Origin of the sequence: Lentzea xinjiangensis (genome assembly GCF_900110955.1) — a bacterium.
Taxonomy (GTDB): domain Bacteria; phylum Actinomycetota; class Actinomycetes; order Mycobacteriales; family Pseudonocardiaceae; genus Lentzea; species Lentzea xinjiangensis.
In genome coordinates this window covers 1-57671 of record NZ_FOFR01000023.1, presented here as the reverse complement: position 1 = coordinate 57671, position 57671 = coordinate 1, and the positions used below count along the sequence as shown (strand labels likewise).

The window sequence follows — 57671 nt, the reverse complement described above, 5'->3', positions numbered from 1 at the left end:
GCGCCCAGATGTCCGCGAGCACGCGTTCGGTCTCCGTGCGCGGCTCGACGTGCCGTGCGCCGGTCGTCTCCCACTCCGGCGCGGGCAGCGCCTTGCGGTCGAGCTTCCCGTTGCCGGTCAACGGGAGCCGGTCCAGGTGCACGAACGCCGAGGGCACCATGTGGTCGGGCAGGGTCCGCGCCAGGAACCCGCGCAGGTCGACGCCGTGACCGCCGACGACGTAGCCGACGATGACCTTGCGCCCGGCGTGCTCGCGGACGTCGGCCACCGCCGCGGTCACGTCGGGATGTGCTTCGAGCGCGGCCTCGACCTCCCCGAGCTCGATGCGGAAGCCGCGGATCTTGACCTGGTGGTCGGCGCGGCCGAGGTAGTCGAGCCTGCCGTCCTTCCAGCGGGCCAGGTCGCCGGTGCGGTACATGCGCGATCCGGGTTCGCCGAACGGGTCGGCGACGAACCGGGACGCGGTCAGGCCCGGCCGGTTGAGGTAGCCGCGCGCCAGTCCCGCTCCGGCGACGTGCATCTCGCCGACGACACCGGGCGGCACGGGCCGCAGGTCCTCGTCGAGGACGTACACGCGCAGGTCCGGGATGGGTTCGCCGACGGTGCCGTCGGCGGGCGTCCACGTGACGTGCACGGTGGTCTCGGTGATGCCGTACATGTTGATCAGCTCGCCGGGACCGTTCCAGGCCGCCAGCTTGCGCACGTCCAGCGCCTCACCACCGAAGATCACGTACCGGAGGCACAGGCCCGCCGGCTGCTCGGCGATGAGCTGGTAGAACGCCGACGGCGTCTGGTTGAGCACCGTGACCCGCTCCCGCGCCAGCAGCGCGGCGAACTCGCCCGGCGAGCGCGACACCTCGTGGGGCACGACCACGAGCCGTCCGCCGTGCAGCAGCGGGCCCCACAGCTCCCACACGGAGAAGTCGAAGGCGTAGCTGTGGAACAGCGTCCACACGTCATCGGCGCCGAACCCGAACCAGGCGTCGGTGGCGGAGAACAGCCGGGCCACGTTGGCGTGCGGCACGACGACGCCCTTGGGCTTGCCCGTGGAGCCGGAGGTGTAGATGACGTAGGCGGGGTTCTCCGGCCGCAGTGCGACATCCGGTTCCGCACAGGGCCGACCGGTCAGGTCGGGCAGCTCCGTCAGCACGGCCACCGGCCGGGTGTCGGAGACCATGCCCGCGATCCGGTCCTCGGGGTACGACGGGTCGATCGGCAGGTAGGCCGCGCCGGACTTGAGCACGCCCAGCACCGCCACGACCAAGTCCGTGGAGCGGGGCAGCCGCAGGGCGACGTACCGCTCGGGTCCCGCGCCGCGCTCGATCAACAGGTGCGCCAACCGGTTGGCGCGGGCGTCCAGCTCGGCGTAGGTCAGGTGCTCGCCCTCGCAGGTGACCGCGACGGCCCCGGGCGTGCGGGCGGCCTGCTCGGCGAACAGCCGCGGCAGCGTCGCGACCGGGAAGTCCCGGCCGGAGGGGTTCCACTCCACGAGCACCTGCTCGCGTTCGGCGTCGTCGAGCAGCCGCAGCTCGCCCAGCGGCCGGGCCGGCTCGGCGAGCACGTCGTCCAGGAGCATCCGCAGGTGCCGGCCGATCCGGTCCACTGTGGACTCGTCGAACAGGGCCGGGTCGTGGTCGAGCTCGATGACGAGGCGCGCGCCGGGTGACACCACGACGGTGAGCGCGTAGTTGGTGGGCTCGTGCGCGTGCACGTCGTGCAGCCGCAAGCCGTGCGCGGCCATCGCGTCCTCGTCGAACGGGTAGTTCTCGAACACCAGGATGCTGTCGAAGAGGTTCGCGCCACCGGGCAGCGCGCTCCACCCGCGCAGCCGCGTCAGGGGCACGTGCTCGAAGCGCCGTGCCTCGGCCTGGTCGGTCTGCAGTTCCCGCAGCCACGACAACTGGTCACGACCGCGGTCGACGGCGACGCGGGTGGGCACGGTGTTGATGAACATGCCCACCGTCGACTCGACGCCCGGCAGGTCCGCGGGCCGGCCGGACACGGTGGTGCCGAACACGACGTCGGACGTGCCCGCGTAGCGGGCCAGCAGGACCGCCCACGCGCCCTGCACCACGGTGTTCACCGTCAGACCGTGGCGCTGGGCCGCTTCGCGCAGCCGCTCGGTGGCGGCGGCGGACAGTTCGAAGCGGACGGTGCCTCCGGACTGCGCCCGGTGCGCGTCGACCGGACGGCGGTCGAAGGGCAGCGGGGTGGTCTCGGCGAAGCCGTCGAGCACCCGCCGCCAGTACCGCTCGGCCTCCGTGCCGTCCTGCCGCTCCAGCCAGTGCAGGTACTCGCGGAACGGAGGCCGGGCCGCGGTGGGCCCGGCCGCGCCGCGGGTGATGGCGGCGTGGTGCTCGCAGACCTCGGTGAACAGCTGGGCCGCGCTCCACCCGTCCAGCAGCACGTGGTGGAACGTCCAGAGCACCAGCACCTCGTCGTCCGAGAGCCGGGCGAGCGACACGCGCATCAGCGGTGCGGTGGCCAAGTCCAGTCCGGCGGCGCGGTCGCTGTCCAGCAGCGCGCGCAACTGCTCGTCCTGACCCTGCTCGTCGAGGCCGCTCCAGTCGAGGTGGGTGATCGGGAGCGGGACGCGGGGGCGCACCACCTGCAGCGGTTCCGCCAGCCCGTCCCACACCACCTCGCTGCGCAGCACGGCGTTGCGGTCCACGACCCGCTGCCAGGCCTCACCCAGCGCACGCGGATCGGTCACGCCGGAGAGCCGGAAGCGGACCTGGTTGAAGTAGGCGCCGGAGGTCGCGCCGTCGACCAGGCCGTGGAAGACCATGCCGGCCTGCATCGGCGTCAGCGGGTAGACGTCCTCCACGTCCCGGCCGTCACCGGCCAGCCGGTCGACCGCGGCCTGGTCCAAGCCCGCCAGCGGGAAGTCCGACGGCGTCCGGCCACCGGCACCGGGCTGGGCGCAGTGCACCACGATCTCCCGCAACGCCGTGGCCATCGCCTCGGCCAGGCCTCGCACGGTCTTCTCGTCGTGCACCTGATCGCTGAAGTACCAGGTGAGGTCGAGGCAGCCGTGCTCGACCGCGCCGACGACGTCGAGCAGGTGCGGGCGCGGCGCGTCGGGCGCGCTGTCGAGTTCCAGGCTCCCGCGCACGGCGTGCAGCACGCCTCCCTCCACGGCCGACCAGTCGAGCCGGCCGAGGTAGTTGAGGCTGATCCGCGGGCCGCCGGTGCCGGGCTCGTACAGGGCGCCGTGGCCGATTCCCTTGCGGGGCACGGAACGCAGTTGTTCCTTGACCGACTTGAGGACCGTGCCCCAATGGCCGTCTGTCCAGTCGCCCTCCGGCACGTCCGGCGCGACGGGGAAGATCGAGGTGAACCACCCGACCGTGCGGGAGAGGTCGACACCGTCGAGCACGTCCTCACGGCCGTGGCCCTCCAGGTCCACCGGCACCCGCCGGCGGCCGGTCCAGCCGGCCAGCACCCGGCCGAGCGCGCTGAGCAGCACGTCGTTGACCTGCGTGCGGTAGGCGCCGGGCACGTCCTGCAGCAGTGCCCTGGTGGTCTCCTGGTCGAGCCGGACCGACACGGCCCTGGTGGACCCGGCCGTGTTGGGACCGTCGCGGTCGACCGGCAGGGACGGGTCCACCTCGGCGATCGCGGCCCAGTGGTCGCGTTCGTCGTCGAACCCGCCGTCGGCGGTGTGCCGGACGAGCAGGTGCGCCCAGTCCTTGAACGAGGTCGTCTTGGCGGCCAAGCGCACCGGCTCACCGCGCACGGCCTGGTCGTAGGCCGTGACGAGGTCCTCCAGCAACACGCGCCACGACACGCCGTCCACGACGAGGTGGTGGACGGTCAGGCGGAGCACCGGGCGCTCCCCGGCGGGGCGCTGCAGCTCGGCGTGCAGCAGCGGACCGGTCGCGAGGTCGAACCCCGTGGTGTGCCCGGTGGTCAGCAGCTCGGCCCGCTCGACCGGCGCGTTGTGCTGCCGCCACCCGGAGTGCGTGCGCTCGAACCGCATCCGCAGCGCGTCGTGGTGCTCCACCAGCGCCGCCAACGCCCGGCGCAGGGCATCGGTGTCCACGTCGTGCGCCAGCTCGGCGGCCAGCGCCTGGTTGAAGTGGTCGGGGTGGTCGGGGTTCGTCGCGAACAACCACCGTTGCACCGGGGTGAGCGGCACGTCGCCCACCACCCGGCCCTGGTCCGCCTCGGTGGGCCCGGCGACGGCCGCGGCGGCCGCGAGAGCCGCCACGGTGGGGTGCCGGAACAGGTCGCCGGGGGTGAGGGCGAGCCCGGCCTGCCGGGCACGCGACACCACCTGGATGCTGAGGATGGAGTCACCGCCCAGCTCGAAGAAGTTGTCACCGGCACCCACCCGGTCGACGCCGAGCAGCTCCGCCCAGATCCCCGCCAGGACGGCCTCCGGTCCGTCGGCGGGCGCGACGTGGGTGGCGGTGGCGGCGGCCCACACCGGGTCGGGCAGGGCGCGCCGGTCGACCTTGCCGCTCGCGTTGAGCGGCAGCGCGTCCAGGACGACGAACGCGGAGGGCACGAGGTAGTCCGGCAGCCCCCGGCCGAGGAACTCCCGCAGCTCCGCCACGTCGGGTGCGCTGTCCACAGTGGTCAGATAGGTGACCAGCCGCTTGCGCCCGGTGTCGTCGGTGCGCACGACCGTCACCGACCCGGCGACGGCGGGGTGCCCGGACAGGGCCGTGTCGACCTCGCCCGGCTCGACGCGGAAGCCGCGGATCTTGACCTGGTCGTCGGTGCGGCCGACGAACTCCACCGTGCCGTCGGCCCGCCACCGCACCAGGTCGCCGGTGCGGTACATCCGCTCCCCCGGCGCCCCGAACGGGTCGGCCACGAACCGCGCCGCGGTCAGCCCAGGCCGGCCCGCGTAACCGCGCGCCAAGCCGGAGCCCGCGATGAACAGCTCGCCGGGAACGCCGATCGGTGCGGGCGACAGGGTGTCGTCGAGCACGCGCAGGCGCATGCCGTCCAGCGGGCGGCCGATGGGCACCACGTCCCCGACGGCGTCGGCGTCAAGCATGCGGTGCGCGGTGGCGAAGGTGGTGGTCTCGGTGGGGCCGTAGCCGTTGACCACGGCGATGCCGGGGCAGGCGCGCAGCACCCGCCGGACCGCGGGCGCGGGCACGACGTCGCCGCCGGTCCACACCTCGCGCAGCCCGGTCAGGCAGTCCGGGTCGTCCTGCGCGATGACCCGGAACAGGCCGGCGGTCAGCCACAGCCCGGTGAGGCCGTGCCCGGTGACCAGCTCGCGGATCCGGTCCGCGTCGAGATCCCCTGCCGGGGCGACCACGACGGTGCCACCGCTCAGCAGCGGCACCCACAGCTCGTAGGTGGTGGCGTCGAACGCGGGCGCGGAGTGCAGCAGGACCCGGTCGTGCGCGCCGCCGTCGAACCGCCGGTCGCGCACGAGGTCGGTGACGTCGCGGTGCCGCACGGCGACGCCCTTGGGCACGCCGGTGGACCCCGAGGTGTGCATGACGTAGGCGAGCTGGTCCGGGTGCACGACCACGTCCGGTGCCGACGCCGACTCCCCCGTCAGGTCCTCGGCGTCCAGCACGACAACGCGTCCTTTGTGGACCTCCTGTGCGGTGGCGAACCAGGTGCGGTCGGTGAGGACGATGCCGGCGCCGCTCCCCGCCAGCAGCACGGCCAGCCGCTCGGCGGGCGCCCTGGTGTCGAGCGGGACGTACGCCCCACCGGCCTTGACCACCGCCAGCTCGGCGGTCACGAGCTCGGCCGAGCGGCTCAGCAGCAGGGCCACGGGCTCCTCCGCGCGCAGCCCGTGCCGCAGCAGGTGGTGGGCCAGGCGGTTGGCGCGGGCGTCCAGCTCGGCGCAGGTCAGCGACGTGCCGCCGGCGACGACGGCCTCGGCGTCGGGTGCGCGGAGGACCTGTTCGGCGAAGAGGCCGGTGATCGTGGCCGGGGACCGTTCGCACGCGGTGTCGTTGAACGCTCGCAGCACCTGCTCGCGTTCCCGCGCTCCGAGCAGCGGGAGCTCGCCCAGGGGACGGCCGGGATCGGCGGCGACGGCCTCCAGCAGGACCCTCAGGTGGCCGGCCATCCGCTCGATCGTCGCGGCGTCCCACAGGTCGGTGTTGTACTCGAAGGAGACGTCCAGCGCGCCGTCGCGGGGCCAGAACTCCACCAGCAGCTCGAACCGCGCCCGCGGCCGCGGCAGGTGGTGCTCGGTGACGCTCAGCGCGTCGACCGCCCTGGGCCGCACCATCTCCTGCTGCAGCACGACGAGTGCCTGCACGAGCGGCGTGCGGCTCGGATCGCGGTCCGGCCGCAGCTCGTCGACGAGCCGGTCGAACGGGACCTCGTCGTGGGCGAACGCGTCGAGCGCGGTGTCCCGGACGTCGGCGAGGAACCGCTCGAACGGCACGGCCGGGTCCACTGTGGACCGCAGCACGAGGGTGTTGACGAAGAACCCGACGAGGTCGTCGAGCTCCGGCCGGCCGCGTCCCGCGGACGCGGTGCCCACGGCCACGTCACGCCGGCCGGTGTAGCGGGCGAGCAACAGCTGCACCGCGGCCGCCAGCGTGGTGAACAGCGTGGTGCCGCCGTTCCGGCCGACCTCGGCCAAGCGCCGCACCAGCGGGTCCGGCAGGGCTTCGCGGTGCACGGCACCCGCCGTGGTGCGCTGGGCGGGCCGGGGCCGGTCGGTGGGCAGGTCGAGGGGTTCGAGGTCGGCGAGGACGCGGCGCCAGTGGTCCACGTCCCGCGCCACGACGGGGTCTTCGAGGCGGCGACGCTGCCACGCCGCGAAGTCGGCGTAGCGGACCGGTAACGGCTTGAGGTCGGCTGTCGTTCTTCGGACGGCGGACCGGTACAGCTCGAGCAGGTCGTCGACCTGGACGCGGACCGACCAGCCGTCGGTGGCGATGTGGTGCTGGTCGAGCAGCAGCACGTGGTCGTCGTCGGCCAGCCTGGCGAGCACGGCGCGGGCCAGTGGCCCGGCACCCAGGTCGAACGGCGTCGTCAGCTCCTCCACGCACAGCCGGTCGAGCGCGTCGTCCCGCTCGGCGGGCGCGACAGCGGAGAGGTCCTCCACGCGCAGCGGCACCGGCACGTGTGCCCGCACGACCTGGACGCCGTCGCCGTCGACCTCCTCGAAAGTCGTCCGCATGACCTCGTGCCGCTCGACCAGCCCGTCCAGCGCGGTCCGCAGGGCGTCGACGTCGAGCGGGCCGCGCAACCGCAGGCCGACCCCGGTGTTGTAGTCGGTGGCCGTGGGGTCGAGCCGGTGCTGCAGCCACAACCGGTGCTGCGCCGGGGAGAGCGGCAGCGCGCTGTCGCTCGGCACGGGCGTGATCCGGTCGCCTGCCGCGATGGGCAGGCGGTCGGCGAGCAGGCCGGCGAGTCCGGCCACGGTCCGCGCGTCCATCAGGTCCCTGGTGGACAACGGCACGTCCAGCGCCGCGCGCAGCCGCGACGCCACCCGGAGGGCCTGGATCGAGTCCCCGCCCAGGGACAGGAAGTCGTCCTGCGCGCCGACCCGGTCGGCGGCCACTCCGAGCACCTCGGCCCACGCCCGCGCGATGGCGCGCTCGGCAGGGGTGCGCGGCGCGACGTGCCCCGCGCGCCGTTCCGGGCCCCACTCGGGCTCCGGCAGCGCCTTGCGGTCGAGCTTCCCGTTCGAGTTGAGCGGAAGGCGGTCCAGCGTCGTGAACGCCGACGGCACCATGTAGTCGGGCAGCGAACGCAGGACGACGGCGCGCAGGTCGTCGGCGGAGGGCGCGGTGGCACCGGCCGCGACGACGTGGGCGACCAGGCGCTTGGCCCCGCTCGGGTCCACCTGCGCCACCACCGCGGCCTGCGCGACACCGGGGTGCCCCGCCAGCACGGCCTCGACCTCGGCGGTCTCGACGCGGAAACCGCGGATCTTGACCTGGTCGTCGACGCGGCCGACGAAGTCGACGGTGCCCTCCGGCGTCCAGCGGACCAGGTCGCCGGTGCGGTACATGCGCTCGCCCGGCGCGCCGAACGGGTCGGCCAGGAAGCGGTCGGCGGTCAGACCGGGCCGGTTGAGGTAGCCGCGGGCGAGGCCGGCGCCCGCGATGAACAGCTCACCGGTCTCACCGTCGGAGACCAGGTTCAGGTCGTCATCCAGCACGTGCAGCCGCATGCCGTCCAGTGCCCGGCCGATGGGCAGCACGTCGGGCACCGCGTCGAGGCCGGGCAGGGGGTGGCAGGTGGCGTACGTGGTGGTCTCGGTGGGGCCGTAGACGTCCACCACGGTGGTGCCGGGGCAGGCCTCCAGCACGCGCCGCACCGCCGCGGCGGGCACCACGTCACCGCCGGTCCACACCTCCCGCAGTCCCGCCAGGCAGGCCGGGTCGTCCTGCGCCAGCACGCGGAACAGGCCCGAGGTCAGGAAGAGCCCGGTCACGCCGTGCTCGCCGATCGCCTTCCGCAGCACCGGCCCGTCCACGTCACCGGGAGGAGCGACCACGACGCTGCCGCCGTTGAGCAGCGGCACCCACATCTCGTAGGTCGACGCGTCGAACGCCACCGGTGAATGCACCAGCACGCGGTCGTGCGCGCCGCCCGCGAACCGCGTGTCGCGGGCGAGGTCGACCACGTCGCGGTGCCGCGTCGCCACACCCTTCGGCACCCCCGTGGACCCCGAGGTGAAGACGACGTACGCCAGGTTGTCCGGGTGCACCACCGCGGCGCGCACGGTCGCCGCGTCCCTTGCGCGCTCGTCGTCCATGGCAAGGATGTGTCCGCTGTGCACGCGTTCCGCGACGACCCTCCACGTGTCGTCGGTCAACAGCACCGACACCCCGGCTTCGACCAGGACGGTGGCCATCCGCTCGTCAGGCGCACGAGCATCGAGCGGTACGTAGGCGCCACCTGCCTTGAGCACCGCCAGCAGGCCGACCACGAGGCCGGCCGAACGCTCCACCAGGACACCGACCGGCTGTTCCGGCCGGACACCCAGCTCCAGCAGGCGCGCTGCGAGCCGATCCGAGCGCGCGTCCAGTTCCGCGTAGGTGTGCTCGCCGTCGACTGCGAGCACGGCCACAGCGGAAGGGGTGCGCCGGACCTGTTCAGCGAACAGGCCGACCACGGTGTCGTGCTGCTCGGAGCAGAACTGACCGCCGACCGGCGCGGCGGCGGGCACGGTGTCGGGGAGCGTCATCGCCGTCCAAACCTCTTTCGGGCGCGCTGAAGCGCCGCGGGTGCAGGGGAAGAAGAAGGGTGTGCGGAGTTGCGCCGGAACGTCAGGCCACGTCGCGCTCGCGGTGTCGCCGGCCCGCGACCCGGCCGCCGATCTGGATCCGGTCGATCCGGCCGCTGCGGGGATCCCGCAGGAAGCGGCCGGGATGGCCGGTCGCGCCGTTGGCCAGGTCCGTCACCGAGAAGACGAACCCGTCGTGCACCGCGAGCCGCGCGGCCGGTTCGTCGTCGACGACCAGCTGCAGCTCATCACCTTCGACCACCACGGAGAAAGCGGTGTCGCCGTTGACGTACGTGCCGGTGCACTCGCGCGGGATCGACGTGCGCGGCCGGGTGTTGATCGTCGCGGCGCTGTCCGCGAGGTCGATGCCCGCCGCGCGCAGCTCGGGCAGCAGGTCGCGCCACAGGTTGGCGCCGGTGGCGGAGTTGGTCGTGAGGGCGACGATCGTGCCGGAATCGGGGTTCAGCCGCAGGTGGCACGAGGTGCCGTCGGCGGTGCCGTCGTGGCCGAGCCAGCCGTTGCCGCTGCCGCGGAAGAGCGCGAGGCCCAGGCCCCAGCCGTCGGCGAGACCGAACGGGTCCGCGCCGGGCACGGCGCGGCGCATCTCGGCGAGGTGATCGGCGCTCACCAGGCCGGGATCGATGCCGCCGTGCCGGGGAGCGAGGTGCATCCGCGCGAGCTCGACCAGGTCGGCGGCGCTCGCGGCGAGACCGCCCGCGGGCGCCTCGACGGGCGTCAGCTCCTGCTCGACGGGCCGCACCAGGCGCAGGGCGTGGTTGACGGTGTGGCCGCTCGCGGTGGGAAGGTCAGCGCGTTCCGGATCCGTGATGAAGCCGAGGTCGAGGCCGAGCGGCTTGAGCAGGATCGTGCGCACCGCCTCCGGGAAGGTCATGCCGGTCACCACCTCGACCAGGCGGCCGATGACGGCGTATCCGGTGTTGGAGTAGGAGAAGCCCGCGCCCGGCGGCTGCACGACATCCTGCACGGACGCGACCAGCGCCACCCGGCCGTCCGCCGGCGGGGCGACGTCCGAAGGCAGCCCACCGGTGTGGCTGAGCAGGTGGCGGGCGGTGAGCACATCGGCGTTGTCGCCCAGCGTCTGCCGCAGCTCCGGCAGGTACTCCACCACCGGCTCGTCCAAGTCGACGTCGCCATCGGACACCAGGACCATCAGCAGGGTCGCCGTGAAGGTCTTGGTGATGGAGCCGATGGGCACCTTGCTGTCACGCCCCATCGCACGGCCCGTGCCGTGCCGCTCCTCGCCCCACTCGAACGCCCGGGCCTCACCGTCGCACCAGACGACGAGCTGCGCACCCGGCACCTCGTTGTGGCGGGCCGATCGCCCCAGCACCTCGCGTAAGTGGTCCACCATTTCCTCTCCACCGAACGTTTCAAATTTTCTGAATGATGTCCCGGCTGTGACGCCGGACACGTGCGACTGCATTCGAGCGCACTCCCGGCGGACTGCCGATTAGCAGCGCGCCCGGTTCCCCGGTTTCGAAACGGGTCGGCGGTTCCTCGCCCACCGGTCCCCATTCCACGCCGTCAAGAATTCCATCGGCCACCCATGCACATGACCGTCCCGCGAACGGAATTGGATCGACCTCGCCACGCACAGGAGAAGTAATCCCGGCAACACGGGTGGTGAACTCGTCGGAAATCAATGGCGACCAGACGGTACAACGTGCAATTCACCCGATTGCCGGGTTTGACCGCGCCGAACAGGAACTGGACGAGAAGACCACCTGGGCCCCGCGTACGCCCCGAGGTCAGGCCTGCCCTTCCGCGGCCATCCGTTCCCGCAGGCTACGCGGCCTCATGTCGGTCCACACGGAGTCGACGTAGTCCATGCACTCCTGTCGTGACCCCTCTTTGCCCTCACTGCGCCACCCCTGCGGGAGCTCTTTCCCCAAAGGCCACAACGAACGCTGATCCTCGTCGTTGACCAGCACCTGGTAGCGGGCATCGATCACTGCACTCTCCCTCTCTTGGTCGGGCACCGGGCCCGGACGCGGACCCGCCGGATTCGGCGATGATTCGCGAGCGGCGAAGACAAACCTCGCCCACAAACCAGCACCCGGATACAGCCGACGATAACAGTGTCGTTCCGCACATGCAGCACACACCGCCAAAAGGAGCATTCAAATGACCGTTATCCGGACATCAAAGAATTGTATGTTTAGCCGAACGCGGAGCGGGAAACGGGCCGCTACCCGAGAGTTGCTTACTTCTTGCCGAACTGCGGCACAACAGCTGCGACAAAGGCGTGCACCGACGACGGGCGGAATCTCCACAGTGGACCGATGCCGCTGATCGCCGCTGCGGCTCTGGGCCCGCGGACATCGACACAGGAGCCCGAGCGGCCGAAACCGGAGCCGGTCTCGGCCACCCCGGCTGATCCCGCCGCTGCGGCAGCCGGATCGAGAGGCTGTCATTCGCCGGCGCCTCGAGGGTGCCGCCGTTCGTCCCCACCAGGTGGCTGCCCGGCAAGTACCTCAGCGCCCGAGGTCGTCGACGCCCGGTTCGTCCTGGCGGGGCGCCGCCAGCCGCTGGAACTCCTCCTCGGAGATCGGCAGCGTGGTGTACTCGAGCAGCATCGTGCTCGTCGGCTGCCAACCGTCCGGAGTCCACAGCTCGTACTCGAGTTCGTACGGGTTCGGCAGGCGCTTGGCCAGGAAGAGGACGTTGCCGAGGTCGCAGACGTTGGAGTAAACGCGGTCGTCCTTCCGGAAGACCGCTCGGTAGTCGTGGGGCTGACCGTGGAACCTGCGCGATCTTTCCGTCAGGGCAGCGACGTAGCGCGCGCCGCGGAAGTTCCGCTCGCCGAGCTCCACCACCCACCAGCCGGGCTCGAGCCGGGTGAGCACATCGGTGTGCCGCCAGCCGAGGTCGTCGGGGGTGTCGTCGGACGATCCGGTCCGGCGGACGAGATCGTGGAGGTAGCGCCCGTCCTCGGTGGCGAAGCCGTGCCACACGTCGAAGTACCTGGCCTCGGCGGTCTCTCGGCCCCGGATGGTCCGTTCCAGGTCATCGCGGCCGATCGGCAGGACGACGTCGTGTCGCGGCTGCTCCCCCCGCACCCAGACGCCCTCTTGCAGGTAGATCTCCCATTCACCGTCACCGCTCGAGGAGCAGCGGATCAGCGCGTGCGCGCGGTCGAGGTCCGCGACGTCGCCCAGCCTCTCGAACGCCGCGAAGCAGTAGTGGCCGTCCACCGGTTCAGCTCGGCGCCGTGCGGCCAGCAGAGCGACGATGCCGGCGAGGACGTCCCGCTCGAAGGACGCCAGCGGCAGCGCGAAACGGTGTTCCGGCAGCAACTCGTCGACCACGGCGTACGCGGAGTGCAGGTCGACCATGTCGGCCTCGTGCCGGAACACCGCGAAGCCGCCGCCCTCGAACCCGTCCCGCCGGACTTCCCGCAAAGGCCCGCGGTCGTCGACCAGTTGCCCGAGCCTCTCCAGCTCGGTGGCGCTCACCTCGCGGTAGGCGTCGTCGGAGTCCCGCTCACCGGCTCTCGACAGGCCGTCGCTCGAGACCCACACGCCGTGGCCGGTGTACTCCTGCTCTTCGTGAGGGGCGATCCTGCGGTAGAGGTCCTCGGCGTTGCCGACATCGGACATTCCTCGTCCGTCCTCGAACAACGCGTAATAGTGGTAGGCAGCCAGATAAGGCTCGAACACGCGATCACCCCCCCGATGATCACCTCAGCTCAGCGGGCAGAACCCGTGTGCGGGACGCACACCGGACCCCGGCCGGAGGCGGGCGACGACGCGGCTGCCTGCTTCGAGAACGCCCCTGTCGCCCTGCGTCCAGGCGGGTCGCACCGCGATCCCGCTGATGCGCCAACGGCCGGAGGAGCGGGTCGGATCGAACTCGCCGACCGCGCCGTCGGACCACATAGGACTGTCGGCGGCCGCACCTCTCCGCAGCCACGTCAGGACGTTGGCGCTCGGGGTGGCACTGTCACCGTCGAGGTCGACCAGCAACGTCGTGGCCGCGTGCATCGTCGAGCTCCGCCGAGCAGACCAGCACCGGGCTGCTGATCCGCTCGGTGACGACGTCACGCAGGTGGAACTCCAGGTACCGGGCGACGAACTCACGCGAACTCGCGGCGCCGGTGACGTACCGGCCGAGCGCGGTTCGTTCGCCGCTGCTCGTGGAACGAGCGTCCCGCCGAGGTGGTGCAGCTCCTCGGCGCTTCCGTCGACACCGTCATAGGAGTTGTTGATCCGGGGATCGAGAGGGTCGCCGTGGAGGAAGAACTCGACGGCGCTGTAATACGGCGCTGTAGTACGTCGCCGCGCAGCAAGCCGTCGCGGGCGCTGACCCAGTGTCCGGCGGCCTCACCGCGCCAGGGGCTCCACCCGGCCGGCGGTGGCCCGCCACGCGGCGCACCAGCCCTCGTAGCCACCTGGCTCGACCGTCTGGACGGTGGAGAGCACGGAGGTCCGCGAGTCCCACAGCACCGTTCGATCGCGGTCCACAGGCCCGGCCGGTGCAGCCGCGTTGCAATGCCTCGGCGACGGGGCGGTCACCGCTGTGGCGGCAGGAGAGGAGCGCCCGCGGTTCCATCGGTTTGGGCCGGAACGTCCGCCCGGATTCCGGCTGACGGCGCCCGCTCGCAGATTCGGGTGGTGCCCGGTCTGTGCTCGCGGCTCGCACAAGGGAGTATTCGAAGCAGGGAACTCCCTCGACCGGGTGGAGGTGGCGGGCCGTGCGCGGTGACGACGACTGGGTGTTCGGCTTCGGGTCCAACTCGTGGGAGGACCTGATCGGGAAGCTGTTCGGCGGGCTGGGCCAGCCCCCGTCCGCGACGAGGCGCACCGACCACTACGGACGCGATCTGACCGCCGCGGCACGTGACGGCCTGCTCGACCCGCTGATCGGTCGGGACGACGTCGTCGACGAGGTGCTCGAGGTCCTGTCGCGGCGCACCAAGAACAACCCGGTCCTGATCGGTGATCCGGGAGTGGGCAAGACCGCGATCGTCGAGGGCATCGCGGCGCGGATCGCCGACGGTGACGTGCCAGCCACGCTCAGCGGCAGGCGGCTGATCTCCCTGGACCTGGCGGGCATGGTGGCCGGGGCGAAGTACCGCGGCGAGTTCGAGGAACGGCTCGAGGCCGTGATCGAGGAAGTCGCCGCCACGAACCGGATGGTGGTCCTGTTCATCGACGAGCTGCACACCGTCGTGGGTACGGGCAGTGCCGAAGGCTCGGCGATGGACGCCGCGAACATCCTCAAACCCGTGCTCACGACCGGACGGCTCCAGGTGATCGGGGCCACCACGGCCGAGGACTACCGCCGCCACATCGCCAAGGACGCCGCGTTCGAACGGCGGTTCCAGCCCGTCCTCGTCGCCGAACCGTCGCCAGCCGAGTCGATCGCCATCCTCCGCGGCCTGCGCCCCCGGTACGAGGCGCACCACGGGGTGCGGATCACCGACGAGGCGATCGTGTCCGCCGTCGAGCTGTCGGCCCGCTACGTCACCGACCGGTTGCTTCCGGACAAGGCGGTCGACCTGGTGGACCGCGCGGGCGCGCGGGTCCGGTTGCGGGAGAAGACCCCGATGCCACCGGATCCGGCGGAGCTCGAACGGCGGGTGAGCCGCCTGAGGCGGGAAAGGGACGCCGCCCCTCCCGAGGAGGTGCCGTTCCTGGACGACGAGATCGGCCGCGCGGTCGCCGACCTGGACGCCGCCCGCGCCGCGCTGGCCGGCGCGCCCGAGGTCGGGCCGAACGACGTCGCCGAGATCGTGTCGCGCAGCACGGGCATCCCGGTCGCCCAGCTCACCGAAGCCGAACGACACCGGCTGCTGCACCTGGAGGACCACCTGCACCAGCGGATCATCGGTCAGGACGAGGCGGTCGAGGCCGTGGCCGACGCGGTCCGCCAGGGCCGTGCCGGCCTCAAGCACCCGCACCGGCCCATCGGCTCGTTCCTGTTCCTCGGCCCGACCGGGGTGGGCAAGACGGAGGTCGCGCGGGCGTTGGCGGAGGCGCTCTTCGGTTCGCAGGACCGGCTGATCCGGTTCGACATGAGCGAGTTCGGTCAGCGGCACACGGTCTCCCGGCTGATCGGCGCGCCTCCGGGGTACGCGGGCTACGAGGACGCGGGCCAGCTCACCGGCGCGGTCCGGCGCGTGCCGTACTCGGTCCTGCTGCTGGACGAGATCGAGAAGGCGCACCCCGACATCTTCAACACCCTGTTGCAGGTGCTCGACGCGGGCAGGCTCACCGACGCGCAGGGGCGCACCGCCGACTTCGCCAACACCGTGATCATCATGACCAGCAACATCGGCGCCGACCAGCTCCTCGCCGCGGCCAGCTCGGGCGTCGAGGTGGAGCAGTTGCGCGGGCCGTTGATGGCCGCGGTCCGCCGCTGCTTCCGCCCGGAGTTCCTCAACCGCCTGGACGAGATCATCCTGTTCCGCGGCCTCGACTCCGGCCAGCTCCGGCAGATCACCGCGCTGCTGCTGGAGAGCACCCGCCTGCGGCTGCGCGAGCAGGACATCACGCTGGAGGTGGACGACCAGGCCGTCGACTGGCTCGCGGCCCGCGGCTACGTGCCCGAGTACGGCGCCCGGCCGCTGCGCCGCACGATCGCCAAGGAGCTCGACCGGCGGCTGTCCCGCGCACTGCTCGCGGGCGAGCTGCGGGGCGGGCAGCACGTCCTCGTGACGGTGGCCGGCGGCGACTTGGCGCTGACCGTCACCGATCCTCCGGTCTGACGCCTCTGCACCGCAAAGATGGCGCCGGCCGGCGCGCATCCAGTCCGGATCGCCGTCGTGCTCGTCGATGTGCGCCGGCTCTTCGCGCGATTCCCGACGACTTCGTGTCGTGGACCTGGCTCAACCGTGACAACGACCTACGGGCTCCTGCGGTTTCGTGAGCGTTGACCAGTCCATCGAGAACTCGCCGGACAGGCCCGATCAGGTCAGCAGCTCAGCGTGATCGGCGGCGTCGCTCCGCCCAGCGTGAGCGGGGAGCCGACGTAGCCGTACTTGGTGAACGTCATCACTCCCCCGCCCCGGTAGCTCCTCGCGGTCCCGGGGCACGGGTAGGCCGAGGCGACGCTGTGGGACTTGAGGTTGGGCTTGGTGTCGGCGTTCTGCGCGACGAGGACGCCGTCGGCCTCGACGCCGGCGGCGACGCTGATCAGGTCCACGACGGCGTCGCAGCTCGCGAAGACGTCGACGCGGACGTCCAGGCCGAGGTGCCACGGACAACCGATGGACGCAACGCGTTGCTGGCCTACGCCGACACGGTGATCGGCCTAGGCCGGGCGGTGGAGTTGTTGCCGCTGCTCGTGGAGCACGCGGCCGAGCACCCGCTGGACGAAGCGGTGCAAGCACTTCTCGTGCGCGCCTTACGCGGCAGCCGGTCGGCGGGCGGACGCGTTCGCGGTCTACGACAACGCTCGGCGAGTGCTGCGGGACGAGCTCGCGACCGGTCCCGGAGCGGAGCTCGACGGTGCTCATGCGGCGTTGCTCGACGAACCACCGGCGGCCACGTCGCACCGCACCGGTCCGGTGCAGGCCGAGCTACCCGGCAACGCGCCCGGTCTCACCGGCCGGTCAACGGAACCGGCCGCTCTCGACCGGTTGCTCGCCGAACGCGACCTGGCTGCGCCGGCCGTGGTCGCGGTGTGCGGGACGGCCGGTGTGGGCAGGACGGCGCTGACCGTCCACTGGGGACACCGGTTGCGCGCCGCGTTCCCGGACGGCCAGCTCTACGGGAACCTGCGCGGTGACGAATCGGGGAAGAAGCCGGTGGCCACCGCGGACGTGCTGGGCGGGTTCCTGGAGGCGTTGGGGATCGCCGGGTCCGCTGTCCCGGCCGACGTGGACGCGGGCCGCACGAGGCGCTCGCCCGCTTCCGCGACCTGGGCCAGGCGCTACGGGGAGGCCGCCGCCCTGTCCACCCCGGGCCGGGTCGAGGTCCACTTGGGACACCCGCAGGAGGCGACCGGGCTGCCCGAGGAGGCGGTGGAGATCTTCCGGTCGACCGGGCACCGGTACGGCGAGCGAACGCGCTGAACGGTCTGGCCGAGGCCTTGCGCGCGGCCTGGGGACGCCCGCCGTTCACCGGGAGGCGCTGGCCACCGCGACCGAGACCGGCGACCAGGACGAGCAGTCACGTGCGACGGCCGGTATCGCGCCGTGCGGCGAGGACACGTCGACCGGCTCGCGGGGATGAGCGGTCCGTCAGTCCACTTCGGACGGACGACTTCACCGGGAAGCCTTGCTCAGTTCCTTCAGCACGGCCTTCAGCGGGTCCTTGGGGAGCCGGCCCGGGCTCGTGCAGGCGTGGACCACTCCTGCCGCCTTGACGACCTTCACCTGGTCGAGCGGCACCCAGTAGGTCCCCACCCAGGTCTTCGCTTCGACGTACGGGGCACCACCCGACGGCTTCCTCGTGCTCAGCCGGGCGATCATCACGGCGTCCGCACCGTCGACGCTCAACCCGGTCCGCAGGACGACCACCTTCCTGTGGTCGTGTTTCATGATCGAGCCGACGCTCATCGATGCCATCAGGCGAACCTCCACGTGAGGCGACCTCAGGGACCATAGGCCCACACCGAGTGGCCGGCGAGACCCGAACGGACGAACCCGTTGCGGCGCCGCGAATCCTTCCGCCCGCGAACCCGTCTCACGCAGACCACCTCCGCGAGACGGGTCCAGGCGCGCGGTCAGGCGTCCGACGACGGTCCGAGCACCACCGGGAACGTCCTCGGCGCGTGGACGTGGACGCTGCGGCGGAACGTCAGCTCCTCGTCGGCGGCGTCGGCGCGCAGCTTCGGGAAGCGGTCGAACAACGCGGTCAGGGCGACCTCCGCCTCCAGCCGGACGAGCGCCGCGCCCAGGCAGCGGTGGATGCCGTGCCCGAACGCGACGTGGCCCGTGGTGTCACGGCCGGGGTCGAGGCGGGCGGCATCGGCGAACCGGGCGGTGTCGCGGTTGGCCGCTCCCGTGGACAGCATGACGGAGGCGCCGCGCGGGATCGCGGTCCCGCCGATCTCCAGGTCCTCGGTGGCGAACCGCAGCGAGGCGTTGAGGGCGGGCGAGATCCAGCGGAGCAGTTCCTCGATCAGGTCGCCCGCCGTGTCCGGCTTCAGCCGCTCTCGCGCCGCCGGGTCGGCCAGCAGGGCCCGCACGCTGTTCGTGACGAACACCGCGGCGGTCTCGTGCCCTGCCATCAGCAACAGCATCGCCATCGCGACGATCTCGACGTCCGACAGCCGTTCGCCGTCCTCCGAGGCCGCGATGAGCCCGGAGAGCAGTGCGTCGTCCGGGTCGGCGCGGCGCAGCGCGACGAGGCCGCCCAGGTAGTCGGCGAGCTGCGCCGAGGCGCGGACCAGCTCCGGTTCGGGGCACTCGTCGATCAGCACGGTCGACCAGTGGGCGAAGTCCTCGCGGTCGAGCTCGGGGACGCCGATCAGCTCGCAGATCACCTCCATCGGCAACGGGATCGCGTACCGGGCGACGAGGTCGACCGGCTCGTCGGTGGGCAGTGCGGCGAGCAGGTCGGCGGCGAACGCCTCCACGCGCGGGCGGAGCTCGGCTATCCGGCGCGCGGTGAACGCCTGGGTGACGAGCCTGCGCAGCCGCGTGTGGTCGGGCGGGTCGAGCGAGGTGAGCATGTGCGACATGGGGGCGGGCAGCCCCGGTGGCGCGGTCGCGCGCTCCTCGGCGGGCAACGCGGCGCGGTAGTCCTTCGCCAGGCGCGGGTCCGCGAGCCCGGCGCGCACGTCGGCGTACCGGGTCACCAGCCACGTCGGTCCCGTCTCGAACGTCAGCTCGCGCACGGGGGTGTGCTCGCGGGCGTGCTCCAGCGCGGCGTGGGGGTCGCGCCAGTACAGCTCCATGAAGTCGGCGTCGTTCATGGCGTCAGTCCTTCACCGCGGTCGCGCTCATGCCGACGACCTGGTGGTTCGGCCAGCGCGCTCCGTCGCCCTTGGGTTCGTCGCCGAGGACGGTGACGCGGCGGCCGACCCTGCGCGCCGTGTAGTCGTTGACGGCGTAGTGCTGGGTCGCGCGGTTGTCCCAGACCGCGACCGCGCCCTCGGTCCACCGGTAGCGGCACACCCGCTGCGGGCTCTCCGACACGGTGAACAGGTGCGCCAGCAGCATGGCGCTTTCCTCGGAGCTGAGCTGCGGAATGCGCTTGGTGAACATGCGGTTGACGTAGAGGGAGCGCTTGCCGGTCTCCGGGTGCACGCGCACGACCGGGTGCTCGGCCTCGCCGCGGAAAGTCCCGTATTCGAGCACGTGGATCGCGGTGAGGCCGTCGACCAGTTCCCGGATCGGCTCGGACAACGCCTCGTAGGCCAGGTATTGGTTGCTCCACATCGTGTCACCGCCGACAGCGGGCGACTGCACGATCTGCAGGACCGAGGCGATGGGCGGCGACTGCGCGTACGTCACGTCGGTGTGCCACACGTCGGCCTTGGCTCCCTGCTCGGAGTCGAGCACCACGATCTCGTCGTGCTCGGGCAGCTTCGGCAGGAGCTGGTGCACCTCGAGCTGGCCGAACCTCCTGCCGAACGCCTTGTGACCGGCCGGCGTGAGCCCGGCCGCGTCGGGGAAGAACAGCACCAGGTGTTCGAGCAGGAGCTGGTGGATCCGGCCGAACAGGGCGTCGTCGACGTCGGCGAGCGCGACGCCGCGGATTTCGGCACCGAGGGCCCCAGTGAGCGGCCGCACGTCCAGAGAGGTCATTTTCCACCCATTCTTGAAAACCATTCCGCGCAATCGCGGAACGGGTGAGGAAAAATCTTCGAACACTTGCCTCGACCGCTTTTCACCGGCAATCTTCAGAGGAGCACCGAATTCACCTCCGTGGAATCGCCGAAAGGACCGCCGTGACCAGTGCAACCACCGGCACGACCACCCTCGCCGCACTCGTCGACCTCGCCACGCCGTTCGCGGTGCGGACGGCCGTCGCGCTGAAGCTGCCCGAACTGGTGCGCGACGGGCACACCACGACGGCGGCGCTGGCGCAGGCGTCCGGCACCGAGCCGGACGCCCTGGCCCGCCTGCTGCGCCACCTCGTGGCGGTGGGGCTGTTCGCCGAGCCGGTGCCCGGCGAGCACGCGCTGACCGCCGTGTCGCAGGCCCTGCTGGACGAGCGCAACGCACTGCTGCGGTCGTGGCTCGACGCCGACGGTCCCGGGCTGAAGATGGACCTGGCCTACAGCGGGATGCTGCACGCCGTCCGCACCGGCAGGTCGGCCTACGGAGTCGTCCACGGCAAGGACTTCTGGTCCGACTACCGCGACGACGAGCGGTTGCGCGTGTTCTTCGGGGCGACGATGGCCGGGTTCGCCTGGCAGACCGGTCCCGAGGTCGCCGCGCGCTACGACTGGAGCGCCGTGTCGAGCGTGGTGGACGTCGGTGGCGGCACCGGCGCGTTGCTGGGAGCGGTGCTGACCGCGCACCCGCACCTGACCGGCGCGGTGCTGGACCTGCCCGAGGTGCGGCCGGAGGCCGAGGAGTTCCTCGCCGGGCTCGGTGGCCGGGCGAAGTTCGTCGGCGGCAGCTTCTTCGACCCGCTGCCCACCGGTCACGACGTGCTGGTCGTCTCCCGCGTGCTCACCGACTGGTCCGACGAGGACGCCACCCGGATCCTGCGCGGGTGCGCCGAGGCGGCCGGGAACGACGGGCGCGTCCTCGTGGTGGAGGTGCTCGCCGGTGAGGAGCACGCGAAGAACAACTCGTCGTTCGACCTGCAGTCGCTGACCCTGCTCGGCGGCCGGGAGCGCCGGCCGGAGGACTTCGACTCGCTCGCCGCCGCGGCCGGCCTGGCGCGGCGCGGACGGATCGACGGGACGAACGGCCTGGTGGTCCTCGAGTACGCCCGCGGCTGAGCTCACCGTGCCGCCTCTCCGGAGGCGGCACGCACCCAGCCGGGCAACCGGTTCGCACCGGGATCGGGCACCAGCCCGACCTGGTGCAGCCGGTCGAGCGGCGTGAGCCGGCGCACCCCCAGCCCGGACATCGTGTGCATGACCTCGTGGCGGATGCGGTCGTTGCGGCCCGTACCGGTGAGCGCACGCCGACCGACCCACGAACGTGTCGTGATCATCCTCGCGGCGTTGTGGCTCGTCCGGCCGATGTGCGCGAGGTTGGCGCGCCGGGCGGCGTCGTAGCGGCGCAACGCGTGGTCGAGCACGTCGGCGGCCAGCGTCCCGCCCTGGCGGATCACGGTCGCCAGCTCGTGCGCGTCCGCGATCGCGCTGTTCATGCCCTGGGCCGCCATCGGGTGCACCGAGTGGCCGCTCTCACCGACCAGCGCGAACCCCGGTGCGACGAGGCTGCGGGCCATCGACCGGGACACCGGCAGCACCTGCCTGCGCGCGAGCGCCGCGCGGAACGGCCCGGCGAGCGGTGCCAGCCCGGCGCACCCGGCCAGCACCCGCTCCGCCCACCGCCCCAGCCCGTCCTGCTCCACGCCGCGCAGCTCGTCCGGGGCGACCTGGACGTAGAGCCGCACCCGCCCGCCGGGCAACGGGTAGTGCAGCCGCAACCCGCCGTCGGTGACGTAGGCGGAGAAGTCCGGTTCCACCTCGTCGACGTCGTGGAGCTCGAACGCCGCCAGGCGGTGCGGGTAGTCCTGCCGCGGTGCGCTGATCCCGACGGCGTTGCGCAGGCGCGAGGACACCCCGTCGGCCGCCACGACGAGCGCCGCGGGGATGTCGCCGTCGTCGCACCGCACACCGGTCACCCGGCCCGCGGTGCGCAGCGGTTCGCGGACCTGCACGCCCCGGCGCACCTCGACACCGGCTGGCAGCGCGCCGGTCAGCGCGTCGAGGATCGCCTGGTAGTCGTGGGCCAGCAGCCAGGGGTGCGCCGCGGGGAGCCTGCCGTAGTCGAGCACCATCCGCGGAACGCCGTCCGCGGACCGCGCCACCAGTCGTGCGAGCCGGGTGGCACCGGCTCGTTGGAGCAGCGCGGTCACCCCCCAGTCGTGCAGGATCGCGAGCGAGCCCGGCTGCAACACCTCCCCCTTGGCCACGGGCGCGGGGGTGACCCGCTTCTCCAGCACGAGGACGCGGCGCCCCAGCCTGCCCAGCGCGCAGGCGACGGCCAGGCCCGCGACCCCGGCGCCGCAGACGACGACCTCCGGCCCGCTCATCGGACCGCCGCCCGGTAGCGGCCCAGCGCCCGCAACGCCATGCCGTGCGTGAACCCGGGGTTGGCGTACCGGCTCACCCGCCGGACGTACTCGTGGACGGGTTGCGGCGTCCAGCCGCCGCCGTCGTCGCGGGCGTCGAGCAGCCAGCGCACCCCGGCCGCGACGACGCTCGGGTCCTCCCCCGCGGCCAGCAGCGACGACACCGCCCACCCGGTCTCCTCGACCGAGCCGGGAGCGCCGTGGCCGTCGCCCCACGACCCGTCGGAGTTGCGGGTCCCGATCAGCCAGGTCCGCGCCCGGACCGCCGTCTCGTCACCCGCCCGGCCGCAGCGGGCGAAGGTCTCGAGCACCGCCGCGGTGCCCATGGTGTGCTCCCGGTACCAGACGGACTCGTGGCTGCCGTCCGGCAGCTGCGCCCGGCCGAGCCACCGCACCGCCCGGCGGACGCGGCTGTCCCCGGCGGGTACCCCGGCGTCGAGCAGCGCGTCGACGGCCTGCGCGGTCGTCATCGGGCACGGCCCGCTGTTGGCGACCTTGGTGTTGCGCACGCAGAGTCCCCACGAACCGCGGCTGTCCTGCCGGTCGCGCAGCCAGCCGGCGGCCGTGCGGACGGCACCGGCCTGCCCGCTGCCGGGCAGCCGGGCCAGCACGGACACGATCTCGCTGGTCTCCAGGACCGCCGGCCAGCCGTGCGCGCCGGACCAGCCCCAGAAGCCGGGCGGACACCCGAAGGCGAGGAACGGCCGGTGCTGTTGCAGTCCCACGAACAGGTCCCGGGACACCGCGAGCCTCGGGTCGTCGCGGTAGCCCGCCTCGACCAGGCCCCGCACCGCGTACATCGTCCAGGCCGCGTCCAGGGGTGTCGTCGCCCAGGACCCGTCGGGGTGCATCGTGCGCCGGAACCACCCCAGGGCGGCCTCGACCATGTCCTGCCCCAGCCCGGCACGGGCGAGGCCGGTGCAGACGAGACCGGTCACCCAGGCGTCCTCCGACCACGAACCGGCGGAGCCCTCGTGCTCGAAGGCCTGCCTGATGACGCGCAACGCGTTCGGCTCGGCCCAGCGGGCCAGCAGTCGCTGCACGCGGGTCAGCGGGCGGTGCCGGGCCTGCGCGAGCCCGAGCGCCGAGGCCATCGGCAGCCGCAGGTCGAACAACCGGCGGTACAGATTCGGCAGCAGCGCGAGCTCCAGCGGGAACCGCCGCATCTCGTGGGGCTTCAGCCAGCCGGCGAAACCGTAGAACTGGCGGCACCACAGCACGACCTCCGGGTGCGGGATCGCCTCCAGACCGCCGTAGTCCGCCATCCAGCGCCGTCCGGCCTCCACCTCAGCCGCGTTGGCGACCGGGTCGACGAGGTGCAGCGCCGCCGCCGACACCGCCGTCGGGCCCGGCTCGCTCGGCAGACCGGGCACCATCGCCCAGCCGCCGTCATCGTTGCGCGTGCGGCGCAACCGGTCCGCGCCCGCCGCGATCAGGTCGGCGGCACCGCCGGGATCGGCGAAGTGCAGCGCGGTGATCGCGCCGGCCGTCGCGAGCGTGGACCGCAGGCTGCTCGCCCCGTAGTCGAACACCCCGTCCGGGCGCTGCGCCGCGAACAGCACCCGCGCGCCGTCCGAGATGGCGGTCTCCAGCTCCCTCGCGGTGCCGGTGTCGACCGAGGTCATGACCTCTCCCCTCCGTTGCTTGCCTCGTCCGGGAACTCGTGCCGCGACCGCATCCGGCCCTGCAGGACCAGCGAGAAGGCGAGCGCCGGCACCAGCACCAGCAGGGCGGTGACCGGCCCGGCGGCCCCCGCCACCACGGCGGCCGTCAGCACCAGCCGTTCGGCGACGAGCGTCTCGTGCGATCGCAGGGCCCGTCTGGGCGTCAGCGACGCGGGCCGGGCCGTCCACAGCGCGCACCCGCCGAGCACCACCGCGGCGGCGACCAGCGCGAGCTGCGCGCCGGGCCGGGCGGCGACCAGCGCGCCCGCGCCGACCGCGACCGTTCCCGCCAACCACAGCGCGGCGGCGAGCCGGACCGCCGCCGGAACGCCGTGGCGCACCGGCACCGACCGGTACCCGCCCGCCCGGTCCCCGTCGACGTCCCGCACCGTGCCGATCAGGTTGGACGCGGTGTCGTGCAACAGGAACCCCACCGCCACCGGCACGAGAGCGGCCGGCGGCCAGGGCACCGCGACCATCGCGCCGATCACCAGCGCGAGCGCCGACAGCACCCCGCGGCTCAGGTTCCCGCTGAACCCCAGGCGTTTGAACACGGCGCTGTAGGAGACGATCCCGCCGATCGCCAGTGCGAAGAACGGCAGGACGCGCCAGTTCGCCCCGGCCGCGATGACCAGCGAGACCACCGCGCACCCGATCCCGGCGGCCAGGGCGACGGCGGGCGACATCCGGCCGGACGGGATCGGCCGCTGCGGCTTCGCGATCGCGTCGAGGTGCCGGTCGAAGTGGTCGCCGAGGTAGTGACCGGAGATCCAGCCCAGCACGGGGGCCAGCACCGCGGCCGCCACCTCGCCGGGCCGATCGCCTCCCGCGACGAGCACTCCCGCGAGCCCGAGCATGGCCGGGTAGCACGTGGTGTAAGGCCGCCAGGTCTGCCAGTGCGCCACCGCGTGCTCCCGGACCGTCTGCTCGGCGACCTGGGACGCGTGCACCTCAGCGGTCACGGTCGACCGCGATCTCGGCGATGCCCGTCAGCCTGGCCACGGCGGCGGTTCCCGGCAGTCCCCGCAGGCAGGCCTGCGCACGGTGGGAGCGCTCCCGCGCGCCACGGCGAGCTGCCTCCAGCGCACCGCTGTCCGTCACCGCGAACCGCAGCAGCTCGAGCGTCTCCGCCGGGGGAAGGGCACCGGACAACGCGGTTTCCACGGCCTCGCGGTGCTCCGGCCCGCCTTCGCGGTGCGCGAGCAGGACCGGCCACGTGGGACGGAGGTTGGCCGCGTCGCTCAGATCGGGTTTGCCCGACGCGCCGGCGGCGAGGTACGGCAGCAGGTCGTCGTACATCTGGAAGGCCACCCCGGTGTGGTGGCCGTAGTCGCCGAGCAGGTCGACCTGCTCGGCGGAGCCACCTCCGAGCAGCGCGCCCGCCCTGCACGCGGCGCGGAACAACGCCCCCGTCTTGAACGCGGCGACGTCGAGGTAGTCCTCCAGCCCGCTGCCGGGCCGGGTGCCGCCCGGCGACACCATCGCCGCCTCCAGCACCTGCCCCCGGCACAGGTCACCACCGGCGCGGGCGAACTCGGCGACGACCGCCACCACGACCCGCGGCGGCGCGACGCACTCCGCGACCGCGGTGAACAGGTCGAACAGCAACGCGTCCCCGGTCACGATGGCGTCCGCGACGCCGTAGCGCGCGTGCACCGAAGGACGGCCGCGGCGCAGGTCGTCACCGTCGATGATGTCGTCGTGCACGAGGGACGCCACGTGCAGGTGCTCGACCGCCACGGCGGCCGGCAGAGCGGTGTCGGCGGCGCCGCCCACCGCTTCCGCCGAAGCGACGACCATCAACGGGCGCAACAACTTGCCCGGCACGGCCATCGCGTAGTGGGTCAGCTCGCCGAACCGGTCGCCGGAACCGGAACGACGGCGCGCGAGGGCGTCCCGGATCGCCTCGGCCGGGTCGTCGGTGCGCAGCGCCTCGCTCATCGTGCCGGTCATCGCACTGCCTCCTCGACGAGCGGGATCCCGGCGAACGCGCGGGCGGCCGCGAGCACGGCGTCGTTGGCCTCCGGCAACCCGGTGCTCACGCGCACCCCGCCGGCGACCTCCCGCACCGCCACCCCGTGCCGGGCGAGGTGCGCGATGAACTCCTGGTTGCGCTCTCCCAGCCGCACCCACAGGTAGTTGCCCCCGCTCGGCGGGACGTCGAACCCGAGCTCGCGCAGACCCGCGCGGACCCGGTCCCGTTCCGCGGCGATCTCGCGGCACTGCTCCCGCATGCGAGGACCGGCGTCGAGCGCGGCCAGCGCGGCCGCCTGGGCGACGGTGGGCACGCGGTGGAACGGCGCCGTGAGCCGCAACGGCGCCACCACCTCCCGCGCGCCGGTCAGGTAGCCGACGCGCAGGCCGATCAGGCCGTGCGACTTGGAGAACGTGCGCACCACCGCGAGCCTCGGGTCGTCTGACAACGTTGTCGCGTCCGCGATCACGGCCGGGTCCGCGAACTCGCGGTAGGCCTCGTCGACCAGGACGAGCACGTGCTGGGGCAGCGCGGCGAGCAACGACCTCAGCCACCGCGCACCGAGCACCTCGCCGGTGGGGTTGTTCGGGTTGCACACCAGCACCACGCGGGTCCGGTCGGTGACGGCCTCGGCGAGAGCACCGAAGTCCTGCCGGCCGTCGGCGTCGCCCGGCACGGCGATCGGCTCCGCCCCGGCGTTGCGGATCAGCAACGGGTAGAGGTCGAAGGAGGGCCACGCGTGCACGACGGAGGTGCCGGGGCCGCTGTGCGCGGCGAGGAACTGCTGCAGCAACGCCCCGGAACCCGCACCGGCGACGACCCTGTCGGGCGTCGTGCCGAGGTCTGCGGCCAGCCGCTGCTCGAGCCGTGCGGCGAGCGCGTCACCGGTCAGGTTGATGTCGGCGAGCGAGTCCACCAACGCCTCGCGCACACCGGGCAATGCCGGCCAATGATTCTCGTTCAACGCCAATTGGTGAATGATTCGGCTCAATTCGCAAACCTCCCAGAGAGGGCGTGATTTCGAACCTACAATCGCTCTCCGGGATTCGTCAACACCGCTATCGACGCAATACCGCCTTAACGGTGAAGAAACCTCACGCGCGCACACGCATTAAAATTCCGGCGCGCGATTGTCAAGCCGCACGAAAGAAGTGGGGCCGCACAGGCACTTCTCAACAGGGATTCAGCCCGGAGGCGTCAAGCGCAGATGAGAGCCACTCCGGCCGGTTTCGAAACAACGGTCAGCCACCCGAACCGCGCCTTCGAACAGGACTTCAGGTCTCCTATCGAGATGAAAGAACGTGCCCGAATGCACCACCGGGCGCGTCCGCCACCGAACGCTCCGAGCACGGAGCGGACCAGCGACGCCGCCTTCCGGATTGCCCTCGTCCCGGTACTCTTCCCGGTCCGTGACGTAGAGCGACGAACTTGCGGCGGCGTCTCATCACGTCCAGGCGTGGGCTCGCGAGACGAGCAGCGATGCCGACACCGCGGACGAGTTCGTTTCGGTCAACACTGAAGCAATGGTGATAGATGCAGGGCGCGCGGCACCCGATGCCGGAACCGTTGTCACATCAGTTGATGGCTCCTCCCTGCGTCTCTTCGCGCCGCCTGGCGGTCGAGCCACGCCATCGAGCAGAAATACTCGATCGCCCATCCGAAGCTGGCGAACCGGACGCGTCCTCAGTCCGAGGCGGACTCCCGCCGCCCGCACCTCATCAGTCCAGGGCACGGCGGCGCCGGGTCCTCGGTCCTCCCTCCCGCGGGTCCCCGTTCTCTGCCCGTCCCGAGATCGTGCGAGAAGCCTGGAGGTGAGCGACTCTCGAGGAGGAATCGATGAAGGCCCTGGTCTACGGCGGTCCCGGGAAGCGCGAGTGGAAGGAAGTCCCGAAGCCCGAGGTGCAGGACCCGGCCGACGCGGTCGTGCGCGTCACCGCGGTCACCATCTGCGGCACCGACCTGCACATCCTCGAGGGTGACGTGCCCGAGGTCGAACCGGGTCGCGTCCTCGGTCACGAAGCCGTCGGAGTGGTCGAGCAGGTCGGGGCGTCGGTCACCGGCCTCAAGCCCGGCGACCGGGTCCTGATCTCCTGCATCACCACGTGCGGACGGTGCTCGTACTGCCGCGTCGGCAGCTACGGGCAATGCCTCGGTGGCGGCGGCTGGATCCTCGGGCACACCGTCGACGCGTGCAGGCGGAGTACGTGCGCGTCCCGTTCGCCGACACCTCGACGCACCTGCTGCCCGCCGGCGTCTCCGACACCGCGGCCGTCGTGCTCGCCGACATCCTGCCCACCGCCTACGAGGTCGGCGTGCTCAACGGCGCCATCAAGCCCGCGGACACCGTCGTCGTCGTGGGCGCGGGCCCGATCGGGCTCGCCGCGATCCAGACCGCGCAGCTCTACAGCCCCGGCCACATCATCGCCGTCGACCTCGCGGCACCGCGGCTCGAAGCGGCCAAGCGGTTCGGCGCCGACATCACCGCCGCCACACCGGACGAAGCCGAACGCGTCGTCGGCGAACTGACCGGCGGACTCGGTGCGGACGTGGCAATCGAGGCGGTCGGCGTGCCCGACACGTTCGAGCTGTGCGCGAAGCTCGTGCGGCCGGGCGGGCGCGTGGCCAACGTCGGCGTGCACGGCAAACCGGCCACCCTGCACCTGGAGAACCTCTGGATCCGCAACGTCACCATCACCACCGGCCTCGTCGACACCGTGTCGACGCCGACCCTGCTGCGCACGGTCAAGACCGGGCGCATCGACGGCGAACGGTTCATCACCCACCGGTTCGCCCTCGACGAGATGGCCGAGGCGTACGACACCTTCGACAACGCCGGTGACAGCGGGGCGTTGAAGGTCGTGCTCACCGCATAGGAAACGGTCTGGAGGCGCCGGGTGAACCCCGGCGCCTCGCCACGCCACCCCACCGGCCGACTTACCCGTCCACAGCAGACAGCGGTAGGGCTTGCCGCTCCGGCCGGCGCCGGCCCCGTCGAGACGAGGGTCCAGCGCCGGCTCTCGGACGGTGGCAGCGGTGTGCAGGAGATCTCCTCGATGCCAGACGTCGTCCTGCACACGCCGACCAGGCTTCCCGGCACACCTCCGCGGGAGTCCGCAACCACCGGACGCGGTCCGGGCTGTTCCGGACGCGTTCCCGGCAGGGCGGCAGGACTGGTCCGGTTGGGCCACAACGGCGCGGCCAGCAGGCCGGGCTCCGAAGACGTCCGCACACCTTCCGGGCGGGGTCGCGAGCGCCTATCCTGGTGAGCGGTGTGCCGGGAAGCCTGGTCGGCGTGACATGGTCCTGCTCGAAGGGAAAGTCATGCCCACCAGGAGAGCGCTCGTCATCGGCGCGGGTGTCGGTGGCCTCGCGACCACCTACCGGCTGCTGCGCAGCGACTGGGACGTAGTCGTGCTGGAGCCACCGGCGCAGCCACTCCCCACCGGACTCCCCACCACGCTCACCGACTTCGGCGTCGACGCCGCGCGACGGCTGGGACTGCTGCCGGCGCTGGTGCGACGACGTCAGCCGCGGTGCGACCTCGTCGAGGTCGACGCAACCGGGCTTCCGCTCGCGGTGCGGCCCAGGCCTTCCGCCCGCAACCCCGCGGTGACCGAGCACGACGTGCTCGCGGTGCTCGACGACGCGATCGGTGGCGCGGCGTCCCGCCGTCGGGAGGACCTGCCCGTTCTCCTGGCGGACGACTGTGGTGTCACAGCCGTCTCGCCGAACGGTGACACCGACTGGTTCGACGTCGTCGTGGGTGCCGATGGGGCGTGCGCCGACATCGGGGACGCGGTCTTCCCGGATACCTGCGACGCTCCTCGGCCACGGTGGTCGACGGTGTCTCGGCCGATCGGGATGGCGTCGTCGTGCGCCGTCTCGATGGACCTGGTCACCAGGACCATCCGGCTGCACCCGTTGCGGGACGGTGGCTCGGCCGTGTCGTTCGCGTGGCGGGATTTGCCGGGGGTGCACTGGCCGGAGCAGTTCGCCGACCTCGGCTGGCTCGTGCCGTCGTTGCTGTCGCATGTGGACGGTGTGCCGTGCGCACCGGTCGTTCGGGCGTGGCCGGGCCGGTGGACCCATCGGCAGCTCGCGCTGCTCGGCGACTCCGCCTGGCACCTCGGGCCGCACGCCGGCCGCGGCATCTCCCTCTCGATCGGCGGGGCCGAGCTGCTGGGCGACGCCCTGGACATCTTCCCCGACGGGGCCGAGGCCCTGAGCTGGTGGGAACGCACGGTGCGGCCGTACGTCAGGCGCGCACGGATCAGGCCTCGGGGCCTCGGCGACCGGGAGCCGAAGCGGGACTCGCCGGGCGCGGCGAGCGCGGACGTGAAGCGGTAGACCGGCTCACGGAACATCGGCTCACGGAACATCGGCTCCGCGTTCGGAGCCGGCGGCCTGCTTGCCGCGCCTGCGCACCAGCAACACCCCTCCCAGCACCAGCAGGACGAGCACGACGGCGAACGGCACCGGTCCGGCCGCGGTGAACCACTGCACCAGCAAGCCCTGGAACCGTCCCGCTCCGTCGACCAGTGGATCGGACGGATCGGCACCGCCCAGGAACAAACGCAGTTCGTAGACGCCGTAGTACGCGACGTACAGGCCGACGAGCACGAGCAGCACTCCACCGAGCCGGGCCGCGTGCGGCAACAACGACCGGGCCCGGCGGGTCATCACGTCGCTGGCGAGCGCGGTGCCGATCGCGAGCACCGTCACCACCAGTCCCATGCCCGCCGCGTAGGCGAGGAACGCCGTGACGCCCTCCAGCAGATCGCCACCGCGCAGCGTCGACCCCGCGACCGCCAGGAACGGACCGATCGTGCACGACAGCGACGCGATGGCGTAAGCGACGCCGTACCCGAACATCGACCCGACGTGCCGGTTGGGCGCGCCCCTGGCCGGTTTCGGCACCAGCAGTGTGATCTCGCGGCCCAGCAGGAGCAACACGCCCACCACGACCAGCGCAAGTCCGATGAGGACGGTCACGAACGGCAGGTACCGCTGCACGGATGAGGCGACCAGCGAGAACGCCACGCCGAACAGACCGAACACGACGACGAAGCCGGACGTCATCATGGCGCTGGAGACGACCGCGCGCGTGAGCAGCCGTGCTCGGGACTGCTCGCTCGCACCGGTCACGACCAGCGCCAGGTAGGCTGGCAGCATCGCGAACCCGCACGGGTTGACGGTGGCGACCATGCCGGCCACCAAGGCCACCAGCAGCGTCTGGGTCACGCCAGCCGGCCCAGCCGCTGCCGCAGGTCGTCCTCGGACAGCTGCCTGGTCACGACCTCGACCCGGCCGGAGGCGTCGACGAACGCATAGGCGGGTTGCGCGGTCACGCCGAACCGCTTCCACACCGCGCTGTCCACGTCCGCGACGTGCTGGAACGACTGGAGGCCGTAGCGCTGCACGAACTGCTGCATCGCCGGGACCTGGTCCTGTGCCGCCACCCCCAGGAACCGCACCTCCTCGCCGTGCTCCTGCGCGGCCGCCGCCATGCCGGGCGCCTCGCGCTGGCACTTCGGGCACCACGGAGCCCAGAACCACAGCACGGCAGGCTTGCCGGCGAGGTCCGCTCCGGAGATGTTCTCGCCGGACACGGTCTTGGCGGTGAAGTTGAGCTGGTCGGGGACAGGAACCGTCCCGCTGGCCGACGCCGGGGCGCTCGCTGACGCCGGGGCGCTCGCTGACGCCGGGGCGCTCGCTGACGCCGGGGCGCTCGCCGCGGACGTGCCCGGCGGCGCGGACGCCGGTTCGGGAGCGCTCACTGGACCGCCGCACGCGGCGAGGACGGCGACCAGCGCGAAAGACCCTGCCACAACTCGCATTCCGGACATGGCCCGATCCTGCCGCATGATCGGTAGTGCAGATGTTACGAACCGCTGACGCCGTCCCACGCGCGAACGGGTGGAGCCCTCCCGGACCTCAGGCCCGGGAGGGCTCCCGGGACGGGTCAGGAGCACCTGCGCCCGTCGTTCACGCACTTCACGATCTTGGCCATCGTCTGGTCGGAGTTGACGTTGGCGAAGTCGTTGTGGTCGGAGAACGGGTTGTGGTTCTCCTCCGGGAACGCGTCGAGCTGGTACTGCCCCTTCTGCTGGACGTCGCGGGAGATGTTGTAGGAAATGCTGATGCGCAGCTGCGGGATGGCGCGGAAGCCCTGCGGGCACGCACCGGTCTGCTTGTCGGCGAACCGGACGTGGTCGCGGTGGTTGGCGCTGTCGGCGTTCTGACCGTCCCAGCAGCCCGCGAAGTCGTGCACCCGCATGACCTTGCTGCCGTTCGGGCAGATCACGTACTTGTCGGACAGCCGGTCCTCGAAGCCGCTGCAGGTCCACGTCGCGCGGGCGTTGGCGGGTCCGCGGCTGGTGGGCTTCGCGTCACCGGTGACCATCTTCAGGAACCTCGGCATGGCCGTCACCTTGCTGGTGGCGTTGCCGCGGTACTCGATCTTCACCTCGGCCGGCCGGACGATCTTGCCGTTGTTGCCGACGAGCTCCAGGTTCCTCCCGGTGGGAGCGGCAAGGGGCGGCGCGGTGGTCGCGGCGGGCGCGGTGGGCGCGGTGGTCGTGGTGGTGGCACCGCCGTTGTTGTTGCCGCCGTTGTTGTTGCCGCCGTTGTTGCCGCCCTCGCCGGTCTCGTTGAGACCGCATTTCGCGAGGCGCTCCAAGCCCTGCGGCCTCTCCGCGCCGCGGCCGATCGCGATCGCGATCCGGTCGAGGGTCGCGACCCGCTTGTCCTTCAACGGGCCGAGGATCGCGTTGTCGATGAAGTTCGGCCCGCCCTGGCCCTTGCTGGTCACCAGGCGCTGGTTGGCCTCGGCGATCTGCTTGTCGAGCTGGTCGAGGTCGCGGTCCACCTCGTCGAGGGCCTGGTCGGGAACGCCCGGCAGCGCGCCGCGCACGGACGGGCACTTGATCGTCGGCGTGGCGGCGTCCTGGTCGGCGGCGTTCTGGTCGGCGGCGTTCTGGTCGGCACCGTTCTGCTGGAGGGCACCCTGGCCCGCGAACTTGCGCGGTCCCTTCGAGTGGTCGCCGTGGCCGCCGCCGTGGCCACCGTGGCCGAAGCGCAGGTCGCAGTCGGCGAGCGGGGTCAGGTTCGGCTTGCGCGCGGACCGGCCGAGGGCGGTCGCGATGCGGTCGAGGGTGGCGACCCGCTTGCTGCGCAACGGCCCGAGGACGGTGTTGTTGACGAAGTTCGGATCGCCGGGGTTGTCGTTGCGGGCCACCCGCTCGTTGGCTTCCCTGAGCTGCTGGGCCAGCTGTTGGAGGTTCCTGACCACCTCGTCGCGGACCCGCTGGGGCACCGCGGGCAGCCGGTCGGCGACCCCGGGACACGCGACCTCGCCGGGACCCGTTTCCTTGATCTTGCCCGGGTTGGAGCCGACGGACGCCGGGTTGGCCTTGGGGTTGATCCGCACGACCGGCCAGAAGTAGGACGAGCGGTCGCCGTTGCGGCAGGTGGTCTCCGCGTCCACCAGGCTCTCGTCCGTCGACTCCGCGCTGATCGACAGGTTGCCCACGAAGTCGTGGACGTGCTGGGCGCCGTGCCGCAGCCCCGGCTGGGCGACCGGGTTGTCGGCGCTGAACTTGCCGTTCTCGTTCGTGCCGCAGTCGACCCGGAACACACCGGCGGCCCCGTTCTTGCCGACCTTGGGCTCCACGACGTTCTTGCTGACCTGCTCGATGGGCACGAAGGCACCGAGCGGCGCGGGCTCGCCGTTCTTGGCGGCGAGCGCCACGGTGGCGGTGCCCGCGGCGACCACGGCGACCGCGGACAGCGAAGCGATCAGGCGGAACTTCCGTCTGTCGGTCACGCGGTGCGTCATTCGTCCTCCTCGTACATGCGGCGCATGATCGGGAGTACGTACGGCGTGGCTCATCGGCTCAGTCGAAATGTCGTGTCCGGCGAAATCGGACGCGACGGGGCCGTTCGAGGAGAACGCCTGGTGACTGGCGAGTGACCGCTCCATCACCGGCGGTCACTGCCACCGGGCGGCTGTCCGGTTCAGCCGCGCCCGCCTCAGGGCTTCGCGGTCAACGGGAAGCTGACCCCGGTGAGCCGCTCCGAGACCTCCCACAGCCGCCGGGCCAGCACCGGGTCGCTGGCCGCCGCCGACCGGCCGACCAGCGCGGGGTGGCCGTGCAGCTCGAACCGCCCGTCCGGGCCGACGTAGGCGGCGCCCGGCAGGTCCTGGGTCGCCGCGTACAACGACGGCAGCGCGCCCTGCGCCTCGGTCTGCGCGAGGACCCGCCCGGCCAGGTGCACGACCTTGACCAGGTGCCGGTTGCGGCCCTTGGTGCCCAGGTTGCTCGCCGTGTAGCCGGGGTGCGAGGCCAGCGCGCGCACGGACGACCCCGCCTCGCGGCAGCGCCGCTCCAGTTCCAGGGTGAACAGCAGGTTCGCCAGCTTCGACCGGCCGTAGGCCTTCACCGGGGTGTACCCGGAGCGGGCGAGGTCCAGGTCGTCGAAGTCGAGCACGCCCACCTTGTGCGCGCCGGAGGCCACGGTCACCACCCGGTCGGTGATCGCGGGCAGCAGCAGGTTGGTCAGCGCGAAGTGGCCGAGGTGGTTGGTGCCGAACTGCAGCTCGAACCCGTCCGCCGTGCGACCGTGCGGGGTCATCGCCACCCCGGCGTTGTTGACCAGGACGTCGAGATCACCCCGCCAGCCCTCGGCGAACGCGCGCACCGACGCGAGGTCCGCCAGGTCCAGCTCACGGACCTCGGTGCTGCCGGGCATGGCGGCCGCCGCCCGCTCACCGGCGGCGACGTCGCGCACGGCGAGCACCGTGCGCGCCCCCGCCGCGGCGAAGGCCGTCGCCGTGCCGCGGCCCACCCCGCTGGCCGCGCCGGTGACCACGACGGTGCGACCGGTCAGGTCGGGGAGGTCGCCGGCGGTCCAGCGGTGCTTCGTCATGATCGCGAGCTTAGGCCCCCGCCAGAGGCCGGTGTGGCGGCCGTGGCGCGACCTGACCGTCCTTTCCGGACTCCGGATCGCCCGATCGTGGCCACCGCACCGTCGATACAGTGCGGTAATGGTACGACCTCTGATCGGGGTGGTCCGCGCGGCGACCGGCAGGCTCGCGCCGCTGGGTGCCCCGCTGGACTTCGTCGCCCGCGCCCTGCCGTGGCCCGTCGACGTGCTGGTGCGCGACAGCGCGTCCACCCCCGAAGGGGCTCGTGCCGCGGCCCTGTCGCTGGCCGACGCGGGTGTGCGCGCCGTGGTGACGCTGGGCGGCACGGAGACGTTGCCCGCGGTCGCGCGTGCCTGCACCGAACGGGAGGTGCCGTGCGTGTCGACCACCCTGCCCTGGCAGGTGTTCCGCGCCGAGGTGTTCGACGCCCGCCACCGGCCGGGGTGGGCGTTCCACTTCAGCTGGGGCGTGGACGACATCGCGACGGTGTTCGCCGACCTGTGGGAGCACCTCGGCCCGGCCCGCACGGTGGGCTGCCTGTGGAACGACGGCACCCAGGGCCGGGCGCTGCGGCGCTGGTTCCGGCCGGTCGCCGAGTCGCGCGGGCACCGGCTGGTCGACCTGTCCTACCGGGAGCACGGCGGCGAGCTGCCCGGCCTCGCGGACGTGGAGGTGGTGACCTCGGCCGCCACCGCGCGCGACCTCGCGACCGCCGTCGCCGGGGTCGACCCGCGGCTGGTCACCTGCTCGCGCTGGCTCACCTACCCGTTCAGCGTGGCCCGGCACGGCCTCGACCGGGTCGCCACGATCGTGTACTGGACGCCACGGCACGCACACCGCGGCAGTGGAGGGCGCTCCGCCCGGGACCTGGCGGCGGCCTACGAGGCGGCGACCGATGAGCCGTGGCTGCAACCGCTGGGCGTGGCACACGGGTTGATGGAGGTGGCCTGCCACGTGGTGACAGCCACGGACTCCCGCGCGGACACGGCACGGCTGCTGGCCGGCACCCGCCTGCCGACCCTGGCCGGCGTGCTCGACTGGAGCGCCGGTCCCGCCGCGGGCGTGGCGACGATCCCGCTGGCCGGCGGGCAGTGGCGCACCGGAACCCGGCCGGAGCTGGTGGTCGTGGACAACCGGCACGTGCCGGCCGTGCCGGTCGGTGGCGGGCTGCTGCTCAGTCCGAGATCGTGAAGACGAACCGGTAGACCACGTCCTGCCTGGTCGCCGAGCTCGTGCGGGTGACCTTGCCCTCACCGCGGGCGTCCGCGTACGCGCCGGTGCCACCGATGATCGCCATGGTCGTGTCGCCGAAACCGGTGGCGATCGACTTGTAGGTGCGCATCCCGGACAGGTGCAGCTCGCCGTCGGCGAGCCGGAAGACGGACGTGCAGTGCGCCGTCACCTCCGGCGGCACGGCCACCGACACCGACACCACGCCGCAGTGGGAGAACCCGTCGCCGACCTTGGCGCCGCCCTGGCCGCCGAACAGCTCGCCACCGCTGACGAACCCCTGGCCGACCGCGATGTTCACGGGCGCCGACATCAGTCCCCGCTTCGCCGTCACCTCCACCGTCGCGGCCCTGTCCTGCCCGGCGGCGACCTGGTCGGCGCCCACCAGAGCCCCGGTGAGCGCAACCACCGCGACCCACGGCTGAACCGCCATCACACACCTCCGCGTCCGGTACGAATCGTGTCACCTGACGCTAATTCCCCGGCGCTGTAACGGTCATCGACCGATGGCGTAGCCACCGAAGGAGGAGCGACCGACCACTTGGACACGTTCCGTGCAGAACGGGTTCCGGGGAAGTCCAGGACCGGTGGCGCGGCGGCTGGTGACCGGCTCGCGCCGAAACCCGGCCGCTCCACGATGTCCAGTCAGCCGGACCAGCACCTCGAGCGATCACACCGAGTAGGAGCTCTCCGCACCGTGTTCACCACATCGTGTCCTGGTGCCCGGTGCCCACAAGGAGTGAAGTGGTGATCACTCAGTAGTGAAGGAGTCCCTGTGATGGACACAGCCGCGTTCGAGGCCCTGAAGTTCCAGGGCGATCCTCTCGCCGATGCGGTCATCGCCGATCTGGTGGGCACGAACCGCGTCAGTGTGGTCAACGAGGTCTTGGAGCACTTCCGCACCAACGACCAGCCCATTCCCGAGCAGCTTCCCGGGCCGGTGCGCGAGTTCCTGGTCCTGACCGACAACCCACCGGAGTGGGTGGAGCCCGACCGGGTGGCGCGGGCCTACGACTTCTTCATCGACGACGGCGTGCACGTCGCCTCTGTGCTGACGTTCGGCGCGATGGTCAACTGCTACGCCCACGCCCGCGCGTCCCGGGCGCTCACCCTGACCCACGGCCTCAACCAGCCCCACCGGAGGCTCTCCGAGACCTCCCAGTTCGTCATGAACATGATGGGCCGAGACGCGTTCGGCTCAGGCGGCTCGTTCGTGCCCACCATCCAGAAGACGCGCCTCATCCACGCCGCCGTGCGCCACTTCCTGACCGCTTCCGGCCGCTGGGACGTCGCCGTCGACGGCGTTCCGGTGTGCCAGCAGGACATGGTCGGCGCCCTGCTCATCTTCTCCGTCCAGGTGATCGAAGGCATGCGCCGCATGGGCATCTCCGTCACCGAACAAGAGGCGGAGGACTACTACTACGTGTGGCGTGCCGCGGGCGCCATGCTCGGCATCCCCGCCGAGGCCGTACCGGAGTCCATCCACGACGCCCGCGAGCTCAGTGCCGCGATGGTCGAGTCCGTCTACGGGCCGTCGCCGGAAGGCGTGGTGCTCACCCGGCACCTGCTCGACCTCTACGAGAAGCTGTTTCCCGGCAAGGTCTTCGACGGCATCGTCGCCGCGATGATCCGCCAGGTCGTCAACCCCGAGGTCGCCGACTGGATGGAGGTGCCGAAGTCCCGCGCCTGGACCGGCGTCGTGCGCGCCGGCACCCGCCTGGTGCGCGCGCTGGAACGCGCCGAGGACAACAGCGCTCTGGCCAACACCATCCTCGACCGCGCCGGCGCCATCCTGCTGGGCGGCAGCGTCCGCAACCTCACCGACGGCCAGTCCACCACCCTCACCATCCCCGCGGACCTGCGCGAACGGTGGGAAGCCGAAGACCGCTCCCCCGTCGCCACCACGACGAGGACGACCGCCAGGAGCGTTGATCCGTAGACCTGTCGGGCTTCGCACGGCACGGCCGTGGGCCGGACCGGCCCTTGGCACTCCGGCAAGTCCCGCGCAGATCCTGTCGCCGACTCACCGCGGAGGATTCCGGCCATGTCTCATCCGGACCGGTTGGAGGAGCTGGACCTGTACTCGGTCTGGGCGACGGCGCGGGACCTGGAGGGAGCGTTCGACCCGTTCTCCTTCGAGCAGCGGATGGCCGCCTACCGGACGATGATCGCCAACACCAACACGGACGACCGGTTCGGCGCCGACAACCGGCACAACCCGCTGTGGGGTCTGATGTTCCAGCACCAGTGGCAGTTCCGCACCGACCGGCTCGGCGCCGGCACCCGGCAGGACGGGCGAATCGATCCGGACTCGCCCTGGGGCTATGGCAACTACACGCTGAGCGTCGTCCCGTGGCTCGGCGCCGCGGTCGCCGGGGTGGTGCCGGCCCTGCCGGTCGCCGACCCACCGACCCGCTCGCGGTTCCGGTACGTGACAGGCGGGACCGTCCCGGAAGAGCTGGTCCCGGCGGTGGCGGACTGGCGCGCCTACTTCTTTCTGGTGGCCGGCGGTGATCTGACCGATCCCGAACCGGCGCGCCTGGCCCTCTGGAAGGCGCACAAGACGAGCTTGGACGTGGTGGTCGGCGTCCTCGCCGACGTCGACACCGACCCCTGGCCCGATCTGGAGGTCACCTTCCTGCGCGGCTGGTGCCGGATGGTCGACTACCTGTGGGCGGCCGCCTGGCCCACGGACTTCACCTTCATGACCGCTCACGGACTCGACGTGCTGCCCGAATCACTCCTCACCTCACCCGAGGACTTGGACGCGCTACCGGCCAAAGCTCGCGGCAACGTCGTGAACGTCCTCCGCCTCGCGACCACCCCTCGGTGGCGCTACGGCCTCAACCTGCTGCTGTGGAGGCGGATCATGCGGACCCGTGAAGCCCGTGACCGGGTGCTGCCCCTGCTCGACGCGGTGTTCGACCCCAGGCCGGACAACGCCGCCGAGCGCCGGGCGGTGCTCCGCCACCTGCTGCGACGCTGAGCGTCCGGAACGTCGTTCAAGACGTCGCCGACCGACCGGCGGCCACGATCGCGGTGAGCACGCGGTCGAGGTCGGCTCGGGTGGTGCGCGGGTTGATCGTGCACAGCCGCAACGCCACCACACCGTCCACTGTGGTCGTCGTGATGAACGTGCGGTCGCTCTCGTTGATGGTGCGGCCGATCATCGTCTGGAGCTCGTCAGAGCCCTGGCGATAGCGCAGGCAGACGATGCCGAGGCTCGGTCCGGCGACCAGCTCGAGCTCATGGCAGCAGCGGAACCGCCGGTGAACGACGCGCCCGGCGAGAACCCGCTCGCCGGGCGCGTGGCGTTCGGACTCCTGCTCCTCGGAGATCCACAGGTCGTCGAACTCCGGCACTTCCCCACATCGGATTGATTTCCGCCGACGAACGCGTGCCCGCATCGAATTCGGGGAACAGCGGCGGAGCGCGGGCTGCGACCCGCTGAAACCACCCTGTTGTGCGATGTGGCAGCCGAGCAGCCCGCAGAGGCCGACACTACGCTGCGGAATACCGGTCGAATTCGCGGACGCGTCCTGTTGTCCGGTTTGGCCGGTCACAGCGGAGCGGGGAGGCAGGAATCAGTTGCGATCGAATCTGCGTTCTTCCGAATTCACACCGCTGGCTGCCACCGCGTTGTGGCCGTTCACTCGCCCCGGCCCGGCCGACGGGTCCTCTCGCCGCCAGAAGCTGCTCTTGCTCGCCATCGCCGCCGGCGCCTACGCATTGGCGTTCGGCTGGCCGATCCACCTGGCGGTCCAACGCCTGACAGCGCCTGCGACGGACCTTGTCGCAGGCGAGTCCGATGTGTGGCTCGGCGTGGCCTTCAACGTCCTGGCGATCATTGTCGCCCTGGCCACCCTCGTGGCCTTCAAGATGGCGCGTGCGCCGCTTTCGGCAGGCCGGCTCACGACGCTGAGTTTGCGATCGGCCTTCTACGCCGCCGGTATCTGGGTGTTGTCCCAGATGTTGTCGGCGCCGATCAGCGCCGTCGTCGACGCCAGTTCGGCAAGCCACGACTCTCCGGAAATCTCGATGCAAGCGGACCGCGGGCTCCAGCTGGTGTACTGGATCACCTGGTCGATCGCGGCCGGCGTCAGCGAGGAGATCATCGCCAACGCGGCTGTCGTGCGAACCTGCGAACTCTGGAACGTGCCGACCTGGTTGATGTACGTACTTGTCGTCGTTGCGCGCTTGTCCTTCCACATCTACTACGGGCTGGCTGTGATCGAGAAGGTGCTCTGGGCGCTCATGAGCGCGTGGGCCTACCGGCAGGGAAGGCTGTTGTGGCCGTTGATCGGCATCCACGTCCTGCTCGATGCCCTTACTGCCGTGCAGGCATCAGTGGATGCTCCGCAGTTGTCCGTGGTGTCGACTCTGATCACTGTTGCGCTGGTGACTTACGTAATAGCCTGTCTCGTCTTTCGATCGCGCCGCACGCACCGAGCCGGCACCGACGGCTGAGGCCGTGTTCGTCGCCGCGTCCCACCCGGCGAACCGTGGGCCGGACCAGAGGACCGCGATGGCCGCGACGCCCGTCACGCTCCTGGTCGAGGGCGCGACCGGCATCGGCAAGACGGCGCTTCTGGACGTGGCGTGCGAACTGGCCCGCGAACGCGGGTTCGTGGTCTGCCGGGCGACGGCGTCGCCGATGGAGCGCGAGGTGCCCTTCGCCGTCGTGCAGCAGCTCTTCGAGCACCTGCGCGAGGAACCGCTCCCCGGCCGGAACGACGAAACCGCACCGCATGGGCACGACGTCATCGCCGGGCACTTCACCGCCGAGGCGGACGACCCGGCGGAGAGCCGCGTCCACCAGGCGGTCCGGGGCGTTTACCGCTTCACCGCCGGTCTCGCCCAGCGCGCCCCGCTCTGCCTGGTCGTCGACGACGTGCAATGGGCGGACGTGCCGTCGTTGCGCTGGCTGAACTACCTGGTCCACCGCGTGGTCAAGCTGCCGGTCGTCATCCTGGTGTCCCGCACGCCGGGGATTCGGCCGACCGATCCCCTGCTGATCGCGGAGCTGGAGATGTACTCGGAGCGCATGAAGCTCGCGGTGTTCACGACGCGGGACGTCGTGCAGCTCACCGAGCGGATGCTCGGGCGCACGCCGGACGAGGAGTTCGCCGCGGCCGTCATCGACGCCACCAGCGGCTGCCCCATGGTGACGAGCCACGTCCTGGAGCTGATGCGGGAACGATCGGTGCCGCCGGACGAGAGGGCCGCGGCCGCACTGCCCCGCCCCGATCCCGTGGAGCTCGGCCGATCGATGCTCGCGCGGCTCAACCGCCAGTCACGCCGGCTCGTCGAGGTCGCCAAGGCGATCGCGGTCGTGGAGCCGGCCGACCTGGACCTCTTGGCCGCCGTCCTCGGCACGAACAACGGCGCTGCCGCCGACCAGGTGCGGCAGCTCGAGGGGATGGGCGTGCTCGCACCGGAGGGCGCGCTCACGTTCGCACACCCGGTGCTCAAGAGCGCGATCGACAGCGCGGTCTGCTACGAGGAACGCGAGGAGCTGCACGCCAGGGCCGCCCAGTTCCTGCACGACACGCGGGCGCCCGCTCCTCTCGTGGCAGGCCACGTCCTGCGGACGTCCTCCCGCCTGGGTGCCTGGGCAGTGGAGGCCCTGCGCACCGCCGCCGACACCGTGATCGTCGAGGGCGATCCCCGCTCCGGCGCGAAGCTCCTCGACCGGGCCCTCGACGAGGATCTCTGCGCCCCGCAGCGGAAAGAACTGCTGGTGCGGCTGGGTCTGGCCGAGACCTGCTTCGACCCGCGGATGGCCGTGGTGCACCTGCAGGAGGGGATGACCGGGCTGGACGACCCGGAGGAGGTCGTCGCGGTCGCCTGCCGGCTCGCCCAGGTCCTGTACTTCGACGGTGCGTACGACAACGCGAGCGAGGTGCTGCGGCGGACGATGAGCGAGATCGGGCCGAAGATCCCCGCGGCCGTCGACGTGTTGCGCCTGCTGGAACGCATCACCGTGCCGTCGCAGGACGCCTCCACCGGTCAGGTGGACCTCCGGCGGTTCGACGAGCGGGAGTGGCGCCGCGGTGACGCGCACGGCCGCGCGTTGGCGGGGCTGATCGCCGAGGACGCCAGCAACCGGGGTGTCGACCTGGCGCTGTGCCGGGAGGCGGCGCTCGCGGCGCTGTCCGGAGGTGTGGCCTCGATCCTGCAGCACCCGCAGCGGATGGTCGGGGTGCTCAACTCCTTGCTGCGCGCCGACGAGGTGGAGCTCGTGCTGCGCCACTGCGACGAGATCCTGCTCGAAGCCCACCGCGAAGGGCTGACGATGATCACGCTGCTCGGCCACACCCTGCGGTCGCGGGCGCACCACCACCGCGGATCCTTCGCCGAGGCGGTCGCGGACGCGGAGCTGGCGTTGTCCGCGACGCAAACCGCGAGGCTGCCGTCCGACCACTTCGGACACGTCTACGCCGTCGACGCCCGAGTCCGCGCTCAGCTCGCGCTCGGCGATGTCGACGCGGCGGAGAAGGCGCTCCAGCCGTTCGGCAAGTTCAGGGCACTGCCGCACACCTGGCACCACACCGCGCTCCTGCACGCCAGAGGCGCGCTGCGGATGGAGCTCGGCGACAGCCAGGGAGCGCTCGCCGACCAGCTCGAGTGCGGTGAGCGGTTCGAGGCCTGGGGCAGGCCCAGCCCGGCATTGCGCCCCTGGCGGTCCTACGCGGCACTGGCACACCTGCGGATCGGCCGGCGCGAGCCCGCGCTCGACCTGGCGTCGCGGGAGTTGGAGCTGGCACGGGCTTGGGGTGCGCCGACCGTGGTCGGCCGCGCGCTGCTGACGGTGGGCATCGCGACCGGTGGCGCCGCCGCGGACCCGTGGCTGACCGAGGCCGACTCGGTGCTGAGGCGGTCGTCCGCCCGGATGCTGCACGCAGAGGTGCTGCTGGAACTCGCCGGCACGCGGTGGGAGCGGGGTCAACACGACGCCGCCCGGCACCACCTCGCGGAGGCGAAGAAGCTCGGCGAGCAGTGCGGCGTCGCCGTGGAGCCGGGAGAGCGGTTCGCCGGCCCGGCCTCCACCGGCACACCACGCGCGCACGTCCCCCGGCCCGCCGGGCCGACGAGGGTCGTGCCGCCCGATCCCCGGACGACCGTGCTCGCGCTGACGCCGCACGAACACCGCGTGGCCGGCCTGGTGCTCGAAGGGAACTCGAACGACGAGATCGCGCACAAGCTGAACGTCTCGCGCCGCACGGTCGAGTTCCACCTCACGAGCATCTACCGCAAACTCGGCGTGCGCCGCCGGACCCAGCTGTCCGCCGCACTCGCCGGCTTCATCGCGCGGAAATGAGGTCACCGGGGGAAGGCACGCCGGGCGGTGCGGCTCTCCCCCGATGCCAGGCCGCACGCCGGACGGCCTCCGGTCAGTCGCTCTCGCGGCCTGCGGCTCCGGCACGCCGGTCGCGCAGTTCGGAGATCTTCGCGTTGACCCCGGCGGAGACGCGGGTCGTCCGGTAGCCGAGCCGGTGGTTGATCCTGATCATGTGCTCGTTGTCGCCGCCGGTCCCGGTGTGCACGCGGTCGATCTCCGGCCGTTGTTCCCGCAGCCGCCGCAGCATCCGGGCCTTGACGCACAGCCCGAGCCCACGGCCGCGCTCGGAGGGGCTCACCACGGTGTCCCGCTGAACGCCCCACGTGGGCAACGTCGGGTAGAGGTCCAGCAACGTCAGCGCGGCGACTTCGTTCGTCAGCTCGTTCACCGCGAGCACACCGCGCCGGCCGATGCCGCTCGCGCGCAGCTCCGCCTCCGCCTCCCGGACCCGGTCGACCGTCCACACCGGGAACACCAGGCGGGACTCGCCGATCGGCGCGTCGCGCATGGCGGTGAGCGTGCGGGCGAACGAGTCCACCAGCTCGTCCGGCACCGCGCCGGAGAAGTCCACCACCCGGTACCCCGCGGGGACGAGCACGTCCCACGTCGCCGGGTCGACGTCCGCCAGGTGCAGCCACTGGACCACCATCGGCTTGGCGGTGCGCAGGCCGACGGCCGTCGCCCAGCGGTGCCCGGGACCGTCGACCTCCAGGTCCCACCCCTCGACGACCGTCCTGCCGCGCGCCTCCAGCAGCGGTAGCAGCAGGTGCAGGACGGCGGTGCCGACGCCCGCGCGCCGCCGGTCGGGGGCGACCGTGATGCTCGTCAGCGCGACCTGGTCGCTCTCGCCCGGCAGCAGGTACACCCCGGCCGTGGCCACCAGCTCGCCGTTCCGGCGTGCGCCTCAGAACTCGTGCGGACCGCACCCCGCGTCGGGCAGGCGCAGGTCGGCGAGCCACTCGTCGAAGGGCCGCGCCTCCCGGCCGGGTCTCTCGTGCTCGCGGACGGCCATCGCGAACCCGTACCAGGCCAGCAGGTCGGCCCGCTGCGCCCGATCGGGGTCGAATGCTTCGAGCTCGACGTCCCCCACCATCTCGGTCCCCTTCACGCACGCGCCAGAGCGGCTCGCGCCGATCCGAACGCCCACCGGTGCCACAGCCAGTATCCGGCAGGCACCGGCCGGCGATCCAGGCCGTGAGCACGCCGCCGCCGCGCCCGCCATCCTCCGATCGGAGGATGGCGGGTCTACCGCGTCGGCGGTGATCCCCGGCCGCGTGATCGATCCGGCGCGACCCCTCGCGGCGGCAGGCTGTTCCCACAGCGTTCGACGCCGGCCGACGCCGCGGCCCACCCTGACAGTCCACTGAGGACTTAGCACGGATGAAGAAGGAACCCCTTGCGATCTGCTCGACCGTCACACCGGGCTCGCGGTCACGGGGAACGCGCATTACCCGCCATCGGCTTGATCTCTGCGCCGGTCTTCTCATCGTTGTGCTCGTCTACCAGATGATCAGGCGGGCCCCGGATGACAGATGCTGAGCCGATACGCGTACCGCGGCAACGAGACGAGCACGGCATGACCTACCGCTCGCGCCTCCACCGCAAGCCGGGGAACCAGCGGCGGCGCGGATGGATGTGCAGGGTGTCGACGTGTTCCGCCTGCAACGCAATCCCGTGCACCGTCCCGGAGATGTGGTTGCGCACCCCCATGTCGTGGTGGTCAGCGGACGACGGGCCGATCGGCGTCACGACGTGGATGCGTTCCGTGCGGTGGCCGCGACGGAGGCTGATGTACTCCTCCAGCTCGAGCTGATCGACCTCGCAGTCCCCCAGCTCGGCCTTGGCCGCGCTCTCACACGCGGCGGCCAGTCCCTGCCTGCTCGCCAGCGTCTGCTCCACCTCGCGGAGTCTGGCCTGGGCTCGGGCGCATTCTCGCTCCCGTTCGGCTTTCTCGGCCGGGGTCTCGGGAACATGGCGCCACGCCAGGGGCGGGTTCACAGCCTGCTCGACGGCCTGTTTCGCCTTGCGCGCCTTCTTGTCCAGACCGAGGAACGCGACCTTGTCCGGATGCGCGCGAACACTCCGGATCATCTCGGTCAGCCAGCACAGCACGGCATCATGGCCGGTGTCCGAGCCGGCGAGTTCATCGAGCTCCCGACGCCACACCTCCGCCTGCTCCGGCGCGATCAGCCCCAGATGCTTGCGCAGCCCCTCGAACTGCGCGCCCACGTCGGCGTCGGCCAGCAACGCCCGCGTGGTCCGCAGCGGTTCCCGGACCGGCACCTGCGCCAACCGGCTTTGGCCAGTTCCGAGCTGTTTGAGGGCCCCTTTGAGCGCGTCGCGTTCGTCCATCAGGTCCCCGTCCCCCGGCTCGTGCCCGGGGTGGGACGCGATTCCCTTGCACAGCCGGTAGATGCTCGTCTCCGGCCGGAGCCGGACCAGCACGTCCCGGTCGTCGCGCAGGCACAGCACGAGCACGGCGGGCAGCCGGGCCTCGGGAACGCCGAAGTGGTGGGCGCAGCGCGTGACCGCCTCGGTCCATGCGGCTTGCTGCTCCTTGAACCGCCGGGGCGGGAAGGGGGAGGACTTGCCACGCGGGCGAGCGCCCCGACCGGGGACCGTCAGCACGGTGTGGTCCAAACCGCGCGCGTCGTCGAGCGTCAGCCTCTTCCAGTAGTAGGTCTCTGGGTTGTCCACGGCGAAGTAGCGGCCCTCCCTCTCCTGCTCCTGCAGCACGAACTCGGGGTCGGGGCACAGCACCGCGATGCGTTGGCCCGTCACGTCGTGGATGCTGGTCCAGTCGCGGATCAGCTCCTCGTGCAGCGTGCGGGCCTCCGCGGTACGGGCGAGCACGACGATGAGCCCGAGGTAGCCCTCACGGCGCGCCGCGTCGACGATGTAGGGCAGCGCCTCCGGCGCGGTGACCGGAACCTTCCACATGCGCGCATAGTAGGCCGCGTTCGACCCCGTTCGACCGCCTTCGTCGACAAACCATGAAGCCGGCCCAGCAGGGGTTGGTTCGTCACTGACCGTTGACCAGTAGCGAGGCCGGGTTGGATGAGTGGATGGACACGTGGGAGACAGCAACTCGGCAGGCATGAACGCACACATGCCAACGCTCGACGACCACCACGGCGGTGATCCGGTCACTGACCGGCGCATCTGCGCGACGGGACCGAGAAGGGCCGACCCTTCTACGACCTGGCCGAGGTCGCCGATGAGCTCGTCGGCAAGGTGCTGGTGCTGACCGGCTGCCGCAAGGGCGCGGTCCGGCGCGCGCCGGCTGGCGGTGAGCATCTGGACCGCCGACACCGGCCGAGCCGTGCGCCTGGCACGGACGATCATCAGCGGCGCGGTGTTCGCCAACGCGGTCGTCGCCTCCGATCCCCGCCTTCCCTTCGGCGGCACCAAACGCAGCGGGCACGGCCGCCGCCGGCATCGGCGAGTTCACCACCATCCGCACGTTCTGGGTCGGCGACGCGTGATCGACCGGGTGAGTCGCACGCGTCCGTGGCCCGTGCGGACAACGGCTGAGCGGAGGCGCCGTGGGTCATGACGTCCCGGCCGGATCGGGACCAAGGACCGCGTTCGCACGCCACCTTCCCGAGAAGACTCCTGTGCAGAGAACTTCTTGGGAGGTAACGATGTCCGCTGTTCACGCCCCGTCGCGCACCGAGACGGAAACGGGTGCCGCGGCCCTCGCGGTCCTGCGCATCGCGACCGGTCTGCTGTTCCTCTGGGCCTTCTTCGACAAGGCGTTCGGCCTCGGCTACGCCACCCAGCCCAAGAACGCGTGGTTCGAGGGCGGGTCGCCGACCAAGGGCTTCCTCAGCCGGGTCGCCGTCGGGCCGTTCGAGTCGGTGTTCCACGAGATCGCCGGCGCCTGGTGGGCCGACGTGCTGTTCATGGCCGGCCTGCTCGCGATCGGCGTGGCGCTGGTGCTCGGCATCGGCCTGCGGATCGCCGCCACCAGCGGATCGCTCATGATGCTGCTGATGTGGGCGGCGGAATGGCCCCCGGCGCAGCGCACCTCGGGCGGCGAACCCACGATGTCGACCAACCCGCTCATCGACTACCACATCATCTACGCCCTCGTGCTGGTCGCGCTCGCGGCCACCGCCTCCGGCGCGAGCTGGGGACTGGTCCGCCGGTGGCACGATCTCCCCGTGGTCAGGGCGAACACCTGGTTGCGGTGACCACCGCCAGGAACGGGGCGCCTCCGCTCCTGTTCGGACCGCGTGTCGAGGCAGTGGCGTCCCCGACGTTCAGCCACCGTGGACCGGACCGGATCCGTGCGCCACCCGATTCCACCGTGGAGGAGTGGTTGAGCGGAGAACCGGTTGGGTAGCCAAGTCGAGCAACGCAATTGACCACCAGGAGGCTGACGTGATCGGGTTCATCGTCGCCGGACTGATCATCGGCGCGCTCGCCCGTCTGATCAAGCCCGGCAAGCAGCACCTCGGCATCGTGGCGACGCTGCTTTTGGGGCTGGTCGGTTCCGTCATCGGCGGCACCATCGCCAACCTGCTCGGCACCGGGGACATCTTCGAGCTCAACGTGCTGGGCTTCATCATCGCCGTGATCGCCTCGGTGCTGCTCATCGGCGTCGCGGAGGCCATCGCCGGCCGCAACCGCGCGAGCGTGCGATAAGGTCTGACGGACTCTCCGGCCCCGGTCACCCCAGTGGTGACCGGGGCCGTCCTTCGTTCGGGGCTCGACTCGCTGTTCCTCGCGCTTCCGGACTCGTCATGCCTGGCAGACCGGACACCACCAGGTTTCCCGGCCGTGTGAGGTGAGAGCGGCCGGGCGGAACGCGATCGGTGCGGCACAGCGCAGGCACGGACGTCCCGCCCTCCCTGTACACCCAGTGCCGGGGCGTGGGTCTGCCGGTGGTGTTCTGGGCCGGGTTCGCGAGGACCGCGTGCCGCAACCGCCGCCGGGCGTCGGCGAGCAGCTCGTCGAGGCCGTCGACGGTGCCGGCGGCCCGCCACGGGTTGACGCGGTGCAGGAAGAGCAGCTCCTGCGCCCACATGTTGCCGAGCCCCGCCACTCTGCGCTGGTCGAGCAGCGCCGCGACGATGGCGTCCGCACCGGCGGCTGCCACGCGCGTCGTCGCAACGGTGAGGCTGTCGACGCCCGCGGTGTCGTTGCCGAGCAGGTCCGGGCCGAGGTGACCCACCACCGTCCGCTCGTCACACGTCTTCAGCACGGTCAGCACCGGAAGCGCGACGCCGACGAGCGTGCGGCCGTCGTGCAGGCGCAGCGCGATCCGCAACCGGGGCATGACCCGTGCGGGCAGCCTCTTGTGCGGACGCAGCACGGACCACGAGCCAGTCATCCTGAGGTGGGAGTGCACCGTCAGCCCGGCATCGGTGCGGGACAACAGGTGCTTGCCCCGCGCACGCCAGTCGAGGATGCGCTGTCCGGCCAGGTCGACGGTGGCGAAACGCGGATGCCGGACGTCACTGTGGACGATCAGCGAACCGGCGGTGGCGGTGTGCAGCCGTGCCGCGATCCGCGCCACGGTGTCGCCCTCCGCCATCGCACCATCATCACCCACACCGGTATCCGGTGCATTCACGCGACGAAAAGCCCGGCTTCCCGATCGGTGCGATCCTGGTGCGATGGCCGAGCCGGAGCACACGCCAGACGGGCACTTCGTGGTGATCAACGGGCGGCGCTGGCGGGCCACCGACCCCGAGATCCCGCCCGAGCCGGCGGCCCGGTTGCGCAGCCTGCTGATGGCGGCTCGCCGGGACGTCGGCGCCGCCCTCCGCGCCGACGACGCCGAGGCGGAGCGGGACGCGCGCGCACGAGTCCACCTCGCGAAGATCGCCCTCGGCGAGCGCGGCACCCCGTGGTGGGAACAGACGGCGAGCGAACGGCGGCATCGGTGGCAGAGCGGCTTGGCCGCCCTGGACACTCGCGCCACCTGAACGAGTGGACGGCACGGCTCCCGAGGCGGAAGTTCCTCGCTCAGAAGGCGTACCGGACGCGCAGGTACGGAGCGTGCGCCTCGACGAGTGCGAGGAACGAGTCGAGGAGCTCCCGCTTGAGTCCCCGCCGGTAGCGGACGTTGACCCCGCCGCCTTCGCTGCGCTTGGCCTCCTGGAGGTCCGGGCGCCACAGGAGGTCCTCGGCCCGCGGGTGCCAGCGCAGGTTGACCTCGTGCAGCGGCTGGTTGTGGGTGAGCATGATGACCTCGGCGGCGAGCTGGTCGCGGGTGGCGGAGGAGGCCGCGTCCCCGAGCGACTCGAGCAGCTGCCGCCAGTCCTCGAGCCAGCCGTCGTACACGACGACCGGGCTGAGGTTCACGTGCACCTCGTAGCCGGCGGCGTGGAAGTCGTCGAGGGCGGCGAGGCGTTCGGGGACGGGGCTGGTGCGGATGTCGAGCAGTTTCGCGGTGCGTTCGGGCATCAGGGAGAACCGGACGCGGGTGCGGCCCCGCGGATCCCACTCCAGCAGGTCGCGGTTCACGTACTTGGTCGCGAAGGACGCCTTCGCGGTGGGCAGGTCGCGGAACAGCCGCACCAGGTCCCTCACGTTGTCGCTGACCACCGCGTCCGCCGAGCAGTCGGAGTTCTCCCCGATGTCGTAGACCCAGGCCCGCTCGTCGATCTGGCCGGGCTCGGTCATCGGGCCCTGCCTGGCGACGTGGCGGGCCAGGTAGCCGGTGATCTGCTCGATGTTCGCGAACACCGTGATCGGGTTCGAGTACCCCTTGCGCCGCGGCACGTAGCAGTAGGCGCAGGCCATCGCGCACCCGTTGGCCGTGGACGGGGCGATGAAGTGCGCCGAACGCCCGTTGGGCCGCGCGCTGAGGGACTTCTTCACCCCGAGCACCAGCGCTTCGCGCTTGATCCGCACCCACCGCCGCGCGTTGGCCTCGTCGCCGTGCAGCTCGGGGATGCGCCAGTGGCTGTCGACCTCGACCCGGTCCGCGTCGGGGAACCTGTCGAGCACCTCACGGCCTCGCGGCAGCAGCGCGGCGGCGGGCTCCACGTAGATCCGGGTCGGGCTCAGCAGCGGTGTCGAGGTGCTCACCCCTCCAGTGTCCGGATGACACCGACAAAAACGCCGCTCATGGCGCTGCGCTGGACCGTGAGCTGCGTCATCGGCCGTCTTCGTCAGTACCGAGGACCGGCGAGTACGGGCTCAAAGGACGACGTTGAGCAGGAGGGTCAGCACAACGGAGGCGATCACCGAAAAGGCGATCATCAGGAGGCACCCGAGACGCCCACCGAGGGGACGGATCTTCACCTGGGCAGTCCCCTTGCTCAGCGGTTGGCGTCGTCGCGCCGACGACTGGCCGCCTTGGCCAGACCACGGCTGATCATGTAACCGATGGTGAGGAAGGTGATGTAGCGCAACGCCTGCTCGGCGTTGAACGGATCCGCGGTGTCGGCGTCGCCGCCGACCATCAGGGACGTGATCACCACTGCGGCGACCGCGGCGAGGAACACGAAGAACTCGGTGGTCTTGAACGACGGTTTCGTCTCGACATCCGCTCTGTGTGCCACAGGGGCACCGGGAGCCAGGTCACCCGCGACCCTGCCGCCCTGGAATCCCGGATTTCCCGAAACGCCGCCCATCGGACCTGTTGCGCTGGTCATGTCGGTTCTCCTGCCCGAATTGATGAAAATCGATTGACGGTTGATGGATACCCTTCCCCGAGTGGCACAAACTGCCGACGACACGACCTGATCGCATTGGCACCCGTTCCAGCCATCAGCCCCGGAAACAGCACGCTCCGCGGTTACCGAAATCGCACACTCGGGCACGCTCAGCTATCAGCACATCGAAACCTCTTCGAAAAATGCCACTTGGTCGGCAACCAGCGCCACGCAGCCGAAAGGAAGTACGCGTCCGTCCTGGTGCTGCTCCCGCAGAGACGGCGGGCTTGACCGCTTCCACCCGTTCTCCGCATCCCGGCGGAGCTTGTGAGCTGGACCACGCGGCAGGCATTTGCCCGCGCTCTCGCCGCAGTGGACGAGGAGCATGGACCCGTGGCCGGAGAACGAGACAAGAAGAAGGTCCCGAGCGCGGCGGAGCGAGGACCGGTCAGCCACGCCCTGTTCCGGGTGGTCCGGCTGCACCGGATGCTGGCGGGCCAGCTCCTGCGGGACCTCGGTCTGCACCGCGGCCAGGAGCTGCTCCTGATGCACCTGTGGGACTCGGGCCCGGTGCGCCAGACGGAGCTGATCGCGGTGCTGGACTCCGACTCGGCGACCATCACCAGGATGGTGCAGCGCCTGGAGAAGGCGGGCCTGGTCGAACGGACGCCCGATCCCCGCGACGGCCGGGCCACCCTGGTGTCGTCCACTCCCGCGGGCGTCGCGATGCGGGCGGAGATCGAGCGGATGTGGCACGACCTGGAAGCGTCGACGGTCGGCGACCTGTCCCCCGCCACCCTGGCGCCGGTGCTGGAGGCGCTCGCCGAGATCGAGACCAACCTGGCGGCCGCGGTGGCCAGGTCCGGCGGACCGACCGGCTCAGTCCACTGAGGACGTCGCCGGCCCCGCGACCCGGCGGGCGGGCCGGTGCGCCCAGACCACCGCGACGGCGCCGGCCCCCACCCAGGCCGGCACGACCGGTGAGGACCGGGCCGCCGAAGTGCGCACGTCGTCACGCCGTCGCGAGACGGCCCTGCGCGACCCCCGCGAAGAACGTGCGGCCACCCATGGTCATGTCCGGGTGGAACTCCGCCATGAGCTGCTGGCGGATCGGCGAGCCGGCGAACCGCGGCTCGAGCTGGAACTCCGCGGCCACGGACCACCACGTGACGGGGACGATGCCGGCCATGACCATCCGCTGGACCGCCACGGTGTGCGCCTCCGCACTGGTGCTCGCGGAAGCGTCGACGACGACGTAGGTCTCGTATCCCGCGCGCACCGCGCCCAGCGCGGTCTGCAGCACGCACCCGTCGGTGGCGATGCCGCCGATCAGCAGGCGGTTCCGGCCGGTGGCCTCGACGGCCGCGCGGAAGCCGGGGTCGAGGAACGAGTCGAACGCGGTCGCGCGCTCGATCACCGGCTGGTCCTCGCCGATGGCGGCCAGCACCTCCGGGTAGAGCGGGCCGGAAGGCTTCGACGCCTCGCCGTTGGTCACGACGAGTCCGGCGCCGTAGAGCTTGGCGGTCTTGGCCAGGCCCGCCGCCGCGGAGAGGTGCTGGCGCAGGTCGTGCGAGCGCAGCAGGGTGGCGAAGCCGACCGCGTAGTCGACCAGCACCACGGTGGAGTTGTCGGGCGAGAGGGGCGCGAGGTTCACGGCAGGTCCTTCGGTCGAGAGGTTAATGACCATCTGTTCATTAACTTACGACCTCAATGACCGCGTGTACAGTACGGGCATGCCTCCTGCGTCACAGCCCGCGCGCCGCACCCGTGACCCCGAGGCGAAACGGGTCGCGATCCTCGCCGCCGCCCGGGAGGAGTTCGCCGAGCACGGGTTCGCCGGTGCGACGATCCGCGCCATCGCCCGCCGCGCCGGTGTCACGCACGGGCTGGTCATGCTGCACTTCTCGTCCAAGGAGCAGCTTTTCCTCGCCGCGGTCCCCGGAACGCGCGACCTGACCGGCACCGTGGAGGGCGGCCTGGACGGGCTGCCCGAACGCGTCGCGACCGCGTTCGTGCAGCGCATGGAGTCGGCCGACGGCGCCGATCCGTTCATCGCGCTCGTGCGCAGCGCCGGCGACCAGGAGGCGGCCAGGGCGTTGCTGCGCGCCATGGCCAGGGAAAGCGCCGCCGCCTACCGCGAGGTCCTCACCGGGCCGGACGTGGAGGCGCGCGTGGAGCTCGTCGGCGCGCTGCTGATCGGGGTCACCTTCAGCAGGTACGTGACCGGGGACGGCGAGCTCGCCGCCATGCCCGCCGACCGGCTCATCCCCTACCTGGCCGAAGCGCTCGCGGCGTTCCTCCGCTGAAGGGCGTCCTGCCGACCGGGTCAGGCGACCGAGGTGAACACCATCGAGTGCCAGCCGGTGGCTCCGTCGGGAACGGGAGCGGCGCGTTCGTTGGTCTGGGTGTAGCCGGTGCGGTCCGTCGCGCGGCATTCCACGGTGTGGCTGCCCGGCTTCAGGTCCAGCTCGACGCGCCACATCCGCCAGGTGTCGACGTTGACCTCGGTGCTCAGCGTGGCCGGCTGCCAGGGCCCGCCGTCGACGCGGACCTCGACGCGGTCGATGCCGATGTGCTGCGCCCAGGCGATGCCGGCCGCGACGAACCGGCCCGCCGGCACCCTCTCGAAGGACTTCGGCCGGTCCACCCTGGACATGACCTTGACCGGGGCCTTCTTCGCCCAGCCGCGCTGCGCCCAGTACGGGTCGAACCCGTCGAACGTGGTCAGTTCGGCGTCCACCAGCCACTTGGTCGCGGAGACGTAGCCGTAGAGACCGGGCACGACCATGCGCACCGGGAAGCCGCGCTCCAACGGCAACGGCTCGCCGTTCATCCCGAGGGCCAGCATCGCGTTCGATCCGGGCGCCATGATCGAGGCGACCGGGGTGCCGCACGTCCAGCCGTCCACGCTGCGCGTCGCGAGCTGGTCGGCGCCGGGGCGCACACCGGCCTCCCGCAGGAGGTCGGGAAGCGAGATGCCGATGAAGTTCGACGTGGAGATGTACGGACCGCCGACCTCGTTGGACACGCAGACCAGGGTGATGGTCTTCTCCACCAGCGGACGCCGCAGCAGGTCGTCGTAGGTGAGCACCATCTCGTTGTCCACCATGCCGTGCAGCCGCAACCGCCAGTCCTCCGCCCGCAGGCGGGGCACGGTGAGCGCGGTGTCGACCCGGTAGAACTCGTCGTTCGGCGTCAGGAACGTCGGCGTGCCCTCCCGGGAGAAGTCGGCGCCGAACGGGATGCCGGGCGCGGTCTCCCCCGGACGCAGCGCGATGCCGCGCCGGGACGCCTCGACGTCCACCCGGCCGGCGAGCCACTGCCCGCCCACCGCCGCGACCCCGGCGCCCCCGGCGACCGCCGCGGCCGACAGCAGGAACCTCCGCCTGCCCGGCGCCACGGCGGGCGCCTGCGACCACAGCCAGCGGAACGCCGCGACCCCGACCACGAGGCTGGCCAGCGGCGCGAGCACCGACCACGCGGTCGTCGTCGGCCTCGCCAGCACCGCGGCGATCCCGACCAGGCCGAGAACGCCCGCGAGGGCGGTGCCGGGCCAGGGACTGCGCCGCGACACCAGTCCCGCCACCACGCCGAGCGCCACGAGCACGACCGCCATGCCGCCGAGCAGGACGAGCTTGTCGTTCTCACCGAACGTGCGGATCGCGAAGTCCTTGACCGGGTGCGGCGTCAGGTCGATCGCGGTGTTGCCGACCGCGAGGAACGGCGACGCCAGCGGGCTCACGATCCCCGCGACGAGATGACCTGCCGCCAACGCCGCGGCCACCGACACCAGGCCGATGAGGATCGTTCGGGTTGCTTTCACACCTGACGTTCGTAGCGGACGGCCCACCGGATTGCCCCGCGCGAACACTCCCCCGAGGACTGCTCCGCCAGCGGACGGTCACACCGTCGCCCGGCGCAGCAGCCGGTGCGTGCGCCGGACAGCCGCCAGGCGCTCGTCGACGTTGATCTCCAGTGCCCGCACCACCGGATCGTCCGGCCCGCGGCGCTCGCGGATCTCGGCGAGGCGGTTCTCCACGGTCGTCGGATGCCCGTCGGGGCTGGTGGTCATGTCGCAGTACCACAGCGCGTCGCGGAGCCGTCCGCGGTCGTCGTCGAACTCCGCCAGCTCGTCCGCCAGCCCGAGCACCTCCGCGACCGCCGCGGAGCCGGAGTGGTACGCCACCAGGCCGCAGACCCGCCGGGGCACACCGGCCCGCAGCAGGTACCGGGCGCCGTCGAGCGAATGCAGCCCCGTGTCGGCCAGTTCCGCCGCATACCCGATGTCGTGCAACCAGGCCGCGGCCACCAGCAGGTCCTGCTCCTCCGCCACCAGCACGCGCGCGACCTGCTCGGCCCGCCGCGCCACACCGGCGCTGTGCGCCCAACGGCGTGCCATCCGCCCGGCGAGCAGCCGTCTCGTCGTGCTCCTCGCCCAGTCCGACAGGTGTGTTCGCGGCGGCTCGGGCAGACCGGCCGAGAAGCCTCTGGCCGAGACCCGCACAGCACGTTCCACGAGCAACGGGACGAAATCCCGTACCCGTGCACCGCGGAAGCGGGCCCACGCGCGCTCGATCCACTCGTGCACCAGACTCGGTGGCACCTCGTCGTGCTCCCGGACCAGCCGGAACTCCAGGCGCCGGAGGTGCTCGTCCACCTCGGGTCGCCGCGCCGCTGCCAGTGTGGCGGCACCGTCTTGCACTCCATGCACCGGACCACGGTAGACCTCGCGGCAGCACCGCTTCCCGGCTGCTTCCCGCACCGCGCGTTCGACCTGATCAAGCACGCCCGCGGACGAACAGAACCCGGACAGGCGCCGCGGCGTGATCGCCGGGTCGCACGAAGAGGCGGGGCTGACCGAAGCCGGCCCCGCCCTTGATCACCTCGTGGTCACACCTGCGCGGAGTGCTCCCCGCGGGTCCGGGACGCGGCGTCGCCGCCGTCGCCCGCCGGACCGGTGGCACCGGAGTCGCCCGAGGTCACCTCGGTCCAGGACGTTTGACGTCCCACGACCGGTTCCAACGTGGACGTGGGCAATCCAAACGCCGGTCGGCTCCGAAGGAGGGACGTGAAACCGGGAAGATCGCGTGCGACCGACCCGCACCTGCTGACCGGTGCCCATGCGCTCAACGCGGTGCCCGACGCGGAACGAGCCGAGTTCGAGTCGCACCTGGACGCGTGCCAGGGCTGTGCGGACGAGGTGACCGAGCTGGCGGAGACGGCGGCGCGGCTCGGCAACGCTGCCGGCCGCGTCGTCCCCGCCGGCCTCCGGCCACAGCTGCTCACCGCGGTCCGGGGCGTGCGGCAGCTCCGGCCGGCCCCCGAGGTCGGCACCACTTCCTCGCGGCGCCGAGGTTTCCGGCGCGCCGCGGCACTCGTCTCGGCGGCGTGCGCGGTCGCTGCGGCGGTGGCCGGCGCGCACGGCGCGCTGACCTCGTCGAGGCTCGCTCCCGTCGCCACCTCCCCGCGCACCCGGACCGGTGACCTGCTGGCGGCACCGGACCTGCGGCTCGTCACCGCGGGAGCACCGGCGGGCACCGCGGCGGTGTCCCGCAGCCGCGACGAGATGCTCTTCCTGGCCGACGACCTGCGCACGTTGCCGGACGACCGCGCCTACCAGCTCTGGCTGGTGGACGACCGCGGCCCGCGATCAGCCGGGGTGCTGCGCCCGGCGGGCAAGGCGATGTCGATGCTGGTGACCGGGATCGAGGGTGTCGGTGAAGCAGTTCTGACCGTCGAGCCCGCGGCCGGATCACCGAGCCCGACGACCCCTCCGGTCCTCACGGTCGTCCTGGTGTGGAACGGACGTCGATAAGTCCACTTCGGACTCATTGCGGCGGACGCCGAAAATCCGGGAACAGCGCGCTGTTCCCGGACTCCGGCGTGCCGTCGGGCTGATCAGGCGGGCATCAGGACCGAGTCGATGAGGTACACGGTGGCGTTGGCGGTCTTCACGCCGCCGCAGATCACGTTGGCGTCGTTGGCCTTCAGCGCGTCGCCGGAGCCGGAGACCTTCACGGTGCCGGTCTGCACGGTCTTCTGGTCACCGGCGATCTTGTCCGGGGCGATCTGGCCGGGCACGACGTGGTAGGTCAGGATCTTGGTCAGCAGCGCGTCGTCGGTCTTGAGCTTCTCGATCGTCGCGGCGTCGATCTTCGCGAACGCCGAGTCGACCGGCGCGAAGACCGTGAACTCGGCACCGTTGAGGGTCGAGACCAGGTTCACCTTCGGGTTCAGCTTCCCGGACACGGCACTGACCAGCGTCGTGAGCAGCGGGTTGTTGCTCGCGGCCACGGCCACCGGGTCGGCGGCCATGCCCGACACCGACCCCGCACCGGACGGGACCTGCTTGGCGTAGTCGGCACAGCCGGGGCCGACGAGGGCACCGGCCGGGCCGGCCATCGCCGACGACGACGGCGCCATCGACGACGCCGACATGGGCGCGGCGGGCGCGGTGCTCGAACTGCCACTGCCGGCCATGTCACCCGAACCGCACGCCGCGCCGAACAGGGCGAGCGAGACGGCGCCGGTGGCGAGAACGGTGTTGCGGACGGTCTTGTTCATGACG

At 71.8% G+C, this 57671-nt stretch carries 46 protein-coding genes and 4 pseudogenes (1 of these 50 running past the window's edge); 19 read left to right on the top strand and 31 right to left on the bottom strand.

Annotated elements, in window-relative coordinates; translation table 11 throughout:
• From BMW88_RS34365 to BMW88_RS42420, 6 genes are all read right to left on the bottom strand, one after another.
• Positions 1–9139, bottom strand: partial view of a non-ribosomal peptide synthetase gene (locus tag BMW88_RS34365; protein WP_089959185.1) — the 5' portion only. 4532 nt of this gene lie to the left of the window's left edge; 9139 of the gene's 13671 nt are visible here — the first part of the coding sequence; its start codon is at positions 9137–9139; the stop codon falls past the left edge of the window.
• Positions 9140–9221: 82 nt separating this feature from the next.
• Positions 9222–10550, bottom strand: a complete 1329-nt coding sequence (locus BMW88_RS34360; protein ID WP_177221557.1) for a serine hydrolase domain-containing protein — start codon at positions 10548–10550, stop codon at positions 9222–9224.
• A gap of 397 nt (positions 10551–10947) precedes the next feature.
• Positions 10948–11151 carry an MbtH family protein gene (locus BMW88_RS43710; RefSeq protein ID WP_245778251.1) on the bottom strand — a complete coding sequence of 68 codons (204 nt, stop codon included), beginning with the start codon at positions 11149–11151 and terminating at the stop codon, positions 10948–10950.
• A gap of 522 nt (positions 11152–11673) precedes the next feature.
• Positions 11674–12858, bottom strand: a complete 1185-nt coding sequence (locus tag BMW88_RS34350) for a hypothetical protein (protein WP_143116404.1) — start codon at positions 12856–12858, stop codon at positions 11674–11676.
• A gap of 24 nt (positions 12859–12882) precedes the next feature.
• On the bottom strand, positions 12883–13242 hold the full coding sequence (locus BMW88_RS34345) for a nuclear transport factor 2 family protein (RefSeq protein ID WP_425434718.1): 360 nt from the start codon (positions 13240–13242) through the stop codon (positions 12883–12885).
• Positions 13243–13521: 279 nt separating this feature from the next.
• Complete coding sequence (locus BMW88_RS42420; protein ID WP_177221556.1) at positions 13522–13662, bottom strand: hypothetical protein; 141 nt, start codon at positions 13660–13662, stop codon at positions 13522–13524.
• Positions 13663–13892: 230 nt separating this feature from the next.
• Here BMW88_RS42420 and BMW88_RS34340 point away from each other — a divergent pair, with 230 nt between their 5' ends.
• On the top strand, positions 13893–15908 hold the full coding sequence (locus BMW88_RS34340) for an ATP-dependent Clp protease ATP-binding subunit (RefSeq protein ID WP_245778250.1): 2016 nt from the start codon (positions 13893–13895) through the stop codon (positions 15906–15908).
• 206 nt (positions 15909–16114) lie between these two features.
• Here the strand turns inward: BMW88_RS34340 and BMW88_RS34335 are convergent, their stop codons facing one another.
• Positions 16115–16345 (bottom strand): hypothetical protein, encoded by a 231-nt coding sequence (locus tag BMW88_RS34335; RefSeq protein ID WP_089959171.1) that lies wholly within the window; start codon positions 16343–16345, stop codon positions 16115–16117.
• On the opposite strand from BMW88_RS34335, the pseudogene BMW88_RS44540 reads away from it, so the two are divergent.
• Positions 16256–16543 (top strand): annotated as a pseudogene (locus tag BMW88_RS44540) (hypothetical protein); the annotation flags it as partial. The gene BMW88_RS34335 and the pseudogene BMW88_RS44540 overlap by 90 nt on opposite strands.
• A 25-nt stretch (positions 16544–16568) precedes the next feature.
• Positions 16569–17216: pseudogene (locus BMW88_RS42960) on the top strand (BTAD domain-containing putative transcriptional regulator); the annotation flags it as partial.
• A 192-nt stretch (positions 17217–17408) separates the two neighbouring features.
• On the opposite strand, the gene BMW88_RS34325 reads toward BMW88_RS42960, so the two are convergent.
• From BMW88_RS34325 to BMW88_RS34315, 3 genes are all read right to left on the bottom strand, one after another.
• The gene (locus tag BMW88_RS34325) at positions 17409–17711 is read right to left on the bottom strand and encodes a hypothetical protein (protein WP_089959165.1); all 303 of its coding nucleotides are present in this window, start codon (positions 17709–17711) and stop codon (positions 17409–17411) included.
• Positions 17712–17869: 158 nt separating this feature from the next.
• Positions 17870–19063, bottom strand: coding sequence for a cytochrome P450 family protein (locus BMW88_RS34320; RefSeq protein WP_089959164.1), 1194 nt, complete (start codon positions 19061–19063; stop codon positions 17870–17872).
• A 4-nt stretch (positions 19064–19067) separates the two neighbouring features.
• On the bottom strand, positions 19068–19898 hold the full coding sequence (locus BMW88_RS34315) for a TauD/TfdA dioxygenase family protein (protein ID WP_089959161.1): 831 nt from the start codon (positions 19896–19898) through the stop codon (positions 19068–19070).
• 143 nt (positions 19899–20041) lie between these two features.
• On the opposite strand from BMW88_RS34315, the gene BMW88_RS34310 reads away from it, so the two are divergent.
• Positions 20042–21046 carry a methyltransferase gene (locus tag BMW88_RS34310; protein WP_089959159.1) on the top strand — a complete coding sequence of 335 codons (1005 nt, stop codon included), beginning with the start codon at positions 20042–20044 and terminating at the stop codon, positions 21044–21046.
• 2 nt (positions 21047–21048) lie between these two features.
• Here the strand turns inward: BMW88_RS34310 and BMW88_RS34305 are convergent, their stop codons facing one another.
• The 5 genes from BMW88_RS34305 to BMW88_RS34285 are packed head-to-tail and all read right to left on the bottom strand — an operon-like array spanning position 21049 to position 26956.
• On the bottom strand, positions 21049–22314 hold the full coding sequence (locus BMW88_RS34305; protein WP_089959157.1) for an FAD-dependent oxidoreductase: 1266 nt from the start codon (positions 22312–22314) through the stop codon (positions 21049–21051).
• The gene (locus BMW88_RS34300) at positions 22311–23978 is read right to left on the bottom strand and encodes a prenyltransferase/squalene oxidase repeat-containing protein (protein WP_089959155.1); all 1668 of its coding nucleotides are present in this window, start codon (positions 23976–23978) and stop codon (positions 22311–22313) included. Before BMW88_RS34300 ends, BMW88_RS34305 begins: the two co-directional genes overlap by 4 nt.
• Complete coding sequence (locus BMW88_RS34295) at positions 23975–24979, bottom strand: UbiA family prenyltransferase (RefSeq protein ID WP_245778249.1); 1005 nt, start codon at positions 24977–24979, stop codon at positions 23975–23977. Before BMW88_RS34295 ends, BMW88_RS34300 begins: the two co-directional genes overlap by 4 nt.
• Positions 24969–25970: a polyprenyl synthetase family protein gene (locus tag BMW88_RS34290; protein WP_089959153.1), complete on the bottom strand. Its 1002-nt coding sequence runs from the start codon at positions 25968–25970 to the stop codon at positions 24969–24971. Before BMW88_RS34290 ends, BMW88_RS34295 begins: the two co-directional genes overlap by 11 nt.
• The gene (locus tag BMW88_RS34285) at positions 25967–26956 is read right to left on the bottom strand and encodes an aminotransferase class I/II-fold pyridoxal phosphate-dependent enzyme (RefSeq protein WP_245778248.1); all 990 of its coding nucleotides are present in this window, start codon (positions 26954–26956) and stop codon (positions 25967–25969) included. The genes BMW88_RS34290 and BMW88_RS34285 overlap by 4 nt, the downstream gene beginning before the upstream one ends.
• Before the next feature lie 872 nt (positions 26957–27828).
• Here BMW88_RS34285 and BMW88_RS44370 point away from each other — a divergent pair.
• The 3 genes and pseudogenes from BMW88_RS44370 to BMW88_RS34275 all read left to right on the top strand — a co-directional run.
• A pseudogene (locus tag BMW88_RS44370) lies at positions 27829–28107 on the top strand (alcohol dehydrogenase catalytic domain-containing protein); the annotation flags it as partial.
• A gap of 74 nt (positions 28108–28181) precedes the next feature.
• Complete coding sequence (locus BMW88_RS34280; protein ID WP_342715314.1) at positions 28182–28865, top strand: zinc-binding dehydrogenase; 684 nt, start codon at positions 28182–28184, stop codon at positions 28863–28865.
• 448 nt (positions 28866–29313) lie between these two features.
• Positions 29314–30339: an FAD-dependent oxidoreductase gene (locus BMW88_RS34275; protein ID WP_143116403.1), complete on the top strand. Its 1026-nt coding sequence runs from the start codon at positions 29314–29316 to the stop codon at positions 30337–30339.
• A 21-nt stretch (positions 30340–30360) separates the two neighbouring features.
• On the opposite strand, the gene BMW88_RS34270 is transcribed toward BMW88_RS34275, so the two are convergent.
• The 4 genes from BMW88_RS34270 to BMW88_RS34255 all read right to left on the bottom strand — a co-directional run bounded on the left by BMW88_RS34270 (position 30361) and on the right by BMW88_RS34255 (position 34920).
• Complete coding sequence (locus tag BMW88_RS34270) at positions 30361–31233, bottom strand: cytochrome c biogenesis CcdA family protein (protein WP_089959147.1); 873 nt, start codon at positions 31231–31233, stop codon at positions 30361–30363.
• The gene (locus BMW88_RS34265) at positions 31230–31829 is read right to left on the bottom strand and encodes a redoxin domain-containing protein (RefSeq protein WP_089959315.1); all 600 of its coding nucleotides are present in this window, start codon (positions 31827–31829) and stop codon (positions 31230–31232) included. Before BMW88_RS34265 ends, BMW88_RS34270 begins: the two co-directional genes overlap by 4 nt.
• A gap of 125 nt (positions 31830–31954) precedes the next feature.
• Positions 31955–33817: a DUF1996 domain-containing protein gene (locus BMW88_RS34260; protein ID WP_218148314.1), complete on the bottom strand. Its 1863-nt coding sequence runs from the start codon at positions 33815–33817 to the stop codon at positions 31955–31957.
• Between the two features lie 206 nt (positions 33818–34023).
• Positions 34024–34920 carry an oxidoreductase gene (locus BMW88_RS34255; protein WP_089959143.1) on the bottom strand — a complete coding sequence of 299 codons (897 nt, stop codon included), beginning with the start codon at positions 34918–34920 and terminating at the stop codon, positions 34024–34026.
• Between the two features lie 118 nt (positions 34921–35038).
• Between BMW88_RS34255 and BMW88_RS34250 the strand changes: the two genes are divergently transcribed.
• On the top strand, positions 35039–36109 hold the full coding sequence (locus BMW88_RS34250; protein WP_089959140.1) for an ABC transporter substrate-binding protein: 1071 nt from the start codon (positions 35039–35041) through the stop codon (positions 36107–36109).
• Here BMW88_RS34250 and BMW88_RS34245 read toward each other — a convergent pair.
• Positions 36093–36581, bottom strand: a complete 489-nt coding sequence (locus tag BMW88_RS34245; RefSeq protein ID WP_089959139.1) for an allene oxide cyclase barrel-like domain-containing protein — start codon at positions 36579–36581, stop codon at positions 36093–36095. The genes BMW88_RS34250 and BMW88_RS34245 overlap by 17 nt on opposite strands.
• Positions 36582–36926: 345 nt before the next feature.
• On the opposite strand from BMW88_RS34245, the gene BMW88_RS34240 reads away from it, so the two are divergent.
• Positions 36927–38087 (top strand): oxygenase MpaB family protein, encoded by a 1161-nt coding sequence (locus BMW88_RS34240; protein WP_089959136.1) that lies wholly within the window; start codon positions 36927–36929, stop codon positions 38085–38087.
• Positions 38088–38192: 105 nt separating this feature from the next.
• The gene (locus BMW88_RS34235) at positions 38193–39134 is read left to right on the top strand and encodes a Leg1-related protein (RefSeq protein ID WP_089959133.1); all 942 of its coding nucleotides are present in this window, start codon (positions 38193–38195) and stop codon (positions 39132–39134) included.
• A gap of 16 nt (positions 39135–39150) precedes the next feature.
• Here BMW88_RS34235 and BMW88_RS34230 read toward each other — a convergent pair whose 3' ends face one another.
• The gene (locus tag BMW88_RS34230; protein WP_089959131.1) at positions 39151–39510 is read right to left on the bottom strand and encodes a hypothetical protein; all 360 of its coding nucleotides are present in this window, start codon (positions 39508–39510) and stop codon (positions 39151–39153) included.
• A gap of 226 nt (positions 39511–39736) precedes the next feature.
• Between BMW88_RS34230 and BMW88_RS34225 the strand changes: the two genes are divergently transcribed.
• Entirely contained in the window at positions 39737–40615 is an 879-nt protein-coding gene (locus BMW88_RS34225; protein WP_177221555.1) for a CPBP family glutamic-type intramembrane protease, read from the top strand.
• 58 nt (positions 40616–40673) lie between these two features.
• Positions 40674–43469, top strand: a complete 2796-nt coding sequence (locus BMW88_RS34220; protein ID WP_143116401.1) for a helix-turn-helix transcriptional regulator — start codon at positions 40674–40676, stop codon at positions 43467–43469.
• A gap of 73 nt (positions 43470–43542) precedes the next feature.
• Here BMW88_RS34220 and BMW88_RS34215 read toward each other — a convergent pair.
• The 3 genes and pseudogenes from BMW88_RS34215 to BMW88_RS34205 form a co-directional block, all read right to left on the bottom strand.
• Positions 43543–44379: pseudogene (locus BMW88_RS34215) on the bottom strand (GNAT family N-acetyltransferase); the annotation flags it as partial.
• 15 nt (positions 44380–44394) lie between these two features.
• Positions 44395–44598: a hypothetical protein gene (locus BMW88_RS34210; protein ID WP_143116400.1), complete on the bottom strand. Its 204-nt coding sequence runs from the start codon at positions 44596–44598 to the stop codon at positions 44395–44397.
• A 473-nt stretch (positions 44599–45071) separates the two neighbouring features.
• Entirely contained in the window at positions 45072–46430 is a 1359-nt protein-coding gene (locus BMW88_RS34205; protein WP_089959121.1) for a hypothetical protein, read from the bottom strand.
• A 349-nt stretch (positions 46431–46779) separates the two neighbouring features.
• Here BMW88_RS34205 and BMW88_RS44365 point away from each other — a divergent pair, with 349 nt between their 5' ends.
• The 3 genes from BMW88_RS44365 (at position 46780) to BMW88_RS34190 (ending at position 48140) form a co-directional block, all read left to right on the top strand.
• A complete protein-coding gene (locus BMW88_RS44365) occupies positions 46780–47046 on the top strand; it encodes an aldehyde dehydrogenase family protein (protein WP_218148313.1) in 267 nt (88 codons plus the stop codon).
• Between the two features lie 88 nt (positions 47047–47134).
• Positions 47135–47686 carry a DoxX family membrane protein gene (locus tag BMW88_RS34195; protein ID WP_143116399.1) on the top strand — a complete coding sequence of 184 codons (552 nt, stop codon included), beginning with the start codon at positions 47135–47137 and terminating at the stop codon, positions 47684–47686.
• Positions 47687–47876: 190 nt separating this feature from the next.
• Positions 47877–48140, top strand: coding sequence for a GlsB/YeaQ/YmgE family stress response membrane protein (locus BMW88_RS34190; RefSeq protein WP_089959118.1), 264 nt, complete (start codon positions 47877–47879; stop codon positions 48138–48140).
• Between the two features lie 25 nt (positions 48141–48165).
• Here BMW88_RS34190 and BMW88_RS34185 read toward each other — a convergent pair whose 3' ends face one another.
• Entirely contained in the window at positions 48166–49032 is an 867-nt protein-coding gene (locus BMW88_RS34185) for a DNA-formamidopyrimidine glycosylase family protein (protein WP_089959117.1), read from the bottom strand.
• An 82-nt stretch (positions 49033–49114) separates the two neighbouring features.
• On the opposite strand from BMW88_RS34185, the gene BMW88_RS34180 reads away from it, so the two are divergent.
• Positions 49115–49426, top strand: coding sequence for a hypothetical protein (locus BMW88_RS34180; protein WP_089959115.1), 312 nt, complete (start codon positions 49115–49117; stop codon positions 49424–49426).
• Positions 49427–49466: 40 nt separating this feature from the next.
• On the opposite strand, the gene BMW88_RS34175 is transcribed toward BMW88_RS34180, so the two are convergent.
• Positions 49467–50534, bottom strand: a complete 1068-nt coding sequence (locus BMW88_RS34175) for a spore photoproduct lyase family protein (protein ID WP_218148312.1) — start codon at positions 50532–50534, stop codon at positions 49467–49469.
• 233 nt (positions 50535–50767) lie between these two features.
• Positions 50768–51187, bottom strand: coding sequence for a hypothetical protein (locus BMW88_RS41325; RefSeq protein ID WP_143116398.1), 420 nt, complete (start codon positions 51185–51187; stop codon positions 50768–50770).
• Between the two features lie 309 nt (positions 51188–51496).
• On the opposite strand from BMW88_RS41325, the gene BMW88_RS34165 reads away from it, so the two are divergent.
• The gene (locus BMW88_RS34165) at positions 51497–51994 is read left to right on the top strand and encodes a MarR family winged helix-turn-helix transcriptional regulator (protein ID WP_245778246.1); all 498 of its coding nucleotides are present in this window, start codon (positions 51497–51499) and stop codon (positions 51992–51994) included.
• 121 nt (positions 51995–52115) lie between these two features.
• Here BMW88_RS34165 and BMW88_RS34160 read toward each other — a convergent pair whose 3' ends face one another.
• Positions 52116–52757, bottom strand: coding sequence for an isochorismatase family protein (locus tag BMW88_RS34160; RefSeq protein ID WP_177221554.1), 642 nt, complete (start codon positions 52755–52757; stop codon positions 52116–52118).
• 79 nt (positions 52758–52836) lie between these two features.
• Between BMW88_RS34160 and BMW88_RS34155 the strand changes: the two genes are divergently transcribed.
• Positions 52837–53409, top strand: a complete 573-nt coding sequence (locus BMW88_RS34155) for a TetR/AcrR family transcriptional regulator (RefSeq protein WP_089959108.1) — start codon at positions 52837–52839, stop codon at positions 53407–53409.
• Positions 53410–53429: 20 nt separating this feature from the next.
• Here the strand turns inward: BMW88_RS34155 and BMW88_RS34150 are convergent, their stop codons facing one another.
• Both BMW88_RS34150 and BMW88_RS43705 read right to left on the bottom strand, forming a co-directional pair.
• The gene (locus BMW88_RS34150) at positions 53430–54926 is read right to left on the bottom strand and encodes a molybdopterin-dependent oxidoreductase (protein ID WP_089959107.1); all 1497 of its coding nucleotides are present in this window, start codon (positions 54924–54926) and stop codon (positions 53430–53432) included.
• A gap of 78 nt (positions 54927–55004) precedes the next feature.
• On the bottom strand, positions 55005–55814 hold the full coding sequence (locus tag BMW88_RS43705) for a three-helix bundle dimerization domain-containing protein (RefSeq protein WP_245778245.1): 810 nt from the start codon (positions 55812–55814) through the stop codon (positions 55005–55007).
• A gap of 357 nt (positions 55815–56171) precedes the next feature.
• On the opposite strand from BMW88_RS43705, the gene BMW88_RS34140 reads away from it, so the two are divergent.
• A complete protein-coding gene (locus BMW88_RS34140) occupies positions 56172–56918 on the top strand; it encodes an anti-sigma factor (protein WP_177221553.1) in 747 nt (248 codons plus the stop codon).
• A gap of 83 nt (positions 56919–57001) precedes the next feature.
• Here BMW88_RS34140 and BMW88_RS34135 read toward each other — a convergent pair whose 3' ends face one another.
• Positions 57002–57667, bottom strand: coding sequence for a fasciclin domain-containing protein (locus tag BMW88_RS34135; RefSeq protein WP_089955703.1), 666 nt, complete (start codon positions 57665–57667; stop codon positions 57002–57004).
• Positions 57668–57671 lie beyond the last annotated feature (4 nt).

Bases quoted from the DNA above. Each gene is read 5' to 3' on its own strand.
- BMW88_RS34275 (WP_143116403.1), top strand. From the start codon at position 29,314: ATGCCCACCAGGAGAGCGCTCGTCATCGGCGCGGGTGTCGGTGGCCTC.
- BMW88_RS34300 (WP_089959155.1), bottom strand. From the start codon at position 23,978: ATGACCTCGGTCGACACCGGCACCGCGAGGGAGCTGGAGACCGCCATC.
- BMW88_RS34185 (WP_089959117.1), bottom strand. From the start codon at position 49,032: ATGGCGGAGGGCGACACCGTGGCGCGGATCGCGGCACGGCTGCACACC.
- BMW88_RS34205 (WP_089959121.1), bottom strand. From the start codon at position 46,430: ATGTGGAAGGTTCCGGTCACCGCGCCGGAGGCGCTGCCCTACATCGTC.
- BMW88_RS34220 (WP_143116401.1), top strand. From the start codon at position 40,674: ATGGCCGCGACGCCCGTCACGCTCCTGGTCGAGGGCGCGACCGGCATC.
- BMW88_RS34250 (WP_089959140.1), top strand. From the start codon at position 35,039: ATGGTACGACCTCTGATCGGGGTGGTCCGCGCGGCGACCGGCAGGCTC.
- BMW88_RS34180 (WP_089959115.1), top strand. From the start codon at position 49,115: ATGGCCGAGCCGGAGCACACGCCAGACGGGCACTTCGTGGTGATCAAC.
- BMW88_RS34135 (WP_089955703.1), bottom strand. From the start codon at position 57,667: ATGAACAAGACCGTCCGCAACACCGTTCTCGCCACCGGCGCCGTCTCG.
- BMW88_RS34255 (WP_089959143.1), bottom strand. From the start codon at position 34,920: ATGACGAAGCACCGCTGGACCGCCGGCGACCTCCCCGACCTGACCGGT.
- BMW88_RS34360 (WP_177221557.1), bottom strand. From the start codon at position 10,550: ATGGTGGACCACTTACGCGAGGTGCTGGGGCGATCGGCCCGCCACAAC.
- BMW88_RS34245 (WP_089959139.1), bottom strand. From the start codon at position 36,581: ATGGCGGTTCAGCCGTGGGTCGCGGTGGTTGCGCTCACCGGGGCTCTG.
- BMW88_RS34155 (WP_089959108.1), top strand. From the start codon at position 52,837: ATGCCTCCTGCGTCACAGCCCGCGCGCCGCACCCGTGACCCCGAGGCG.
- BMW88_RS34195 (WP_143116399.1), top strand. From the start codon at position 47,135: ATGTCCGCTGTTCACGCCCCGTCGCGCACCGAGACGGAAACGGGTGCC.
- BMW88_RS34235 (WP_089959133.1), top strand. From the start codon at position 38,193: ATGTCTCATCCGGACCGGTTGGAGGAGCTGGACCTGTACTCGGTCTGG.
- BMW88_RS34290 (WP_089959153.1), bottom strand. From the start codon at position 25,970: ATGACCGGCACGATGAGCGAGGCGCTGCGCACCGACGACCCGGCCGAG.
- BMW88_RS34240 (WP_089959136.1), top strand. From the start codon at position 36,927: ATGGACACAGCCGCGTTCGAGGCCCTGAAGTTCCAGGGCGATCCTCTC.
- BMW88_RS34325 (WP_089959165.1), bottom strand. From the start codon at position 17,711: ATGGCATCGATGAGCGTCGGCTCGATCATGAAACACGACCACAGGAAG.
- BMW88_RS34315 (WP_089959161.1), bottom strand. From the start codon at position 19,898: ATGACCTCTCTGGACGTGCGGCCGCTCACTGGGGCCCTCGGTGCCGAA.
- BMW88_RS34320 (WP_089959164.1), bottom strand. From the start codon at position 19,063: ATGAACGACGCCGACTTCATGGAGCTGTACTGGCGCGACCCCCACGCC.
- BMW88_RS34265 (WP_089959315.1), bottom strand. From the start codon at position 31,829: ATGCGAGTTGTGGCAGGGTCTTTCGCGCTGGTCGCCGTCCTCGCCGCG.
- BMW88_RS34305 (WP_089959157.1), bottom strand. From the start codon at position 22,314: ATGAGCGGGCCGGAGGTCGTCGTCTGCGGCGCCGGGGTCGCGGGCCTG.